At 67.5% G+C, this 56,624-nt stretch carries 53 protein-coding genes, 1 tRNA gene, 1 pseudogene and 1 riboswitch (2 of these 56 running past the window's edge); of the genes and pseudogenes, 31 read left to right on the top strand and 24 right to left on the bottom strand.

Annotated elements, in window-relative coordinates:
• Positions 1-63, bottom strand: partial view of an acetate--CoA ligase gene (gene acs / locus BKA04_RS09015; protein WP_104096111.1) — the start only. It extends 1,917 nt beyond the left edge of the window; the window shows 63 of its 1,980 coding nt (coding positions 1-63); it begins with the start codon at positions 61-63; its stop codon lies off the left edge, out of view.
• A 263-nt stretch (positions 64-326) separates the two neighbouring features.
• Between acs and BKA04_RS09020 the strand changes: the two genes are divergently transcribed.
• The 3 genes from BKA04_RS09020 to BKA04_RS09030 all read left to right on the top strand — a co-directional run bounded on the left by BKA04_RS09020 (position 327) and on the right by BKA04_RS09030 (position 3,652).
• Complete coding sequence (locus tag BKA04_RS09020) at positions 327-1,514, top strand: low temperature requirement protein A (RefSeq protein WP_167309715.1); 1,188 nt, start codon at positions 327-329, stop codon at positions 1,512-1,514.
• A 64-nt stretch (positions 1,515-1,578) separates the two neighbouring features.
• On the top strand, positions 1,579-2,688 hold the full coding sequence (locus tag BKA04_RS09025; protein ID WP_104096113.1) for a TadA family conjugal transfer-associated ATPase: 1,110 nt from the start codon (positions 1,579-1,581) through the stop codon (positions 2,686-2,688).
• Positions 2,681-3,652, top strand: a complete 972-nt coding sequence (locus BKA04_RS09030; protein ID WP_104096114.1) for a type II secretion system F family protein — start codon at positions 2,681-2,683, stop codon at positions 3,650-3,652. The genes BKA04_RS09025 and BKA04_RS09030 overlap by 8 nt, the downstream gene beginning before the upstream one ends.
• On the opposite strand, the gene BKA04_RS09035 is transcribed toward BKA04_RS09030, so the two are convergent.
• Positions 3,633-4,868, bottom strand: a complete 1,236-nt coding sequence (locus tag BKA04_RS09035; RefSeq protein WP_104096115.1) for a hypothetical protein — start codon at positions 4,866-4,868, stop codon at positions 3,633-3,635. The genes BKA04_RS09030 and BKA04_RS09035 overlap by 20 nt on opposite strands.
• 314 nt (positions 4,869-5,182) lie before the next feature.
• Between BKA04_RS09035 and BKA04_RS09040 the strand changes: the two are divergent.
• The 14 genes and pseudogenes from BKA04_RS09040 (at position 5,183) to BKA04_RS09105 (ending at position 18,544) form a co-directional block, all read left to right on the top strand.
• Positions 5,183-5,363 (top strand): annotated as a pseudogene (locus tag BKA04_RS09040) (DUF4244 domain-containing protein).
• A gap of 3 nt (positions 5,364-5,366) precedes the next feature.
• Positions 5,367-5,693 (top strand): TadE family type IV pilus minor pilin, encoded by a 327-nt coding sequence (locus tag BKA04_RS09045; protein WP_104096116.1) that lies wholly within the window; start codon positions 5,367-5,369, stop codon positions 5,691-5,693.
• Complete coding sequence (locus BKA04_RS09050; protein WP_104096117.1) at positions 5,690-6,067, top strand: Rv3654c family TadE-like protein; 378 nt, start codon at positions 5,690-5,692, stop codon at positions 6,065-6,067. The genes BKA04_RS09045 and BKA04_RS09050 overlap by 4 nt, the downstream gene beginning before the upstream one ends.
• 68 nt (positions 6,068-6,135) lie before the next feature.
• Entirely contained in the window at positions 6,136-8,889 is a 2,754-nt protein-coding gene (topA, locus tag BKA04_RS09055; protein WP_104096118.1) for a type I DNA topoisomerase, read from the top strand.
• A 2-nt stretch (positions 8,890-8,891) separates the two neighbouring features.
• On the top strand, positions 8,892-9,512 hold the full coding sequence (gene tmk / locus BKA04_RS09060) for a dTMP kinase (protein ID WP_104096119.1): 621 nt from the start codon (positions 8,892-8,894) through the stop codon (positions 9,510-9,512).
• A 20-nt stretch (positions 9,513-9,532) separates the two neighbouring features.
• On the top strand, positions 9,533-10,717 hold the full coding sequence (locus BKA04_RS09065) for a DNA polymerase III subunit delta' (protein ID WP_104096120.1): 1,185 nt from the start codon (positions 9,533-9,535) through the stop codon (positions 10,715-10,717).
• Complete coding sequence (locus tag BKA04_RS09070; RefSeq protein WP_104096121.1) at positions 10,714-12,258, top strand: alpha/beta fold hydrolase; 1,545 nt, start codon at positions 10,714-10,716, stop codon at positions 12,256-12,258. The genes BKA04_RS09065 and BKA04_RS09070 overlap by 4 nt, the downstream gene beginning before the upstream one ends.
• A 46-nt stretch (positions 12,259-12,304) precedes the next feature.
• Positions 12,305-12,952, top strand: coding sequence for a TetR family transcriptional regulator (locus BKA04_RS09075; RefSeq protein WP_104096122.1), 648 nt, complete (start codon positions 12,305-12,307; stop codon positions 12,950-12,952).
• 45 nt (positions 12,953-12,997) lie between these two features.
• Positions 12,998-13,070: transfer RNA gene (locus tag BKA04_RS09080), tRNA-Thr, on the top strand.
• A 223-nt stretch (positions 13,071-13,293) separates the two neighbouring features.
• On the top strand, positions 13,294-14,154 hold the full coding sequence (locus BKA04_RS09085; protein WP_104096123.1) for a hypothetical protein: 861 nt from the start codon (positions 13,294-13,296) through the stop codon (positions 14,152-14,154).
• Between the two features lie 10 nt (positions 14,155-14,164).
• A complete protein-coding gene (locus BKA04_RS09090; RefSeq protein ID WP_104096124.1) occupies positions 14,165-15,166 on the top strand; it encodes a Gfo/Idh/MocA family protein in 1,002 nt (333 codons plus the stop codon).
• A gap of 45 nt (positions 15,167-15,211) precedes the next feature.
• The gene (locus BKA04_RS09095) at positions 15,212-16,735 is read left to right on the top strand and encodes a D-alanyl-D-alanine carboxypeptidase/D-alanyl-D-alanine-endopeptidase (protein WP_104096125.1); all 1,524 of its coding nucleotides are present in this window, start codon (positions 15,212-15,214) and stop codon (positions 16,733-16,735) included.
• 19 nt (positions 16,736-16,754) lie between these two features.
• Complete coding sequence (locus BKA04_RS09100) at positions 16,755-17,345, top strand: isochorismatase family protein (RefSeq protein WP_104096722.1); 591 nt, start codon at positions 16,755-16,757, stop codon at positions 17,343-17,345.
• 20 nt (positions 17,346-17,365) lie between these two features.
• Complete coding sequence (locus tag BKA04_RS09105) at positions 17,366-18,544, top strand: MFS transporter (RefSeq protein WP_104096126.1); 1,179 nt, start codon at positions 17,366-17,368, stop codon at positions 18,542-18,544.
• Positions 18,545-18,547: 3 nt separating this feature from the next.
• Here BKA04_RS09105 and hpaD read toward each other — a convergent pair whose 3' ends face one another.
• The 6 genes from hpaD to BKA04_RS09135 all read right to left on the bottom strand — a co-directional run bounded on the left by hpaD (position 18,548) and on the right by BKA04_RS09135 (position 25,054).
• Positions 18,548-19,597, bottom strand: a complete 1,050-nt coding sequence (gene hpaD / locus BKA04_RS09110) for a 3,4-dihydroxyphenylacetate 2,3-dioxygenase (RefSeq protein ID WP_104096127.1) — start codon at positions 19,595-19,597, stop codon at positions 18,548-18,550.
• The gene (gene hpaE / locus BKA04_RS09115; protein WP_104096128.1) at positions 19,594-21,090 is read right to left on the bottom strand and encodes a 5-carboxymethyl-2-hydroxymuconate semialdehyde dehydrogenase; all 1,497 of its coding nucleotides are present in this window, start codon (positions 21,088-21,090) and stop codon (positions 19,594-19,596) included. Before hpaE ends, hpaD begins: the two co-directional genes overlap by 4 nt.
• On the bottom strand, positions 21,091-22,035 hold the full coding sequence (dapA, locus tag BKA04_RS09120) for a 4-hydroxy-tetrahydrodipicolinate synthase (protein WP_104096129.1): 945 nt from the start codon (positions 22,033-22,035) through the stop codon (positions 21,091-21,093).
• On the bottom strand, positions 22,032-22,718 hold the full coding sequence (locus BKA04_RS09125) for a GntR family transcriptional regulator (protein WP_104096130.1): 687 nt from the start codon (positions 22,716-22,718) through the stop codon (positions 22,032-22,034). Before BKA04_RS09125 ends, dapA begins: the two co-directional genes overlap by 4 nt.
• Complete coding sequence (locus BKA04_RS09130; RefSeq protein ID WP_104096723.1) at positions 22,700-24,160, bottom strand: fumarylacetoacetate hydrolase family protein; 1,461 nt, start codon at positions 24,158-24,160, stop codon at positions 22,700-22,702. Before BKA04_RS09130 ends, BKA04_RS09125 begins: the two co-directional genes overlap by 19 nt.
• 201 nt (positions 24,161-24,361) lie before the next feature.
• Positions 24,362-25,054: an IclR family transcriptional regulator gene (locus BKA04_RS09135; RefSeq protein WP_104096131.1), complete on the bottom strand. Its 693-nt coding sequence runs from the start codon at positions 25,052-25,054 to the stop codon at positions 24,362-24,364.
• Between the two features lie 88 nt (positions 25,055-25,142).
• On the opposite strand from BKA04_RS09135, the gene BKA04_RS09140 reads away from it, so the two are divergent.
• The 6 genes from BKA04_RS09140 to BKA04_RS09165 all read left to right on the top strand — a co-directional run bounded on the left by BKA04_RS09140 (position 25,143) and on the right by BKA04_RS09165 (position 31,595).
• Positions 25,143-25,673 carry a flavin reductase family protein gene (locus BKA04_RS09140; RefSeq protein ID WP_104096132.1) on the top strand — a complete coding sequence of 177 codons (531 nt, stop codon included), beginning with the start codon at positions 25,143-25,145 and terminating at the stop codon, positions 25,671-25,673.
• Between the two features lie 42 nt (positions 25,674-25,715).
• On the top strand, positions 25,716-27,170 hold the full coding sequence (hpaB, locus tag BKA04_RS09145) for a 4-hydroxyphenylacetate 3-monooxygenase, oxygenase component (RefSeq protein ID WP_104096133.1): 1,455 nt from the start codon (positions 25,716-25,718) through the stop codon (positions 27,168-27,170).
• Between the two features lie 91 nt (positions 27,171-27,261).
• Positions 27,262-28,734 carry an NAD-dependent succinate-semialdehyde dehydrogenase gene (locus BKA04_RS09150; RefSeq protein ID WP_104096134.1) on the top strand — a complete coding sequence of 491 codons (1,473 nt, stop codon included), beginning with the start codon at positions 27,262-27,264 and terminating at the stop codon, positions 28,732-28,734.
• Positions 28,735-28,839: 105 nt separating this feature from the next.
• Positions 28,840-30,000 (top strand): thiolase family protein, encoded by a 1,161-nt coding sequence (locus BKA04_RS09155; protein WP_104096135.1) that lies wholly within the window; start codon positions 28,840-28,842, stop codon positions 29,998-30,000.
• 34 nt (positions 30,001-30,034) lie between these two features.
• Positions 30,035-30,793: an SDR family NAD(P)-dependent oxidoreductase gene (locus BKA04_RS09160; protein ID WP_104096136.1), complete on the top strand. Its 759-nt coding sequence runs from the start codon at positions 30,035-30,037 to the stop codon at positions 30,791-30,793.
• A 10-nt stretch (positions 30,794-30,803) separates the two neighbouring features.
• On the top strand, positions 30,804-31,595 hold the full coding sequence (locus tag BKA04_RS09165) for a TrmH family RNA methyltransferase (RefSeq protein WP_104096137.1): 792 nt from the start codon (positions 30,804-30,806) through the stop codon (positions 31,593-31,595).
• A 40-nt stretch (positions 31,596-31,635) separates the two neighbouring features.
• Here the strand turns inward: BKA04_RS09165 and BKA04_RS09170 are convergent, their stop codons facing one another.
• The 4 genes from BKA04_RS09170 to BKA04_RS09185 all read right to left on the bottom strand — a co-directional run bounded on the left by BKA04_RS09170 (position 31,636) and on the right by BKA04_RS09185 (position 35,212).
• A complete protein-coding gene (locus BKA04_RS09170; protein ID WP_104096138.1) occupies positions 31,636-32,076 on the bottom strand; it encodes a carboxymuconolactone decarboxylase family protein in 441 nt (146 codons plus the stop codon).
• 134 nt (positions 32,077-32,210) lie between these two features.
• Positions 32,211-34,064: an ABC transporter ATP-binding protein gene (locus BKA04_RS09175; protein ID WP_104096139.1), complete on the bottom strand. Its 1,854-nt coding sequence runs from the start codon at positions 34,062-34,064 to the stop codon at positions 32,211-32,213.
• 40 nt (positions 34,065-34,104) lie between these two features.
• Positions 34,105-34,335 (bottom strand): transcriptional regulator, encoded by a 231-nt coding sequence (locus BKA04_RS09180; RefSeq protein ID WP_104096140.1) that lies wholly within the window; start codon positions 34,333-34,335, stop codon positions 34,105-34,107.
• A 61-nt stretch (positions 34,336-34,396) separates the two neighbouring features.
• Positions 34,397-35,212: a hypothetical protein gene (locus BKA04_RS09185; RefSeq protein WP_134542278.1), complete on the bottom strand. Its 816-nt coding sequence runs from the start codon at positions 35,210-35,212 to the stop codon at positions 34,397-34,399.
• A gap of 138 nt (positions 35,213-35,350) precedes the next feature.
• Between BKA04_RS09185 and BKA04_RS09190 the strand changes: the two genes are divergently transcribed.
• The 3 genes from BKA04_RS09190 to BKA04_RS09200 are packed head-to-tail and all read left to right on the top strand — an operon-like array spanning position 35,351 to position 38,024.
• Positions 35,351-36,307: an ABC transporter ATP-binding protein gene (locus tag BKA04_RS09190; RefSeq protein ID WP_104096142.1), complete on the top strand. Its 957-nt coding sequence runs from the start codon at positions 35,351-35,353 to the stop codon at positions 36,305-36,307.
• Positions 36,304-37,194 (top strand): ABC transporter permease, encoded by an 891-nt coding sequence (locus BKA04_RS09195; RefSeq protein ID WP_104096143.1) that lies wholly within the window; start codon positions 36,304-36,306, stop codon positions 37,192-37,194. Before BKA04_RS09190 ends, BKA04_RS09195 begins: the two co-directional genes overlap by 4 nt.
• Positions 37,191-38,024 carry an ABC transporter permease gene (locus tag BKA04_RS09200; RefSeq protein ID WP_104096144.1) on the top strand — a complete coding sequence of 278 codons (834 nt, stop codon included), beginning with the start codon at positions 37,191-37,193 and terminating at the stop codon, positions 38,022-38,024. The genes BKA04_RS09195 and BKA04_RS09200 overlap by 4 nt, the downstream gene beginning before the upstream one ends.
• A 9-nt stretch (positions 38,025-38,033) precedes the next feature.
• Here BKA04_RS09200 and BKA04_RS09205 read toward each other — a convergent pair whose 3' ends face one another.
• The 4 genes from BKA04_RS09205 to mvaD form a co-directional block, all read right to left on the bottom strand.
• Positions 38,034-38,396 (bottom strand): hypothetical protein, encoded by a 363-nt coding sequence (locus tag BKA04_RS09205; RefSeq protein ID WP_104096145.1) that lies wholly within the window; start codon positions 38,394-38,396, stop codon positions 38,034-38,036.
• Between the two features lie 176 nt (positions 38,397-38,572).
• Positions 38,573-40,864 carry a hydroxymethylglutaryl-CoA reductase, degradative gene (locus BKA04_RS09210; protein ID WP_104096146.1) on the bottom strand — a complete coding sequence of 764 codons (2,292 nt, stop codon included), beginning with the start codon at positions 40,862-40,864 and terminating at the stop codon, positions 38,573-38,575.
• Positions 40,861-41,865, bottom strand: coding sequence for a mevalonate kinase family protein (locus BKA04_RS09215; RefSeq protein WP_167309716.1), 1,005 nt, complete (start codon positions 41,863-41,865; stop codon positions 40,861-40,863). The genes BKA04_RS09210 and BKA04_RS09215 overlap by 4 nt, the downstream gene beginning before the upstream one ends.
• Positions 41,862-42,860, bottom strand: a complete 999-nt coding sequence (gene mvaD / locus BKA04_RS09220; protein ID WP_104096148.1) for a diphosphomevalonate decarboxylase — start codon at positions 42,858-42,860, stop codon at positions 41,862-41,864. The genes BKA04_RS09215 and mvaD overlap by 4 nt, the downstream gene beginning before the upstream one ends.
• A gap of 94 nt (positions 42,861-42,954) precedes the next feature.
• Here mvaD and BKA04_RS09225 point away from each other — a divergent pair, with 94 nt between their 5' ends.
• The 4 genes from BKA04_RS09225 to BKA04_RS09240 are packed head-to-tail and all read left to right on the top strand — an operon-like array spanning position 42,955 to position 47,657.
• Positions 42,955-44,439: a hydroxymethylglutaryl-CoA synthase family protein gene (locus BKA04_RS09225; protein WP_104096149.1), complete on the top strand. Its 1,485-nt coding sequence runs from the start codon at positions 42,955-42,957 to the stop codon at positions 44,437-44,439.
• A gap of 22 nt (positions 44,440-44,461) precedes the next feature.
• Complete coding sequence (locus BKA04_RS09230) at positions 44,462-45,787, top strand: flavin-containing monooxygenase (RefSeq protein ID WP_104096150.1); 1,326 nt, start codon at positions 44,462-44,464, stop codon at positions 45,785-45,787.
• Positions 45,784-46,710, top strand: a complete 927-nt coding sequence (locus tag BKA04_RS09235) for a bile acid:sodium symporter family protein (protein ID WP_104096151.1) — start codon at positions 45,784-45,786, stop codon at positions 46,708-46,710. The genes BKA04_RS09230 and BKA04_RS09235 overlap by 4 nt, the downstream gene beginning before the upstream one ends.
• Positions 46,707-47,657 (top strand): SDR family oxidoreductase, encoded by a 951-nt coding sequence (locus BKA04_RS09240; protein ID WP_104096152.1) that lies wholly within the window; start codon positions 46,707-46,709, stop codon positions 47,655-47,657. The genes BKA04_RS09235 and BKA04_RS09240 overlap by 4 nt, the downstream gene beginning before the upstream one ends.
• On the opposite strand, the gene ribH is transcribed toward BKA04_RS09240, so the two are convergent.
• From ribH to BKA04_RS09280, 8 genes are all read right to left on the bottom strand, one after another.
• Positions 47,654-48,136: a 6,7-dimethyl-8-ribityllumazine synthase gene (gene ribH / locus BKA04_RS09245; RefSeq protein ID WP_104096153.1), complete on the bottom strand. Its 483-nt coding sequence runs from the start codon at positions 48,134-48,136 to the stop codon at positions 47,654-47,656. The genes BKA04_RS09240 and ribH overlap by 4 nt on opposite strands.
• On the bottom strand, positions 48,133-49,404 hold the full coding sequence (gene ribA, locus BKA04_RS09250) for a GTP cyclohydrolase II (RefSeq protein WP_104096154.1): 1,272 nt from the start codon (positions 49,402-49,404) through the stop codon (positions 48,133-48,135). The genes ribH and ribA overlap by 4 nt, the downstream gene beginning before the upstream one ends.
• Positions 49,401-50,129 (bottom strand): riboflavin synthase, encoded by a 729-nt coding sequence (locus BKA04_RS09255; protein ID WP_104096155.1) that lies wholly within the window; start codon positions 50,127-50,129, stop codon positions 49,401-49,403. Before BKA04_RS09255 ends, ribA begins: the two co-directional genes overlap by 4 nt.
• A 2-nt stretch (positions 50,130-50,131) precedes the next feature.
• Positions 50,132-51,196: a bifunctional diaminohydroxyphosphoribosylaminopyrimidine deaminase/5-amino-6-(5-phosphoribosylamino)uracil reductase RibD gene (gene ribD, locus BKA04_RS09260; RefSeq protein ID WP_232842020.1), complete on the bottom strand. Its 1,065-nt coding sequence runs from the start codon at positions 51,194-51,196 to the stop codon at positions 50,132-50,134.
• A 77-nt stretch (positions 51,197-51,273) separates the two neighbouring features.
• A riboswitch (FMN riboswitch) is annotated at positions 51,274-51,425 on the bottom strand.
• Between the two features lie 138 nt (positions 51,426-51,563).
• Positions 51,564-52,346: an HAD family hydrolase gene (locus BKA04_RS09265; RefSeq protein ID WP_232842021.1), complete on the bottom strand. Its 783-nt coding sequence runs from the start codon at positions 52,344-52,346 to the stop codon at positions 51,564-51,566.
• Between the two features lie 137 nt (positions 52,347-52,483).
• Positions 52,484-53,491, bottom strand: coding sequence for a tryptophan--tRNA ligase (gene trpS, locus BKA04_RS09270; RefSeq protein ID WP_104096156.1), 1,008 nt, complete (start codon positions 53,489-53,491; stop codon positions 52,484-52,486).
• 50 nt (positions 53,492-53,541) lie between these two features.
• The gene (locus BKA04_RS09275; RefSeq protein WP_104096157.1) at positions 53,542-54,375 is read right to left on the bottom strand and encodes an exodeoxyribonuclease III; all 834 of its coding nucleotides are present in this window, start codon (positions 54,373-54,375) and stop codon (positions 53,542-53,544) included.
• Between the two features lie 9 nt (positions 54,376-54,384).
• On the bottom strand, positions 54,385-55,413 hold the full coding sequence (locus BKA04_RS09280; protein ID WP_167309717.1) for a YihY/virulence factor BrkB family protein: 1,029 nt from the start codon (positions 55,411-55,413) through the stop codon (positions 54,385-54,387).
• 150 nt (positions 55,414-55,563) lie between these two features.
• Here BKA04_RS09280 and BKA04_RS09285 point away from each other — a divergent pair, with 150 nt between their 5' ends.
• Positions 55,564-56,624 carry the 5' portion of a sigma-70 family RNA polymerase sigma factor gene (locus BKA04_RS09285; RefSeq protein WP_104096159.1) on the top strand. Its footprint extends 454 nt past the window's final position, so 1,061 of the gene's 1,515 nt are visible here — the first part of the coding sequence; the start codon lies at positions 55,564-55,566; the stop codon falls past the right edge of the window.

Here is a 56,624-nt window from a genome sequence, read left to right on the forward strand (position 1 = left end):
GAAATCGGATGATGGTGGGAAACGCCGCTCTTCGTGAAGCAGGCTGTCGATCGTTTCGCTCATGTTTCTCCCGGGCGCTTCTTCGCGTATCGCGCGGCATGCACGGCCGCACAAAACTCGACACTACTCGCTGGGAAAGTCGCCCCCCAAACGGGAGTGCGCTGCGTTAGACTGATCGGTGCCGGACGAGAGTCCGGTCTGCAGCGAACACCAATGATTCCCCCCAATCAGTTCGTTGCCGTGGCGGCGCCCGTTCCCCCCAACAGGCGCCGCCCCTCTCGTTAAGGCGTTGTCGCGGTATCCGGTACAGGCGGATGATGGTGGTCATGTCTTCAGACCCGGCTCCCACGGCGCAGAATCCGACGGTGCGCCACGGCGCAGCGGACTGGTACGAATTGTTCTTCGATCTCGTGTTCGTCGTGGTCGTCGCCGTCTCGGTTCACCTCATCGAGGTCGATCCGTCGCTCGGCACGATCGTCGCCTTCGTGCTCCTGCTCTTCCCGCTGTGGTGGGCATGGGCGAACCTCATGATCACCAACAACCTGTTTGGTGAGCGGTTCCGAGTGATGGGGGCACTCGTCGTCGCGGCGATGCCGGGCCCCGCCATGATGGCTGTCGCGATCTCGGGCGGAATCGACCGTTTCGCCTGGCTTTACGCGGCAGGGGCGGCGTGGATCCGCATCCTTCTCCTCATCATGTGGATGGTGCCGCGCACGACGTCGGCGAGTTCGATCTCCCCGTGGCGCACGGTCGCCTACAACCTGGTGACTGCCGCTCTGTGGCTCGTGTCGATCGTGGTGCCGGCTCCGTATCAGTACGTGCTCTGGGCGGTCGCGGTCGGCGGCGAGATGCTGCTTCTCGCGATCCGCTCGCGCTTCTCCTTCGAGATCTACGACCGCGCTTCGGTCTCGCACTCCCTCGAGCGGATCGGTCTCTTCGTCGTCATCGTGATCGGCGAGGCCGTGTACCTCTCGGTCACCGGACTGGCCGGTCATCCGAGCGTCGAAGGGGGCGCTTCCGCCCTCTTCGGGCTCGTGGTGTGCGCCATGATCGCGCGCGGATTCTTCCGGTGGGGAATACCGTCGACGGAGGTCGGATTGGAGTCCGCACAGCGCGCCCAACGTTACGGCGCGTTACGTGACGTGGTCATGTACCTTCCGTTCCTGCTCATCGTCGGGCTCACTTTCGTGGCGGCGTCGATCGGCACCGCGGTGGTCGAGGCGGCAGAGCCGCTTCCACCCGGAGTGCGACTTCTCCTGGCGACGGGGGTCGGCATCCTCTACCTGACGAACGGGACCATCGGGCTGCGACTGGGCCGGCATCGTGCACGTCTCGCGCTGCTGGTCGTCCCCGGCGTGCTGCTGCCCGCGCTCGCCTGCCTCGTCAGCGGCGGCCTCCCGGCGTGGGTCACGATCGCGCTCATCGCTGTCACCCTCGTGGCGCTCGACCTGGTGGCGCTGGCGTTGGAGCGGACCGCGGCGCACACATCCGGTCCTCCACAACTCGTCGACTGAGCGGATGGCCCCGGATGCCGGGCACGCCTTCTGGTCGCGTAACCGGGGCACCTAGCCTGTCCGCATGCCCCCGGATGCTGCACCGCGCTTCGTGGCCGTGCGCCCAGGAACCCCATCGCGGCCGAGAGAGTTGCTGGGGGATGGCCCATCGCGGGTCGGCTCTGGGGGTGCCGACCCTTTCGGCTCGGGCACCTCGACGCCGCCCGCACGAAACCTCCCGGAGTTCGGCGAACTCGCCTCCTTCGTGTCGGACCCGGCCGTCACCGACGTCTTCGTCAACAGCGCGGGCGAACTGTGGGTCGACCGGGGGGAGGGTCCGGAGCGAGGGCCGTCGCTTCCGCTGGCTGAGCCTGAACTGCGCGCGCTCGCCGTCCGCCTCATCGCGCTCGGCGGGCGTCACATCGATGAGGCGACCCCGTGTGTGGATGTCCGCCTGCACGACGGCATCCGGGTGCACGCCGTGCTCCCGCCCGTCTCGCCGCGAGGGACGCTGCTGTCGATCAGGCTCCCGCGCGTGCGGCGACTCGCGATCGACGATCTCGCCGCAGCGGGGTTCTTCGACGAGGTCCCCGTCGAGGCGGTGTTCGACCTCGTGGCGCGGCGAGCCAACATCCTCGTGACCGGGGCCGGCGGCAGCGGCAAGACGACGCTGCTCTCCGCCCTGCTCGCGGCCGCGGCGCCGACCGAGCGCATCATCGCGATCGAGGATGTCGCCGAGCTGCAGGTGGACCACCCGCACTTCGTCTCCCTGGAGGCGAGGCAGCCCAACCTGGAAGGCGCGGGCGAGATCGGGCTCGCCCGTCTCGTGCGCGAGGCGCTGCGGATGCGGCCGGACCGGCTCGTACTCGGCGAGTGCCGCGGCGCCGAGGTGCGCGAGCTGCTCGCCGCCCTCAACACGGGGCACGACGGCGGAGCGGGAACCCTGCACGCCAATTCGCTCGAGGATGTTCCGGCCAGGCTCGAGGCCCTCGGCGCACTCGCCGGGCTCGGGGTCACCGCGATCGCGCGGCAGGCGGTCAGTGCGATCGGCGCCGTGCTGCACGTCGGGAGGCGGAACGGCATCCGTCGCCTTCTCGCTATCGGGAGGTTCACGGTGGATGCCGCAGGCAGGCTGCGCACCGAGGCGTTGCCCGGCCCGGCGCCGGCGCTCCCGGCGGAGGCATCCGATGGTTGAGTCCGGGAGCCTCGAACCGGTGGCTGGCGTCGTGCAGCGACTCGGTGTCCTGCTCGCCGCCGGTGTCGCGCCGATATCGGCCTGGGGCTACCTCGCCGAGTCCCTCGAGCCATCGTCTCGTGGCCGACCGGATGGCGATGTGGCGCGGGCCATCGTCGCGACCGTCGCTACGCGGTCCGCCGGCGAACCGATCGCCGAGGCGATCCTGGCGGCTGTGCCCCGAGACGCGGCTTCGCCGCGGCGGAATGCCCGGGTATCGGCTGCGGCGGCCTGGCGCGGTCTCGCCGCCGCGTGGTTCGTCGCTTCGGATGCCGGCGCTCCGCTTGCCCGGAGCCTCCGCGACTTCGCGACGTCGCTCCGCGACCTCGCCGAGACCCAGCGCGACGTCGCTGTGGCGCTCGCCGGGCCGGCCGCGACCGCGAGGTTCGTCACGGTGCTGCCGGTCGTCGGCATCCTCTTCGGTCTCGGTCTCGGATTCGACACGCTCGGGGTGCTGTTCGGGACCATACCCGGAGCGTTGTGTCTCGTCGCGGGAATCGCACTCATGCTCGCGGCCCGCGCCTGGAACCGCCGACTGCTGCGCGCGGCGAGACCCGCGGATCTCACCCCGGGCCTGTCGCTCGAACTGCTGGCGATCGCGGTCTCCGGCGGAGCCGCCCTCGATCGTGCCCGCGCGACCGTCATCGAGGCGCTCGAACGCTGCGGACTCCCGAGTGCCGGGACCGGCGGCGCTGACAGTGTGCTGGAACTGTCACGGCGGGCCGGGATTCCCGCGGCCGCCCTCCTGCGCGCCGAGGCGGAGCAGGCGAGGGCCGAGGCGCGGTTCGCCGCTCAGGCGAAGGCGGCAGCGCTCTCGGTGACCCTCATGATGCCGCTCGGGCTGTGCATCCTGCCGGCGTTCCTCCTCCTGGGAGTCGCGCCGCTCATGATCGCGGTCGTCTCGGTTACGGTCGTCGGGTTGTGAACAGCCGGAGTCGACGGCGTGCGGCCAGGAGTGCGCCCACTCCGATCACGAGGAACGCGCCGAGCGCCACAGGCCAGGAATCGACGCCCGTGTCGGCGAGTGCGGGCGCGGGGGGCGGCACCGGTGCTGCGCGCAGCCAGTGCAGGAGCACGCCGGATTCTGCACCTTGCGTGATGTACTCGATGGAGTAGATCTGCCCGTTCGACGTGAACTCGTCACCGTCGGCGAGCGATACTCCCTCGGGAGAGCTGAACTGGCCCGTGTAGGAGATATCGGATCCGAGGATCTTCACAGCGTCGCCGACGGAAGGCGATCCGGCCAGCCGGACATCGAGTTTCGTCCCGTTCACCGAGATGGCCTGGTTGGCGCCGTGCACGTAGTCCGAGTCCGCGGCCGTCGCATCCCAGTCGACCTGATAGGTGCCGCCGGTCCAGTTCGAGGTTCCCCAGAGGTCGATCTTGCCGATGTCGTCCCCGTTCGTGGCTCCCGGGCTCAACACTCCGGCCGCGGCGAGGCTGAGCGAGTGCACCACGGCCGCCGTGGAGTCGGTGCCCCCGGTGAGGGCGCCACCGGTGACCGCGAAGTCCTTGCCGCCGAGGTTCGGGCTGCCGACGATCGCGACCTCGCCGGCCTTGACGTCGAGGCCGGCGAGGTCGCCTGCGCAGGTACCCATGCCGCCACCCCCGCCGAGCAGGCGGAGCAGCCCAGAGCCATCCTTGATCACGCATCCGGTGGCGAGAGCGTCGAGATTGCCGGTCGCCTCGATGGTCATGGTCCCCTCGATGTCGAGGGTCAGGGCACTTGCTCCGTCGGTCTTCACCGCGGAAGGGAAGGACAACTCGGCACCCTGCTCGACCGACCACACCTGAGGGGCGTCGATGCTGAGCAGCGGATCGATGCGCACCACTGAGGGCGCGAGCACGTTGAGACCGCTGTGCAGGGTGATCGAACCCGTGCCGTTGGCGACCTCGTGCGTCGAGAGGAAGGTGAAGGTTCCGAAGGTGAGGTTGCCCAGGTCGTAGGTCGACCTCGGTCCTCCGTCGAAGGTCACGTCGTCTCCCGCGACCGGAACGCCGCCGCCCCAGGATGCGACGGACCAGGACGCATCCGTCGGCGAGGTCCAGGTGCGCGTCAGCGCCAATGCTGGAGCGGCGATCGCGAGTGCGAGGACGGTGCCTCCTGCGATCGTGAGCGGAATCGAGCTTCGTAGACGCATGGCGTTTCCGTTCAGACTCAAGGGTCGAATTCGACCGCAGGGAGTGCGGATCGAGTTCAGAGTAGTCGCGCGGGATTCCGGTTGACAAGGACAAAATTCCTCAGTATTTCCGGCGGTTGGGGGACCCTCCCGTTGAGGCAATGACAAGAACTCATGGACGGTGTGTCGGCGTGCGAGCGGGGCGTCTGAACCGGCCGTCCTCCCGTCCTCAACAGGCGCCGGGTTCTCCGTTATCCCCGATCCGAAGACTCTCGCGTTCGGTCTGGTCGAGTCTCGGCGCACACTGGCACGACCAATAGACAAGGAGGACCAGGATGATGGTCTGGATTCGACGCCGCATGGTGGAAGAACGCGGCGCCGCGACGGCAGAGTACGCCATCGTGACAATGGCAGCGGGTGGCCTTTGCAGGCCTGCTCGTCGCCATCCTGCGCAGCGACGAGGTGCGGGGCATACTGTTCGACCTCGTACAGCGCGCACTCGCGTTCGGCGGTTGACGGATGCTGCGCGACCAGCGCGGCAGCGTCACGGCCGAGTTCGCTGCAGTCGTGCCCGCCGTCATGATCGTGCTCGCGCTCTGCCTCGGCGGCCTGCAGCTCTCCACCCGTCAACTGCGGGTGCAGGATGCCGCTGCGCTCGCCGCGAGGAGCGCCGCACGGGGTACATCCTTCGATGTCGCGGCACTCGTGGCCGGTGCGGCGATGCAAATCGAGCGGCGCGGCAATCTCGTCTGCGCTGTCGTCACCGTGCCGGGCACACCGCTCGCCGGTATTCTCGGCGCGGTCGAGGTCTCGGCATCCAGTTGCGCGCTCGCCGGTGGCGGATGACGACGCCGCTCCCGGGCGCCGGCCGGGTGAGCCTGCACGCCGAGTCCGGAGCCGGCACTGTGCTCGGGCTCGCAGTCGTGAGCGCGATCCTCGTCGCCCTCCTCCTCGCCGTACCTCTTTGTAGCGTGCTCGTCGCGAGGGCTCGGGCCACCTCCGCTGCGGATGCCGCTGCGCTCGCCGCAGCCGACGTCGCGGTCGGGATCGCGCCGGGTGTTCCCTGCTCTACCGCAGCATCCGTCGCGAGAGCCAATCGCGCCGTGGTGACAGAATGTCAGGCAGATGGGGTTATTGTGACCGTGAGGGTCAGCATCGCGGTTCTCGGGTTTCCCGTGGCGGCGACCGCCACGGCGGGACCGCCACCGACAGGGAAGTGACGAGTCCACGCGCTGTTTCTGTGTGTAGGGTGTCCCGTGTTGCAGTAGACCAAAGTTGAAGGAGTCGCGTGCCCGGCACGAAGAAGCTTGTCATCGTCGAGTCGCCGGCGAAGGCCAGGACCATCGCGCAGTACCTCGGCGACGGCTACGAGGTGCAGGCCTCCGTCGGTCACATCCGCGACCTCATCGAGCCGAAGAACCTCCCGCCGGAGCTCAAGAAGGGTTCGCTCGGCAAATTCTCGGTGGACGTTGAGAATGACTTCGAGCCCTACTATGTGATCTCCGAACAGAAGCGCAAGACCGTCGCGGACCTCAAGCGCGCGCTGAAGGATGCCGACGAGCTCTACCTCGCAACAGATGAGGACCGCGAGGGGGAGGCGATCGCCTGGCACCTCTTGCAGGTGCTGAACCCGAAGGTTCCGGTCAAGCGGATGGTCTTCCACGAAATCACGAAGGATGCCATCCAGTTCGCTCGCGAGAACACGAGGGACATCGACACGGACCTCGTCGATGCGCAGGAGACCCGGCGAATCCTCGACCGGCTCTATGGCTATGAGGTATCGCCCGTGCTGTGGCGCAAGGTAGGGCCGGGGCTCTCGGCAGGGCGCGTGCAGTCCGCGGCGACCCGACTCGTCGTCGACCGCGAACGCGAACGCCTGGCCTTCGTCAGTGCTGGCTACTGGGACCTGCTCGCCGAACTCTCGCCTCAGGCGTCGGCAGAACGCTTCGAGGCGAAACTCGTTCGCCTCGACGGTACGCGCATCGCGACGGGCAGGGACTTCGACGACACGGGCAGACTGAAGGCCGACGTCGTCGCCCTCGATGAGAAGGCCGCGGAGGCGCTCGCGGCCGCGCTGCGCGAGGACTCCACCTCCTTCACGGTCGCTTCGCTCGAATCGAAGCCGTACACGAGGCGGCCGGCCGCGCCGTTCACCACCTCGACGCTGCAGCAGGAGGCAGCGAGGAAACTGCGCTTCTCCGCCCGCCAGACCATGAGCGTCGCGCAGGGCCTGTACGAGAACGGATTCATCACGTATATGCGTACGGACTCGCCTGCCCTTTCGCAGCAGGCGGTGCACGCCGCTCGGAGCCAGGCCGCCGCGCTCTACGGGCCGGAGACGGTTCCGGATGCGCCGAGGGTCTACACCGGCCGCTCCAAGAACGCGCAGGAGGCGCACGAGGCGATCCGGCCATCCGGCGACACCTTCCGCACCCCGACGCAACTCGAAGGAACGCTGCGCGGAAACGACTGGAAGCTGTACGACCTCATCTGGAAGCGCACCGTCGCATCCCAGATGGCGGATGCACGCGGATCGACGGCCACCGCCACGATCGCCGCGCAGGCGGGTGGCACACTCGCAGAGTTCTCGGCGAGCGGGACCGTCATCACGTTCCGCGGGTTCCTGGCCGCGTACGAGGAGGGCCGGGACGAGGAGCGCAACGAATCCGCGGAACCCACGGAGGCGAAGCTCCCGCAGCTGGCTGAGGGGCAGACGCTCGACCTGTCCGACGTCGAGGCCAAGGGGCACGAGACCTCGCCGCCGCCGCGGTACACCGAAGCGAGTCTCATCAAGACGCTCGAGGAGCTCGGTATCGGGCGGCCGTCGACATTCACGTCGATCATCTCGACCATCATCGATCGGGGCTACGTCACGCCCCGAGGAACCGCCCTCGTTCCGAACTGGATCGCCTTCTCGGTCGTGCGCCTCCTCGAGGACTACTTCACGGAGCTCGTGCAGTACGACTTCACCGCGGGGATGGAGAACGACCTCGACCGCATCGCAGACGGCAGCGAGAAGCGGGTCGACTGGCTCAACAGTTTCTATTTCGGCGGCGCGAACTATCGAGGCCTGCGAAACGTGATCGACAACCTGGGCGAGATCGACGCGAAGTCCATCAATTCGATCCGGCTCGATGACACGGTGACCCTGCGCATCGGCAAATACGGGCCGTACCTTGAGGTCGAGAACCCGGATGCGGGGCCCGACGCGAAACCGCGCCGTGTGAACATCCCCGACGGCCTGGCCCCGGACGAGTTGACCGTCGAGAAGGCGCACGAACTCATCGACGCGCCCGTCGTCGAGGATCGCGTCATCGGAGTGAACCCCGAGAACGGCAAGGAGATCGTCGCGAGGAACGGACGGTACGGACCCTATGTGACCGAGCTCGAGCCGGAGCCGCCCGCTTCTGCGGTCGAGTCCGTCGATACCGCAACCGGCGAGGTCACCGACAAGCCCAGGAAGAAGGCGTCCAAGAAGTCGACTGCGCCCAAGCCGCGCACAGCATCGATTTTCGCGACCATGGATCTCGCCACGATCGACCTCGAAACCGCGCTGCGCCTCCTGAACCTGCCCCGCGTGGTCGGCCAGGACCCCGAGTCCGGGGAGGACATCACCGCCCAGAACGGCAAGTTCGGGCCGTACCTGAAGAAGGGTGCCGACTCGCGGTCACTGACCTCCGAGGAGCAGATCTTCGAGATCGACCTCGCCGGTGCCCTCGAGGTCTTCGCCCAGCCGAAGTACGGTGCACGTCGCCCTTCGAGTGCTCTCAAGGAGTTCGACGCGGATCCGGAGTCCGGCAAGCCGGTCAAGGTCAAGGACGGCCGGTTCGGGCCGTACGTGACGGATGGCGTGACGAACGCGACGATCCCGCGCGGAGAATCCGTCGAGGACATCGACTTCGAACGGGCCGTCCAGCTCCTGGCCGACAAGCGCGCGAAAGGGCCGGCGAAGCCGAAGGCGAAGTCCACCACGCGAAAGCCCGCGGCGAAGAAGACCGCCGCCAAGAAACCCGCAGCGAAGAAGACGGCAGCGAAGAAGTAGCCATGGCCGGGTTGTTCATCACGTTCGAGGGTGGCGATGGCTCCGGCAAGTCGACCCAGCTGGATCTCCTGGTCGCGTGGCTCGTCGAGCATGGTCACAGAGTCCTGACGACGAGAGAGCCCGGTGGAACCGAGCTCGGCGACGAACTCCGGGAGATCGTGCTGCACAGCCGCGGTCACATCGCCCCGAAGTCCGAGGCACTCATCTACGCGGCAGACCGAGCCCACCACATCGCGACGAAGGTGCGGCCCGCGCTCGAGAGCGGCGAGATGGTGGTGCAGGACCGCTACTTCGATTCCTCCGTCGCGTACCAGGGGGTCGCGCGGGGGCTCGGGGCCGACGAGGTCAAGAACATCTCCCTGTGGGCGACGGATGGTCTCGTGCCCGACCTCACCGTGCTCCTCGACCTCGACGCGAACCTCGGCAGGGGCAGGCTCACCGCATCCCGAACGCGCTACGACCGGCTCGAGGCTGAGGAACAGGAGTTCCACGATCGCGTGCGCGCGGCCTACCTCGAGGCGGCCCATGCCGAGCCGGAACGGTTCCTCGTGCTCGACGCGACCCAGCCGGTCGACGACATCGCCACCGAGATCCGCGCCAGGGTCTCAGCGCTCCTGGCCTGAGCGTCAATACACTGGGCGCTATGTCGATCTGGGACGAACTGACCGGTCAGTCGGAGGCCATCGCGGTCTTCAGGGCCGCAGCGGGCGACCCTGCCTTCAGCGACCGGGATGCGGCGGCGTCGCCGTCGCATCCCGAGGGTTCGATGACCCACTCCTGGCTCATCACGGGCCCTCCGGGATCCGGGCGCTCCAACCTCGCGTTCGCGTTCGCGACGGCACTTCTGAGCCCCGGCGACCCTGAGGGCGACGCGGCCGCACGCAGGCAGGTGGAGGCGCGGACGCATCCGGATCTCGGAGTGCTCAGCACGGAGCGCGTCATCATCTCCATCGACGAGGTCCGTTCGCTCGTCACGAGCTCCCAGTTCTCGCCATCGGTGGCCCGCTACCGCGTCATGATCATCGAGGATGCCGATCGGATGACAGAGCGTACCTCTAACGTCCTCCTCAAAGCCCTCGAGGAACCCCCGCCCCGCACCGTATGGATCCTGTGCGCACCGAGCGAAGCGGACCTGATCCCCACCGTCCGCTCCCGTGTGCGCAGTGTGCGGCTGCGGATACCCGCGGTTGCGGACGTCGCCGAACTGATCGCGCGCAGGGACGGTGTCGACCTCGCGCTGGCCACGAGAGCTGCGCGCGAATCGCAGAGCCACATCGGGATGGCGCATCGGCTCGCCACCAACGAGCAGGCGCGCGTCCGCCGCGAGCGCACCCTCGATGCTGCGCTCGGCATCCGGACCGTCTCGGATGCGGTGCTGGCCGCCGGCGCGCTCCTGGAGGCCGCGGCGGACGATGCGAAGTCGATCACGGAGGAACGCGATGCCGAGGAGCGGGAGAGCGCACTCCGGTCGCTCGGCGTGGAGCCCGGCGGTACGATCCCACCCGCCCTGCGCGCGCAACTCAGGTCGCTCGAGGAGGACCAGAAGCGGCGCGCCACGAGGAGCCTCCGCGATGGCCTCGACCGCATCATGGTCGACCTGCTCTCCCTGTACCGGGACATCCTTCTCGTTCAGCTCGGTTCGGATGTCGAACCGATCAACCTCGCGGTGATCGACCGCGTGCGGGCGGCGGCCGCGTCCGCGAGCCCGGCGCAGACTCTCGCGACCCTCGACGCCATCGCGACGGCACGTCGCCGCATCGGCAACAACGTCTCCCCGGCACTCGCACTCGAGGCCATGCTCATCACCGCGAGAAGGGCACCATCATGACGCGCACGACGACTCGCGGGATTCGGGTGGCGCTCGTTGCAGCCTGCCTCGCACTCGTTGTCCCCTTGAGCGGATGCGTGTCCGCCTTTCTCCCGCCGGAGCCGGCGAAGACCTCGGTGCCCACGGGGGAGACGGTCGCGGCAGATCTCCAGCCGTACTATTCGCAGGTGCTCCGGTGGTCGAAGTGCGAAGGCACCTTCCAGTGTGCGACGGCGACTGCTCCCATGGACTGGAGCAACCCGTCCGGCAAGTCGATCGAGCTCGCACTCATTCGTGCGTCGGCGACGGGCCAACGGCTGGGTTCCTTGCTCGTGAACCCGGGTGGACCCGGCGGATCCGGCTACGACTTCATTCGTGACAGCCTGACGTACGCCGTGGATGCGACCCTCACCACGCACTACGACATCGTCGGCTTCGACCCCCGCGGCGTCAACAAGTCCTCTGCGGTATCGTGCTACAGCGACCCGTCGCAGATGGATGCCTTCCTGTTCGACATCCCGCCGAATCCGGTCGGGTCGGATGCCTGGATCAGCGACCTGGAGAAGTCCAACGCCGACTTCGGGCAGGCCTGCCTCAAATACACCGGCGACCTTCTCGGATTCGTGGACACGGTGAGCGCCGCGCGCGACCTGGACCTGCTTCGCGCGGTCCTGGGCGACACGAAGCTCAACTACCTTGGCTACTCGTACGGGACGTTCCTCGGCGCCACCTACGCGGACCTGTACCCGACGAAGACGGGCCATCTCGTTCTCGACGGTGCGATCGATCCAGCGACGACCGACTTCGAGGTCACCGAGACCCAGGCGGTGGGGTTCGAGAATGCCGCTCGCGCCTACCTCAAGGACTGCATGACCGGGAAGGGCTGCCCGTTCAGCGGCACGGTGGACGGCGCCATGGCGAAGATCCGGTCGATCCTGGACGGTCTCGATGCGAGCCCGCTGCGAGCATCCGATGGTCGGATGCTCGGCTCCGCCGCCATGTTCAACGCGATCATCCTGCCGCTCTACAGCGAGTCGAACTGGAAGTACCTCAATGACCTCTTCGCGGATGTCATGAAGGGGAACGCCGACTACGCGTTCCAGCTCGCGGACGCCTACTACGGCCGAAACGCCGACGGCACCTACGCGGACAATTCCACCGAGGCCTTCATCGCGATCAACTGCCTCGACTACATCTCCACGAGCTCGAGGGCGACGCTGCGCGCCGAGGCAGCAGAACTGGCCAGGGCGGCGCCCACCTTCGGGCCGCAGATGTCCTATGGCGGAACGTCCTGCGACGACTGGCCGTTCAAGGCGACCCGCGTGCGAGGACCGATCCACGCTGCGGGTTCGGCGCCGATCATCGTCGTCGGGACGACGAACGACCCGGCCACGCCGTACCAGTGGGCGAAGAATCTCGCCTCAGAGCTCGACAACGGGCACCTCGTCACCTACCACGGTGAGGGCCACACGGCATACAACAAGTCCAACGCGTGTGTGAACAACGCGGTGGACCAGTTCTTCGTGAGCGGCACGGTGCCCACGAGCGACCCCGACTGCTGACCCCGCTCGTCTGGTGCAATTTTGCACAATCTGCAAGAATGATCCCATGATCGATGCTTCGGAGAAGAGCGAGCCGGGCCTTCGAGAGCGCAAACGCCGTGCCACCCGCCGCGCGATCCAGCACGCCGTGCTGGACCTCGCAACGGAACATGGCTATGAGCGGGTCACGATCGACGAGATCAGTGCCGCGGCTGACGTGTCCCCTCGCACGTTCTTCAACTATTTCGCGTCGAAAGAAGAGGCGGTCCTCGGCGATTTCCCGTCGCTGGCGGACCTCGCCGCTGCCGAGGACTTCCTCACGGAAGGCAGCGGTGCAGACGTCCTCTCGGGCCTCGGCCGGCTGTTCGAGGCCGCATCGGATGCGATAGTGGACGACCGGACGGTCAACCAGCGGCGCAGGGTGCTGCTTCGCGAGCATCCGGAACTCTTCGCCAAGCGGATGTCGTCCCTCCATTTGTTCGAGGACGAACTCGCGGAGCTCGTCCGGCGGCGGCTCGCCGCCGATGACCCGATGCTCGTGGGAGAGCCGGATGCACTCGCGAGGAGGGCGCACCTCTTGAGCCTCGTCGGTTTCGCCACGATGCGCTTCGCGTACCGGAGCTGGATCGACATGGACGACTCGGAGCCGCTCGCGCGTCGCGTCCGCCAGGCGTTCGAGGAGCTGCAGCAGACTCTCGCGGCAACCGTGCGCTGATGATCCGCTAAGCTTTCATGCTGTGTCTCCTCTCGTGGGAGGCCCGCCGCCTTAGCTCAGTCGGTAGAGCATCTCACTCGTAATGAGAAGGTCGTCAGTTCGATTCTGACAGGCGGCTCCCGAAAGGCCTTTGGGGGTCGATCAGTCCTCCATTAGGGGGACCGACGAGCTGTTCCACCCCCCGAGCGCGTCACATTTCCGGTAACGAATCGCCCCCAAAACAGGGGAGATACGGGCAATCCGAGCCCACGCGCATTGCGATCGGGCACCAGTCGACATAGCGTGGAATACGCGCACCGTTGGGGAACGGTGGCAGAAACCAGTGCCTGGGGGGGACTGTTGTGAAGCGTTCCGCATTTCTCATCGCCGTATTCACGGCTGTGTTGACGCTCGTGCTTCCTTTCGTCGGGGGCAGCGGGCCTTCGCTCTTCGGCACGGTGTCTGCGGCGAACGCCGGCCAGCAGACACTGCTTCCCATTTTCGCCTCGGCTCCGCAGGCCGTCACCACGACGAGCGCGTCGGTCGAGGTCGCGAACCTCAGCGAAGCAGCCATCGCCGCTCAGGCCAAAACGCGAGCCGCACAACTCACGAAGGATTCGGAGCACCTGGCGCAGAAGCCGGTACCGAAGCCCGTCGTGAAGGTATCGGCCGCAGACCGAGCGAGCGGTACCGCTGCACGTCGCGCCGCCGTGGAGGCCTCGGGCGGCAGTTGCCCCTCGGCCGTCAGCGGAACGGTTCCCGGTGCGCCAGGACGCACATCGGCCGGGGGTGTGGCCGGCACGACCAGCGCCGACCTCGCATCCTTCGCTCTCACGTACAACGCGATTCGAGTGGCCAACTGCCTGAAGCCCATCGCCCTGAGTCACTTCCGCTACGACAGCTGCATGGAGACCAGGCTCTTCTGGATGGCGGAGGATCCGAGCACCGATCCGAACAGCGCATGGGGGCACATCGGTTCGACGCGCAGCGATGGCGTTCCGAGCGTCGGCTGCGACGGGAACCTTGCCGGCGGCTACGGCAACACGGGAGCGACGGTCGCGACGAAGTGGTGGAACTCGCTGCCTCACCGCGCCTCTCTCTATCGCCCCACTTACACCGGAAGCGTCAGCGGTGTGTGCATCTACTTCGCGATGACACACGGTGGAATCCCGAACGAGCCGTACTCCTTCACCCGCGCCGCGTCGCGATGGGGCGGCTGCTAGATTCGCCTCCATGGGTTCACTTCGCTGGGGCATCCTCGGCACGGGTGGAATAGCTCACGCGTTCACCTCTGACCTCGTCGGACACGGCTTCACCGTCACAGCGGTCGGATCGCGAAGTCAGGTCGGCGCCGAGAGATTCGCGTCGGTGTTCGGAATCGAGCACGCGCACGCGAGCTACGAGTCGCTCGTCGCGGACGACGCGGTCGATGCCGTCTACATCGCGACTCCGCATCCGGTGCACGCCGAGAACACACTCCTTGCGCTGGATGCCGGAAGGCATGTGCTCGTCGAGAAGCCTTTCGCCCTGAATGCCGCACAGGCGCGCGCCATGGTCTCGCGGGCGCAATCCGGCGGGCAGGTCATCCTGGAGGCCATGTGGACCAGGTTCCTTCCGCACATGGTCCGGATCCGGGAACTCATCGCAAGCGGCGCCATCGGGGACGTCCACACGCTCCTCGCCGACCACAACCAGCGGCTGTCGAATGATCCGCTGGGGCGCATCCGAAATCCCGAGCTCGGAGGCGGGGCGCTTCTCGATCTCGGAATCTATCCGATCTCGCTCGCCTGGGACCTCTTCGGGGGGCCGGACCGCATCCTCGCCAGTGCGAGCATGACCGAGACGGGCGTCGACCGGCAGACGGGCATCATCCTCGCCTACCGGGGCGGCGCCCACGCCGTGCTGCAGACCGCGCTCGACACCAGGGGGCCGAACGGGGCGAGCATCATCGGCACGGCGGGAAGGATCGACATCGATGCCGTCTGGTACATGCCGACCTCCTTCACCGTGTTCGACAGCGCCGGCAACACCGTCGAACGCTGGGACGAACCGGTGACCGGCCGGGGCATGCAGTTCCAGGCGTGGGAGCTCGAACGTCTCGTCGCCGAGGGGTCGAGCGACAACGATGTGCTCCCACCGGCCGAATCGATCGCCATCATGGAGACGCTCGACGAGATCCGACGCCAGATCGGACTGGTTTACCCGCAGGAATCGACGGGAGTCGCACAGGCTTAGGCCGGTGGGCAGGCGGAGCGGGGTTTGCCCCGATATCATGGGCGGGTGAGTGACGAGGAGCCCCAGACCAGACGGTCAGCACGCCAGAGGAGAGACTCCACCGCCTCGCGTTCGGAACCCGCGACGCAGGTCCTGGGCGGCACCGGCGGTTCGGATGGGAGACCGCCGCGAGGTCTCGCGGCGACGATCGCCCGGCATCCGAACGCCTGGATGTTCTCCGCACTCGGTGTGATCTTCCTGCTCCTCGGTACGGCGGCCGTGTTCTCCGGCGTCGCCGTTGGCTCTGTCAAACCCGTCGCCCTGGTCGAGTCCGACACCCCTGCGCCCATTCCGCCACGCGACGTTCCGCTCGAGCCCGCCGCTGCCACGGCGCTGCGCACCTGTTCGATCAACACGGCGGCGAAGGACAAGCGACTGCTCACGTTCGAGGGCTCCGTCATCAACGTGACGACCGGAGAGGTGCTGTTCGATCGCAACGCGGACAAGCCGGCATCGCCGGCGAGCGTGCTCAAGGTGTTCACGGCTGCGGCCGCGCTCATGACGATCGGCCCCGACTTCCGGATGACGACGAAGGTTGTCGAGGGATCGACACCGGGGAGCATCGTGCTTGTCGGTGGAGGGGACCCGACGCTCAGCGCGCTTCCACCCGGATCCGAGAGCGTCTACAAGGGGGCGCCCAAGCTCGCAGACCTCGCAGCGCAGACGACGGCCGCGTGGGAGGAGGCGCATCCCGGCGAGCAGATCACGAGCGTCATCCTCGACGCGAGCTACTGGGATCCGTCTGACAAGTGGGACTCCACCTGGCAGCGCAGCGAGCAGACGATCGGATACCACTCCGAGGTGACCGCGCTCATGGTGGACGGCGACCGTGCGAACCCGAAGGCGATGACGAGCCCGCGAAGCACCGACCCCATCGGCCGCGCTGGCGCAGCGTTCATCGCGGCGTTGAATCTCGGCTACCCGGTCGAGGTCTCGAAGGGTACGGCCCTCCCCGGCGCCGCCAAGCTCGCGGAAGTCAAGTCCCAGCCGATCAAGACCCTGATCGGGCAGATGCTGCCGTACTCCGACAACACTCTCGGAGAGATGATCGCTCGAGTCGTGTCGAAGGAGTGGGGCGGCGGAGGGACCGCGGCATCGCTCAATTCCATCTTCAACTCGACCATCGGCAACCTCGGTCTCGACACGACGGGGATGTTCGTGAGGGACGGTTCAGGGCTCAGCGCGAAGAATGTCATTCCGCCTCTGCTCGTCGCCCAGCTCATGGCGAAGGTGGCGACGGGTGAACAGGGCCTCGGCCCCGTGAAATCCGCCATGCCGGTCGCCGGGGTCTCCGGCTCGCTCGCCACCCGGTTCACCGGAGGAAACGCGGTGGCGAAGGGCCACGTGACGGCGAAGCCCGGCTGGATCAATTCGTCGCGAACGCTGGCCGGATGGACGAAGGCGGATGACGGTTCGGTGCTGGCGTTCGCGTTCTACGCACTCGGTCCCGTGAAGTCGGAAGCGACGATCGCGCTCGACACCCTGGCGACCAGCATCTACAAGTGCGGAAACAACCTCTCCAACAACTGAGACACTTCGGGAGATGACCATGAGCAGGACGCTGTTCATCATCGATGTTCAGAACGACTTCACCGAGGGCGGAGCTCTCGGCGTCGCCGGCGGGGCAGCGGTCGCCGCCGGGATCACGAGTCTCCTGCGTGGCCACGCAGGACTGTACGACCACGTGTTCGCATCGCGGGACTGGCACAACGCGGATGGCGACAACGGCGGGCACTTCGCGACGGATGCTGAGCCCGACTTCGTGACCACGTGGCCGGTGCACTGCGTGGCGGAGACCCGCGGGGCCGAGTATCACCCGGACCTCGACACGACGTTCGTGACCGAGCACATCCTCAAGGGACAGGGCGTCCCGGCCTATTCGATCTTCGAGGGGACGACGGCCGATGGCCGAACCCTCGCAGAGGTCCTCGACGAACAGGGCGTCATCGACATCGATGTCGTCGGCATCGCGACGGACTACTGCGTTCGGGCATCCGCTCTCGACGCGCTTGCGCACGGGCGTCACGTGCGCGTGTTCACCGACCTCGTCGCGGGAGTGAACCCGCAGAGTTCGGAGGCCGCCATCGCCGAGCTCGGCCATGCCGGAGCGGAGATCACGGTGTCGACATCTCTCGAGTGAATCGAGGAGGGATCGCCTTCATGGCGACATCCCACCTCATCGACGATTTCTACCAGGGTGTCGTGCCCGCACTGCTGCCGTTCCTGGTTCTCGAACGCCAATACAGTTACGCGGCCGTCGCGGGGTTGACCCTCGCGGCGAACCTGCTGTCCTCCGTCGCCCAGCCCGCGTTCGGATGGTGGGGAGATCGAACTCCACGGCGCTGGTTGATACCGGCCGGCATGGTCACGGCGGCGATCGGCGTGAGCCTCGTCGCGTTCACCCCCGAATACTGGATGACCTGGCTCGTGATTGCACTCTCCGGCATCGGGATTTCGGCGTTCCATCCCGAGGCGGCGCGGGCCGCGCGCATCGCGGCCGGGAACAGCAACCGAGCGATGAGCGTGTTCGCAGTCGGAGGAAACCTGGGCTTCGCGACCGGTTCTCTGGTCGCAACACCGCTCCTGCTGTTCACCGGGCTCGGCGGTACCCCGTACCTGCTCATCCCCGCCGCCGTCATGGCGGTCGTGATCGTGCTGCGGCTGCAGCGGGTGCTCGATGGCCCGCGGGACGCCCCGAAGCCGGTTCAGCATCCGCCCGGACCGGACAATTGGCCGGGGTTCCTGCGCCTCACGGCCGTCGTGGTGGTGCGCTCGATCGTGTTCTTCGGGTCCGTCTCCTTCATCGCTCTGTACTTCATTCACGACTTCCGGACCTCCCAGGCTCTGGGTGGCGCCGCACTCACGGTGTTCCTCACCTTCGGGGCCGTCGGCACGCTCTTCGGTGGCTGGCTTGCGGATCGCGTGGGCAGGCTTGTGAGCATCCGCATCGGGTTCGCCGTGTCGATCCCGTCGCTCCTCGGACTCGTTCTCGCGCCCACCTGGCCGATTGCGCTCGTCTTCGTGGCCGTGTTCGGCATCGCGATCTTCGTACCGTTCGCGGTGTTCGTGATCCTCGGGCAGGACTACCTGCCCAACCGGATCGGCATCGCGAGCGGTGTGACGGTCGGTCTCGCCGTCACGGTCGGTGGGTTGTTCAGCCCGCTCCTCGGCTGGATCGCCGACCAGACGAACCTCCGGGTGAGCTTCTTCATCCTCATCGGGCTCACCGTACTGAGCCTCGGACTCGCGTTCCTGCTCCGGGAGCCGGCGTCGGGACCGCGTCATCCGCGACCGCTCGGGGACACGACGGCCGAAGCGGCCGACGAGGGCGCGCTGTGACTCCTAGACCTGGTTTCCGAGCTTGTACTCCGGCATCGCTTCGCCCTTGCGCGTGTAGCTGAAGCCGTCGGCGCCGATCGTGACCTCGGACTCCTCCGTCTCGGTGCGCTCGGTGATGGTGATCGGGCTTCCGCCGAGATCGAGCACGGTGGAACCCTCCGAGTACCAACTCGGCACGACCGGGTTGCCCCACCAGTCGCGACGCTGGTTGTCGTGCACGTCCCAGGTGACGACCGGGTTGTCGGGGTCGCCGGTGTAGTAGTCGTGCGTGTAGATCTCGACGCGGTGGCCGTCGGGGTCGCGCAGGTAGAGGTAGAAGGCGTTGGAGACCCCATGGCGGCCGGGGCCGCGCTCGATGCGATCCGAGAGGCGGTACGCCCCGAGGGTGTCGCAGATGTTCACGATCTGGTTCCGCTCGTGGGTCGCGAACGCGATGTGGTGCAGGCGCGGTCCGCCGCCTCCGGTGAGGGCGATGTCGTGCACCGTCGCCTTGCGGTACAGCCAGCTCGCGTACACGGTTCCCGCCTCGTCCTGGATGTCCTCGCTCACCCGAAAGCCGAGGCTCTCGTAGTACGCCTGAGCGGCCGGCACGTCGGGAGTGAAGATGTTGAAGTGGTCGAGCCGGGAGATCGCCCCGGAGCCCTGCACGTCGTAGCGGCGCGTGTAGCGCTCGACGTGGTCGGCGTCGTAGAAGAACTCCACGGGGAATCCGAGGGGGTCGATGACGCGAACCGCCTCGCCGATTCCGCGGGTGGCGCCGGATGCGCGGTGCTCGACCGAGCATCCGAGGGACTCGAAGTGGGCGGCGGCCTTGGCGACCTCGGCCTGCGATCGCACGCGGTAGGCGAGCGCGGCGAGGGCCGGCACCGGCCCCTGGCGCAGGACGAGCGAGTGGTGCAGATACTCCTCGAACGCGCGCAGGTAGATCGCCTCGTCGTCCTCGTGGGTGACGACGAGGCCGAGGATGTCGACGTAGAACCTCCGGCTCTCCGCGAGGTCGCGCACGATGAGTTCGGCGTATGCGGCACGGATGATGTCAAAGTCTGCGGTCATCGGGAGGCTCCGAATCGTGGGGTGTGGATGGGGGACAGGCTGATGTGCACGGCCTGCTGCTCGCTGTAGAAGTCGAGCGACCGGTAGCCGCCCTCGTGGCCGAGGCCGCTCGCCTTCACGCCACCGAATGGGGTGCGGAGGTCCCGCACGTTGTGCGAGTTGAGCCACACCATGCCGGCCTCGATGCCGTGGGCGAACGTGTGGGCGCGCTTCAGGTCGCTCGTCCACAGGTAGGCCGCGAGGCCGTACTTCACGGCGTTCGCGAGTTCGAGCGCCTCGGCGTCGGTGTCGAACGGGGTGATCGCCACCACGGGGCCGAAGATCTCCTCCTGGAAGATGCGGGCGTCCGGCTTCACGTCGACGAACACGGTCGGCGCGACGTAGTTGCCGGTCTCGAGTCCGGCCGGGCGTCCGCCGCCCGCGACGAGGCGCCCTTCGCCCTTGCCGAGCTCCACGTAGCTCATGACTTTCGCGTAGTGCTCTGGGTGCACAAGAGCACCGACCTCTGTCTTCGGGTCGTGCGGGTCGCCGACGACGATGTTCTTCGCGCGCTCCGCATACTGCGAGACGAAGTCGTCGTAGATGCTGCGCTCGACGAGGATGCGGCTGCCGGCCGTGCAGCGCTCGCCGTTGAGCGAGAAGACCCCGAAGAGGGTCGAGTCGATGGCCGCGTCGAGATCGGCGTCGGCGAAGACGATCGCCGGCGACTTGCCTCCGAGCTCCATCGAGAGACCTTTGAGGTGCTTCGCCGCGTTACCGAAGATGGTCTGCCCCGTCGTCGTCTCGCCCGTGAACGAGATGAGACGGACATCCGGATGCTTGACGAGCGCGTCTCCCGCCTCCTCGCCGAGACCGTTGACGAGGTTGAAGACGCCCTTCGGCAGCCCGGCCTCTTCGAAGATACCGGCCCACAGGCTCGCCGAGAGCGGGGTGAACTCTGCCGGCTTGAGCACGACCGTGCAGCCGGAGGCGAGGGCGGGCGCGAGCTTCCAGCTCTCGAGCATGAATGGAGTGTTCCACGGCGTGATGAGCCCTGCGACGCCCACCGGCTTGCGGTGCACGTAGTTCACCTGGGCTCCGGGCACCTGGTAGGTGTCGTCGCGCTGCGCGACGATCAGGTCGGCGAAGAAGCGGAAGTTCTCCGCCGCCCGCTGCGCCTGCCCGAGCGCCTGGGTGATCGGCAGCCCGGTGTCGAAGGTCTCGAGCTCGGCGAGCTCGGCATCCCTCGTCTCGACCTGGTCAGCGATGCGGTTCAGGATGCGCGCCCGCTCGCGGTTCTTCATGCCCGGCCACGGCCCGTCGTCGAACGCGCGTTTCGCCGACGCGACCGCGAGGTCGATGTCGGCCTGTCTCCCGGCGGCCGCCTGCACGTAGGTCGTGTTCGAGACGGGGTCGAGCACGTCGAACGTCGATCCACCGACACTGTCGACGAGCTCGCCGTCGATGTAATGGCGGATGCGGTCCGGCAGGTTCTGAGGGATGAAGTGCGTCATCTAGTGTCCACCGATCTGGAATCCATCGACCGGGGTGAGGTACTGCTCACCCTCGGTCATGAGCTGTCTGATCTTCTGGAGCCCGGCATCCGTCGGCTCGATGAGCGGCGGTCGCACGTGGCCGCTCGAGATGAGGCCGCGCTGCTCGAGCACCCATTTGCCCGGCGCCGGGTTGGTCTCGACGAAGAGCAGGTCGACGAGCGGGTGCAGCCCGTAGTGAAAGGTGCGGGCGCGATCGAAGTCGCCGGCCTCCCAGGCCTCGAACATCTGGGCGACGGCCGCGGGCGCGATGTTGGCCGTCGCGCTCACGAAGCCGGCCCCTCCGAGAGCCAGGAGCGGAAGGCACAGCAATTCGATGCCCGACCAGACGAGCAGCTCGGGGCCGCACAGGTGCAGGACGCGGGAGAAGTGCTCGAAGTCCTTCGTGGTCTCCTTGACGCCCACGAAGTTCTCGACATCGTGGAAGAGCCGTGCGACCGTCTCCGGCGCGATGTCGACGGCCGTGCGGCTGGGCACGTTGTAGGCGACGATCGGCAGGTCGGGGAATTCCTCGGCGACCGTCTTGTACCAGCGGTAGAGCGCCTCCTGCGTCGGTCTCGCGTAGTACGGCGTGATGATGAGTGCCGCATCGACGCCGGCGTCGCGGGCGGCGGCCGTGAGCTCGAGGGTCTCGTCGAGCTTCGCCGAGCCGGTGCCCGGCATGAAGGGGACGCGGTCGCCGATCGCGGTGGCGACGGTGCGGATGGCCTCCGCGCGCTCGGCGATCGTCTGTGCGCTCGGCTCGCCCGTCGACCCGCCGATCGAGATGCCGTGGCTTCCGGATGCCAGCTGCCAGTTCACGAGGTTCGTGAGGCCCGCGTGGTCGACGGCCCCGTCGCTCGTGAAGGGGGTCATGAGGGGGGCGATGGATCCGCGGATCTGTGCCGGGTCGCTGCGGAACTTCATGGTGTCTCCCTGGTTCTGTGCTGGTGGGCGAGAAACGCGTCGAGAGTGGCCAGCCGGTGGTTGCGGGCGGCGAGCTCGAGCTCGAAGGGTTCGGCGTTCGACTCGATGAGGCCCAGGATGGCCTCGTGCTCTGCGACCGAGTCCCGCGCGCGACCGGGAACGAAACTGAACGTCGACTCGCGCAGCGCGCGCAGCCGAGCCCACCCCCGGTCGACGAGGTCGAGGATGTGCGGGTTCGGGCAGTGTTCGAAGAGCACCGAATGGAAGTCGAGGTTTAACGCGGTGAACGCGACGGGGTCGAAGTGGTGCAGGCTCTCGGCGAGCGCGTCGTTGATGGCTCGCGCGCGGGCCACGTCATCCGACGTCATGTGCGGGGCGGATGCCGCGGTCGCCCAGCCCTCGACGAGGCTCAGCGTCTGCATTGTGACCTGGTATTCGGTCGGGTCGAGCATCGCGACCTGCGCGCCGACATTGCGTTCGAACTGAACGAGGCCCTCGGCCTCGAGCCGCCGGATCGCCTCACGCACCGGCACGACGCTCACTCCGAGCTCCGCCGCGATCGCCCCCAGTACGAGGCGATACCCGGGGGTGTAGCTCGAGTCCTCGATGCGGGACTTGATGAAATCGTATGCGCGCTGCGACTTGCTCGGAGTGAGCGTTGCGGCTACCGCGCTGCCAGCCATTGCTCGTACCTCGCCTTCCACTCCGCGTTCATCGGGTACAGGCCGTCGACGCTCTCGCCTGCACCGACTCGTTCGGCGATGAAGGCCTCCTGCCGCTCCTGCTCGATCGCGTCGCGGACAACCTCATCGACGATCCCGGGCGGGATCACGAGCACCCCGTCGTCGTCCCCGACGATGACGTCGCCCGGTTGCACGGCCGTGCCGCCGCAGGCGATCGTGGCGTCGACCTCCCAGGGGACGTGCCTTCTCCCGAGCACGGCCGGGTGCGGGCCGGCGTGGTAGGTCGGGATGCCGAGCGCCGTCACGGCGTCCAGATCGCGGATGCCGCCATCCGTCACGATGCCGGCAGCGCCGCGCACCTGCGCGCGGAGGGCCAGGATGTCGCCGACGGTGCCCGTGCCGCGTTCGCCGCGCGCGTCGATCACGAGCACCTCGCCGGCACCCAGCGAGTCGAACGCCTGCTTCTGTGCGTTGAAGCCCCCGCCGTGGGAGGCGAAGAGATCTTCGCGGCCCGGAATGAAGCGCAGAGTGCGGGCGAGGCCGACCATGCGCGTGCGCGGCTGGGTCGGTGTGAGGCCGTCGATGCTGACCGTGTTCAAGCCGCGTTTGCGAAGCTGCGAACTCAGGGTCGCTGTGCCGACCGAATTGATCTGCGCCTTCAGGCCTTCGCTCAATGAGTCGCCGGTCGAGGCGGCCGCCTTCGGCTGTGTCGAAACCACTCCGGCCGCTTCCGCCGAACCCCATGCCTCCGCCAGCACGTCGTCATCCACTTTCGGCCCGAACCCGAAGTCCCCGAAACCCGCAACACCTTCGACCACGGGCGTCACGAGGCGGCCGGTCGTGCGGCCAGCGGCATCCTCGACCGCCACTTCCACCACATCCCCCGGTTGCACCACGGTCGACCCGGCCGGCGTTCCGGTGAGGATGACGTCGCCGGGCTCGAGGGTCACGAGTTGCGACAGGTCGGCGACGAGCTGCCCGAACGGGAACAGCAGGGTGGCGGTCGTGTCGTCCTGCACGAGCTCACCGTTCACCCAGGTGCGGATGCGCAGCCCCGCCGGGTCGAGCAGGTTCGCGGCCAGGATCGCCGGGCCGATCGGAGTGAACCCGTCGCCGCCTTTCGAGCGCAGGTTGGATCCCTTGTCCGCGTATTTGAGGTCGTACACTCCGAAGTCGTTGGCCGCCGTGACACCGGAGACGTGGCTCCAGCCTTCCTCCGGGGTCACGCGGCGTGCGCTCTTGCCGATGATGAGCGCGATCTCTCCCTCGAAGGCGAGCAACTCGCATCCCGCCGGTCGCTCGATGGGCGTTCCGGATGCCGACAGCGAGGTCGACGGCTTCAGGAAATAACCGGGCTGGGCGGGCGTGCGTCCGCGCTGGGCAGCGCGACTCGGATAGTTCAGGTGGACGGCGATGACCTTGCCGGGGCGCCGGCCGATCATGGCGTCCACATCCGGGGCGATGCTCTCGTTCACGACACCTCCGTGGTGTACGAAATAATATACGATCTCACCACGACGGGGCGGTGAAGTCAACACCCCCGGCCCCGCCGATACCGCTGGACTCACCGATATCCCCGGACTCGTCTGCCTCACGATGAGGGGAAGGGGAAGGGAAAGGGAAGGGAGATAGGAGTTGGGGTGTCACAACTCGGCGGCGATCGCGCGCGCGGCCTCCGAGAGTCGCGCAGCCAACTGCTCGACGGGGCGCTCGGTCGCGATGTAGACGACGGAGACGGCAGCGGGCGGCTGCCCAGCGACCAGGAGAGGAACCGCGACGGAGGAGAGGCCCTTGATGACCTCATCGTGACTCGTCGCGAACCGGCGGGCGATGACGACCCCGACTTCGTCCCGGGGCGATTCGCCCAGTGTTCGCCACTGCACGGACGACAGGATGGACTGGATCGCGAGGCCCGGAGCCCCCAGCAGCAGCGGATGCCGCGACCCGGGTCGCTGGGCGACGCTCGCGTGCTCGTGACTGGGTTCGACGCTCACGAGGGTGACGACCTCGTCGCGGTCGAGCACGGCGAGGAAGGCGGTCATCCCCAGGTCATTCGCCGCGGCGGTGAGCGCCGGGAGCGCAGCAGCCTGCAGGTCGCGCGAGACGCTGCGGGCGAGGGCGGCCATCCGAGGGGCCAGCTGAACGCCACCTCCGGCATCCCGGGAGACGAGTCCGTGGTCCTCCAGGGTCCTGAGGATGCGGTACGCGATCGAGCGGTGGACGCCGAGGGATGCTGCGAGTCCGGCGATCGACGGGGGTATCGTCGATTCTGCGACGATTTCCAGCATCCGGAGCCCCCGGGAGAGCGTCTGGGAATGCGGTGATTCCAGGCTCATGGCTCGCCGATCGTCCGAAGTGCGCGAGGTCGTTCCCTGTCGGAACGCGGTACTCTATATTAGAACGCCAGAGAAATGAGTGTCAACGATGATGGCCAAGGATCCCCGGGGATTCCAGCCCGGGTCCAGGCTGTACCGGACGCCTGCGCAGTACCTGCGCGGCAGCTATGGCAGGTTCGCGACGGGGGTCGCCGTCGTGACATTCGAGGGTGCAGCCGGGCGGCACGGGATCACCGTGAACTCGTTCACCTCGGTCTCCATGGAGCCTCCGCTCGTTCTCGTGAGCATTGCGCGCGACAGCAACAGCCACGATGAGCTCGTCGACAATCCGTTCACCGTGAACGTGCTGGGTGCGGAGCAGGAGGCGCTCGCGTGGCACTTCGCCGGCGGACCGACCCTGGAACCCGTGTGGATCGATGGCGATCCAGCGCCGCGCCTGAGCGGGGTCCTCTCCTGGTTCTCGTGCACGCCATGGGCGTCCTACGACGGCGGCGACCACACGATCTACGTCGGCGAGGTCCAGGATCACGACTACCGCAACGGCGACGCGCTCGGCTTCGTCGGCGGGCGGTTCACCGTCATCCCGGAATTCAGACCAGGACACGAAGCCCTGCTCTAGGCTCAGCGCACAACCGTCCGCCACAACGAAGGAGCAACCACGATGGGAGCACGGACCGGTCAGCAGTACCTCGACGCGCTGAACGCGATGCGGCCGCACATCACGATCGACGGCGAGGTCGTGAGCGAGAACGTCGCGGAGCATCCCGCCTTCAGTAACGTCGCCCGGACCTTCGCCCAGCTCTTCGACCTGCAGCACGACCCGAAGTACCGGGACGCCCTGACCTACTCGTCGCCCACGACGGGCGACCCCGTGAACGTGTCCTTCCTCATCCCCAAGACGATTGCAGATCTCGAGAAGCGCCGTGCAGGCATCCGGGTCTGGGCCGAGTACTCGAACGGGTTCCTCGGCCGAACGAGCGACTACATGAACTCGGCGCTCACCGCGCTCGCCGCTGCGAAGAAGTGGTTCGAGCAGGCCGACCCGGTCTTCGGCGAGCGCATCGAGGCCTATTACGAGTTCGCCCGCGAGAACGACCTGCTGGCGGCGCACACCCTCATCCCTCCCCAGGTGAACCGCTCGGTCTCCGGCAGCGAGCAACTCGGTGGCCAGCTCGCGGCCCGCATCGTGGAGGAGCGCGAGGACGGCATCGTCATCCAGGGCGCCCGGATGCTCGCGACCGTCGCGCCGATCGCCGACGAGCTGCTCGTCTTCCCGTCCACCGTGCTGCGCAGCACGCCGGAGGATGCGCCGTACTCGTACGCGTTCGCCATCCCGAACGATGCGCCGGGACTGCGCTACCTGTGCCGCACGAGCCTGCACAACGGCGGATCGCACTTCGACGAGCCGCTCGCGAGTCGGTTCGAGGAGATGGACGCCGTTGTCGTGTTCGACAAGGTGTTCGTGCCGAACGAGCGGGTCTTCATGCTCGGACATCCGGAACTCTGCAATAACTTCTACACGGACACCGGCGCCACCGCCCTCATGACGCAGCAGGTCGTGACGCGCACGATTGCCAAAAGCGAGTTCTACCTCGGGCTCGCCACGGAGATCGCGGAGTCGATCGGTATCGACGGGTTCCTGCACATCCAGGAGGCGCTCGCCGAACTCGTGGTGGACGTCGAGATCGGCAAGGCACTCATGCGTGCGGCCGAGGTCGACGCGAAGATGAACGAGTGGGGCATGATGACGCCGCACTGGCCGACGCTCAACGCCGCGCGCAACTGGTATCCGAAGATCTCCCAGCGCTTCCCGCAGATCATCCGCACGTTCTGCGCGAGCGGGCTCATGGCACTCCCGGGCGAGGCGGACCTCGCGAGCGACGCACTGCCGGACATCGAGCTGTACCTCCAGGGCAAATCGCTCACCGGACCCGAGCGGGTGAAACTGTTCAAGCTCGCGTTCGACGCGTCGATCTCGGGATTCTCCAGCCGGCAGGCGCTCTACGAGTACTACTTCTTCGGCGACCCGGTGCGGATGGCGGGCGCACTCGTGGGCAGCTACGACACGGCGCCCCTTCAGGAGCGCATCGCGGACCTCCTCGCACGCGCCGACTGAGGGCCGCGCTCCGCCCGCGGTCATAGGGGCTCGGGCGCACCCGGGGGCCGCGGAATCGCTACGCTGGAACCAGACCCTAAGGAGTGCTCTCATGAGTGATGTGCGCGAGGCCGAACTGCTGGCTTCCGTTCCCGACAAGCTGTTCATCGCGGGGAAGTGGGTCGCGGCATCCGGCGGTGGAACCCTCGATGTCCACGATCCTTCGACCGGGAAGGTGATCCGTCAGATCGCGGACGCGACGGCCGAAGACGCGCAGAAGGCCATGGATGCCGCGGCCGAGACGCAGGACTCCTGGGCGGCCACCGCTCCGCGCATGCGCAGCAACATCCTGCGCCGCGCATTCGATCTCCTCATGGAGCGGGCGGACGACTTCGCATTGTTGATGACGCTCGAGATGGGCAAGCCGCTCGCCGAGTCGATGGGCGAAGTGAAGTACGGCGGCGAGTTCCTGCGCTGGTTCAGCGAGGAGGCGGTGCGCATTCAGGGCCGTTACGGCTCGAACCCCGAGGGCACCGGCACGATGATCGTGACGCAGCGCCCGGTCGGCCCTTGCTACCTCATCACCCCCTGGAACTTCCCTCTCGCAATGGCGACGCGCAAGATCGCGCCGGCGCTCGCGGCGGGCTGCACGGTCGTGGTCAAGCCGGCTGCGCTGACCCCCCTCACGACGCTCGCCTTCGTGAAGCTGCTCGAAGAGGCCGGGCTGCCGGCCGGGGTCGTGAACGTGCTCACGACCTCGTCATCGAGTGCGGTGTCGAAGCCGATCTTCGCCGACTCCCGCCTGCGCAAGCTGAGCTTCACCGGGTCGACCCCGGTCGGCGTCGCCCTGCTCAAGCAGGCGGCCGACGGCGTGCTGCGCACCTCGATGGAGCTCGGCGGCAACGCGCCGTTCGTCGTGTTCGAGGACGCCGACCTGGGTGCTGCGGTCGACGGTGCCATGATCGCGAAGTTCCGCAACATCGGCCAGGCCTGCACGGCCGGTAACCGTTTCATCGTGCAGGAGTCGGTCGCGGACGCGTTCGCGCAGAAGGTGACCGAGCGCGTCAAGGCGTTCAAGGTGGGTCGGGGCACCGACGACGGCGTCACGATCGGCCCGCTCATCGACGCGAAGGCGGTCGAGAAGGTCGGCGCGCTCGTGGCGGATGCCGTGAAGCGCGGTGCGACGGTTCACACCGGCGGCTCGGCGATCGACGGCGATGGGACCTTCTTCGAGCCGACCGTCATCAGCGACGTGAAGCCGGGGAGCGACATCCTGACCGAGGAGATCTTCGGGCCGGTGCTGTCGATCGCCACCTTCAAAGACGAGGCGGATGCCGTTCGCATGGCCAACGCCACAGAGTACGGCCTCATCGGCTACGTCTACACGAAAGACCTCGCGCGCGGCCAGCGGATGATCGACGCGATCGACACCGGAATGATGGGCTTGAACGTCGGGGTCGCCTCGAACGCGGCGGCGCCGTTCGGCGGGGTCAAACAGTCCGGCCTCGGCCGCGAGGGCGGCTTCGAGGGCATCCACGAGTACCTCTCCACGAAGTACACGCTGACGCCCGCGCACTCCGGCTGAGAGCGAAGGCGATTTCTCGCCTTCGCTGCCGGTGCCAGCGCCGACGGCCGTCTCGGCCGCCGGTCGACCTCGGCGGCGAACGCGCATCGACCGTAGGCTGGGGCTATGCACGAAGCAGTCATCGTCGACGTCATCCGCACACCGAGCGGACGGGGCAAGCCGGGCGGCCAACTCTCCGGCACCCATCCGGTCGACCTTCTCGCGGGGGTGCTCGAGTCGCTCGTGCAGCGCAGCGACCTCGACCCGGCGCTCGTCGACGACGTGATTGGCGGATGCGTGTCGCAGATCGGCGAGCAGGGCTACAACGTCGCGAGGAACGCGCTGCTCGCGGCGGGCTTCCCCGACTCGGTGCCCGGCACGACCGTCGACCGGCAGTGCGGGTCCAGCCAGCAGGCCGCCATGTTCGCGGCGCAAGGGGTCATGACCGGCCAGTACGACATCGCGATCGCGTGCGGTGTCGAATCGATGAGCCGCATTCCGCTCGGTACCTCCGCCGCAGGCATGGACAGATACGGTTCGAAGCTGCGCGCCCGCTACCCGGATGGGCTCGTCAACCAGGGAGTCTCCGCCGAGCTCATCGCACACAAGTGGGAACTGGACCGAGACGCGCTCGACGAGTTCTCCGCACGCTCGCACCGGCTCGCTGTCGAGGCGCGCGAGGCGTTCGCGGACGAGATCGTCGCGGTCGACGGGCACACGATCGACGAGACGGTGCGCGATGCGACGACTGTGGAGGGTCTCGCCGGACTGAATCCGGCGTTCCGCACCGACGAGCTCGCGGCACGCTTCCCCGAACTCGACTGGCGGATCACCCCCGGCAACTCGAGCCCGCTCACCGACGGCGCCTCCGCCGCCCTCATCATGAGCGCCGAGAAGGCCGAGAGTCTGGGCCTGAAGCCGCGGGCGCGATTCCACGCCTTCGCGGTGACCGGCAGCGATCCGATCTTCATGCTCACGGGCGTCATCCCGGTGACCCGCAGAGTGCTCGAGCGTGCCGGGCTCACCGCCGACGACATCGACTGGTTCGAGGTCAACGAGGCGTTCGCGTCCGTGCCGCTCGCCTGGCAGAAAGAGCTCGGCACCGACCCCGACAAACTCAACCCGCGCGGCGGCGCGATCGCCCTCGGGCACGCGCTCGGGTCATCCGGAACCCGCCTGCTCACGACCCTCGTCAACCAGCTCGAGGCGAGCGGCGGTCGCTGGGGCCTGCAGACCATGTGCGAGGGCGGCGGGATGGCCAACGCGACGATCATCGAACGACTCTGAACCGGCCGGAGGAACCCATGCAGGAGGTCTCGGAATGAACATCGACGGATGCTCGGCGCTCGTCACAGGCGGCGCCTCGGGCCTCGGGCTGGCGACGGCGCAGGCGCTCGCCGCGGCCGGTGCCGAGGTCGTGATCATCGACCTGCCGAACTCGAAGGGTGAGCAGATCCCGGATGTCGTGTTCGCCCCCGCGGACGTCACCGACGAGGCGCAGGTGCGGGCTGCCATCGCGATGGCGACCATGCCGCTGCGGATCGTCGTGAACTGCGCCGGCATCGCCACGGCGGAGCGCGCCCTCGGCAAGGAGGGGCCGCTGCCGCTCGAGCGGTTCGAGCGGGTCATCCGGGTGAACCTCATCGGAACCTTCAACGTCATCCGGCTCGCCTCCGAGGTGATGGCCGCGACGGAGCCGCTGGGCGGGCCCGGCCAGGGCGAGGCGGAGCGCGGTGTCATCGTCAACACTGCTTCGGTCGCCGCGTTCGACGGTCAGATCGGTCAGGCCGCGTACTCGGCGTCGAAGGGTGGTGTTGCCGCCATGACGCTGCCTCTCGCTCGCGAACTCGCGGCTCGGCTCATCCGAGTCATGACGATCGCGCCGGGAACCTTCGACACCCCGATGCTGGCGGCCCTGCCCGAGGCCGCGCGAGACTCCCTCGGGGCACAGGTGCCGCATCCGTCTCGCCTCGGCCGGCCGGAGGAGTACGCGGCGCTCGTGAAGCACATCGTCGAGAACCCGATGCTCAACGGGGAGGTCATCCGGCTCGACGGCGCCATCCGGATGCAGCCGAAGTAGCCCTCCCGCGATGTCCGTCGTCGAGATCACCGAGCTTGCGGACCCGCGCCTCGCCGACTTCGCCCACGCGACGGACGTCGGGCTCAAGAACGACCGCGGCCCGCACGGCCTCTACATCGCCGAGTCCGCGCTCGTGCTGGAGCGGGCACTCCGCGTGGGCCACGCGCCGCGCGCGGTGCTGGCGCTCGGCGAGTCGGTCGAGCAGGCGGTCGCCCTCGTCGGGCCGGATGTCCCGGTGTTCTCCGGACCGGGTGCGCTGCTCGCCGAGCTCACCGGTTACCAACTCCACCGGGGGCTCATCGCCTCACTCGAGCGTCCTCCGCTGCCGGCGCCGGAGTCGCTGCTCGCCGATGCTCGGCGAATCGTCGTCCTCGAGAACGTCGTCGACCCGACGAACGTCGGCGCGATCTTCCGCTCGGTCGCGGCGATCGGGGCGGATGTCGTGCTCGTCACCCCGCGCTGCTCCGACCCGTTCTACCGGCGCGCGATCCGTGTGTCGATGGGCACCGTGCTGCAAGTGCCGTGGACGCGCGTCGGGGAGTGGGGACCGACTCGCGAACTGCTCACGGCATCCGGATTCCATATCGCAGCGCTCGCTCTCGCCGACGGGGCGGTGAGCCTGCGCGACTTCGCCGCGGGCCCGCCGGAGCGCGTCGCACTCGTGCTCGGCACCGAGGGCGACGGCTTGACCCCGGATGCGTTGGCCGCCGCCGACACGATCGTGCAGATCCCGATGCGGCATGGCATCGACTCGCTCAACGTGGCCGCGGCAGCCGCCGTCGCGATGTGGGCGATCGCCTAGCTCTCGAGCGGTTGGCCCTGTGCGGTCGGCTCTCGAGCGCCTAGTTTTCCAGCGGCGGGGTCGGCAGATGCGTGCTGATCCCGATGCGGTTCCAGATCGCGATCGTGCCGATCGCCAGGATGAGGTCGCCGAGGCCCTTCTCGCCGAACTCCGCTTCTGCCCGCGCCCATAGGTCGTCGCTCACTCCGCCCGCGATGTCGGTGACGTCATCCGTGAGCTCGAGGGCGAGCCGTTCGCGTTCGGTGAAGAACGTCGACTCCTCCCAGGTGGACACCGAGACGATCTTGCGCTCCGGCATCCCGCCTGTGCGCAAGTCGGTCGAGTGGCTGTCGACGCAGTAGTTGCAGCCGTTGAGGAAGGAGGCGCGCAGGTAGACAAGGTTCATGAGGTCGGGGCCGAGGGCATCCGCGATGTAGTTGTCGAGCTCGACGACCTTGCGGTAACCCTCGCGGGCGGATCTGCTGATCGGGGTGCGGGTCATGATGGTGCCTCTCGTGTTGTAGCACCTCCCACGCTACGCCCGCGCGCCGACGACTAAAACGAAGGTGATGCGGCTCGATCGCGCCACATCGGGGTCGAAGTGGTCGACACCGGCCGGATCTCCTTCGTTTTCGTTCACGCCAGAAGCTGGTGGTGCGCCAGCTCTTTGTAGAGCGGCGTCGAGGCGATGAGTTCGGCGTGCGTGCCGACGCCGATGACGCGGCCGTGGTCGAGGACCACGATCTGGTCGGAGTCGACGACGGTCGAGAGTCGATGCGCGATGACGATGAGGGTGCGGTTCTCGGCGACGGCATCGATCGACTTGCGCAGCAGTTGCTCGTTGAGACCGTCGAGCGATGATGTCGACTCGTCGAGCAGCAGGATGGGTGGCGCAGCCAGCAGCGCCCGTGCGATCGCGAGCCGCTGGCGCTCGCCGCCGGAGAGCATGACGCCATCCTCACCGACGGGAGCATCGAGGCCGAGCGGGTTCCGCTCGAGCACCTCGGTGAGGTTGACGGCGTGGAGCACGTCGATGCACTGCGCATCCGTCGCATTCGGGGTCGCAAGGGTGAGGTTCTGGCGGATGCTCCCGGCCAGTACTGGCGCATCCTGCTCGACGTAGCCGATCTGCGCGCGCAACTCTGCGCGATCGAGAGAGCGGATGTCGACCCCGCCGAGGCGGACGACTCCGGCATCCGGGTCGTAGAACCGCTCGATGAGGGCGAGGATGGTGCTCTTGCCGGCGCCGGACGGCCCGACGAGGGCCGTGCGCCTGCCGCGGGCGGCGCCGAAGGTGACCGAGTCCAGGACGGCTTGTGGGGCGCCGACGCCCGAGTCAGGCATCGGCGGCGATGGTGAGAAGTCTCCTTCGCTCGACGCCGGAGCGCGCGTGTACCCGAACGACACCCCTTCGAAGCCGATCGCGTCGTCCGACGCGACGGTGGCGGCCGGTTCGACCGTGGCATCCGCCTCGCCTTCACCCGGCAGGTCGATGATCTCCTGGATTCGCCCGAGTGCGCCGAGTGCGGCGTTCACCGAGGTGACCGCCCCGAACGCCTGACCGAGGGGCAGGATCATGAGGAACAGGAACAGAATGAATGCCACGAGCGAGGCGACGGTGATCGCACCGCTTGCGACCCGGAATCCGCCGACGCCCAGCACGACGAGGAATGACACCTGCATGGCGATTCCCGCGATCGGCACGACGAGGGCGGAGATCTTCGCAACGGTGATGCCCATCCTCCACGCGCCGACCGCGTCGTTCTCGACGGCGGCGATCTCGCGGTCCGTCGCGTTCGCAGCGCGCACGGTGCGCACGGCGCTGATCGCCCGCTCCACGGATGCCGCGAGGTCGCCCACCCGGTCCTGCGCCTTCCGGCTGGCCACCCGGATGCGCGCCGAGAGCAGCGTGACCGTCACGACCGAGGCGGCGATCACCAGCACGGTCAGCCCGAGCAGGATGGGGTCGATGATGAGCATGGCGATGAGCGCGCCGACGAACGTGAGCGAGCCGCCGATCGCCTCGACGAGGCCCTGGGTGAGCACGGCGCGCAGAAGGGTCGTGTCGGAGCCGACACGGGAGACCAGGTCACCGGTGCGACGCGTGTCGAATTCGCTGATCGGCAGCCGCAGCATCCGGCCGACGAGCCGTCTTCGGCTGGAGAGCACGACGCCTTCGCCAGTGCGCTGCAGCAGGTAGTGCTGATAGCCGGAGATGAGTCCGGATGCGACGACGAGCCCGACGAGCAGCCAGACGAGGGCGCCAAGCCCGCGACCCTTCTCGACGACCGTGATGACCTGGCTCACGAGCAGCGGCTGGGCGAGCGAGGCCGCGGCGCCGAGGATGCTGAGCACCGTGACGACGCTGAGCACCTTCTTGTGCTCGAACAGGTAGGGGAGAAGCTGGCTGAACCGGGCGCGAGGCCCCTCCTCGCCGGTTTCCGCGCGCCGGCGCATCATTCCGCGCCGATCCTGTGCTGCTGTGCTCATGGTTGTCTTCCTGTCGGTGTTGCGCGGTGGCCCGGCGGCTTCACCGGCGTCCGTATTTCTTGTGTACCGCCTGGCGGGTGACCCCGAGCGCCGTGGCGATCATCTGCCAGCCGTAACCCGCATTCCGGGCCTTGCGGACCAGTGCGGCCTGCTCGCGGTCGAGTGCGGTGTTTGCCGCGATGAGGCGCTTTCGCTCTTCGGCGAGCAATTGAAGCAGAGCGAGAGGGTGGTCACCATTCTCGTCGCTCAGGGTGTGTGGATAGTGCGGCACCTGTCAACCATAGTTGACAATCCGAGCCTCGTCAACCGCGGTTGACAGCCGCCGCATTTCGCTACGGGCCGCCCAATGGTTGCGTTGACCCGCCCACGACGCAGCGGTCGGGAGCGAACTCCTGGCCCCACGAGTTGGATGGGTAGCCGAGAGTCGAGGCGAGCGCCGTGATGGTCGCCACACAGTTGGTGAACGATACGCGGCTGGAATCGACCCCGCCGAACGGCTTCGACCCGACGAACCCGGCCGGGCTGTTGATGTCGAAGCCGTATGCGAAGTCCGCCCAGCGCGTGAAGGGCGGATTGTCGGACGCATCCCCGGCGAGGGCGACGATGGTCGAGCCGTCTCCCGGACCGGTCAGGAACGCGAACTGCTGACAATGCGGGACGTAGTCGCCCGGCGACGGCGGTGCGGCGAGGACCTCGATCTGATGAGCGGCGCCGCTCGACGCGAGGCCGACATCCTGAGCGGTCGGAAACAGTAGAAGCGGCAGGTCAGGCGGCCAGGTCTTCGAACCGACGAGCGTCGCGGTGTAGTCCACCTGGACGAGCCCGTATGCCTGGCCCGCGAGAGTGTTGGCATCCAACTCTCCTGCGCACCAGTCCGTGATCACCGCCGATCCAGTGGCCGCGTCCGGCGCTGTGGCCGCCTTCGACGCGTGCACGACCAGTGTCAGCGCGAGTTCAGCACCGTTGTCGGCGGTGACGGTGCCGGTCATCCCGAGCACGCTGTCCGGCGGCAGGGCCTGGACCGGAGGGCCGGGTGGGGCGCTCGGCGCCTCCATGACCGTCGGTGAAGGCGATTCGAGCGGCGACTTCTCCGGCTGGCACGCGGTGAGGAGAAGAAGAGGTACAAGGGCGACGGCTGCGAACGTCAAGCGCGGGACTCTCATGGCGACCTTTCGGCGCGGACGGTGAGGCGTGCCCATGTTATTGCCCGTGAACGGTCGGCCGGAGCAGCCACGCTCGGGGCCCGCCGAGGATAATGTGGGTGGTTACGGGTTATCCTTTCCCTCGTGCCATCACCAGACACCCTCTCCTCCACAGCGAACAACGCCGTCATTTCCGCGAGCAATCTGACCAAGAAGTACAAGGATTTCGCCGCCGTCGACGGGATCTCCTTCGACATCGCGCCGGGCGAGTCCTTCGGATTCCTCGGCCCCAACGGTGCGGGCAAATCGACGACGATGCGGATGATCGGGGCCGTGTCCACGCGCACGTCAGGCGACCTGTCCGTCGTCGGCCTCGACCCCAACCAGTTCGGTCCGGAGATCCGGTCGCAGCTCGGAGTCGTGCCGCAGGAGGACAACCTCGACTCCGAGCTCAAGGTGCGGGACAACCTCATCGTCTACGGCCGATACTTCGGTCTGCCGCACAGCTACCTCGGCCCGAAAGCAGACGAGCTGCTGGAGTTCGCACAACTAGGGGAGAAGGCGAAATCCAGGGTCGACGATCTCTCCGGCGGGATGAAGAGGCGCCTCACGATCGCGCGTGCGCTCATCAACAACCCGCGCATCCTCATGCTCGACGAACCGACGACGGGCCTCGACCCGCAGGCCAGGCACATTCTCTGGGACCGCCTGTTCCGCCTCAAGGAGCAGGGGACGACGCTCGTCCTGACGACCCACTACATGGATGAGGCCGAGCAGCTGTGCGACCGGCTCGTGGTCATCGACAAGGGCACCATCATGGCGGAAGGCTCCCCTTCCTCCCTCATCAAGAAGTATTCGACTCGGGAGGTCCTCGAACTCCGGTTCGGGTCGGACCGGAACGCCGATGTTGCGCAGCAGGTGGAGCCCCTCGGCGAGCGCATCGAGGTGCTGCCGGACCGCATCCTCGTCTACAGCGATAACGGAGAAGTGGTCCTGCAGAAGGTCACCGACCTCGGACTCAACCCGTTGACATCCCTCGTGCGCCGTTCGAGCCTCGAGGACGTGTTCCTTCGTCTGACCGGAAGGTCACTCATCGAATGACGCACTCTTCTCCTCTCGGGCCCGGCTCATCGCCGGTCACGCCGGTCGGGACTCGCATCGGAACCCCGGAACACGCCATGGCAGGCGGTCTCAAGCCTCGCCGATTCGGCGGCCTGTACGTCGCGGAGCACCGGCTGAAGGTCATGCGCGGCTACCTGCAGACGATGGTCGCGACCGGGATCGGCACGCCTCTGCTCTACCTCTACGCGCTCGGCGTGGGCCTTGCGACTCTCGTCGACGCCAATATGGCGAACGGCGGATCAGGGGGCAGCGAGGTGAGCTACCTGATCTTCGTGGCGCCTGCGCTCCTGTGCAGCGCGGCGATGACGACCGCGACGGAGGAATTCAGCTACCCCATCATGCTCGGGTTCAAGTGGAACCCGACCTTCTTCGGGATGAACGCAGCGCCTCTGCAGGGCGGCCAGATCATCAACGGCGTGACCTACGCCGTGATCGTGCGCCTCGTCGCCCAGAGCATCGTCTACTACCTGTTCATGCTCCTGTTCGGGGCCATCCCGGGACCCTTCGGATGGCTCGTGATCGTCGTCGGCGTTCTGACCGGCATGTCGCTCGGTGCGTTGCTCATGGCGTACGCGACGCACCTCAAGGAGGATAAGGGCCAGTTCAACTACATCATGCGGTTCGGCGTGATCCCGTTGACGCTCTTCTCCGGCACGTTCTTCCCGCTCTCGACCCTCCCGGTGTGGCTCCACTGGATCGGATGGATCTCCCCGCTCTGGCACGGAACGGAGCTGTCGAGGGTGCTCTCCTACGGCTATCAGGAACCCGCGTGGCTCTCGGTGGTCCACGTCGCCTACCTCGTGCTCCTGATCGTCGTCGGCTGGTGGCTTGCGCGTCGACTCGCCGTGAAGAGGTTGAACCGATGACGATCACGAGAGAGGCCGCGCCGCTGGTCCAGGTGAAGCGGCCCCTGCTGCTCCCGTCGCTGTATGCGGGCAACGCACGCTCCGTCATGGAGCGAGGCATCCTCGCGACGGCGAAGACCAACTGGCTCATTGTGGTCTCCGGATTCTTCGAGCCGGTGTTCTATCTCCTCGCTATGGGTATCGGCCTCGGCAGCTACATCGGTGCGATCCAGCTCCCCGGCGGGCAGACGATCCCCTACGCCGCCTACATCGCGCCGGCGCTTCTCGCTGTCGCCGCGATGAACGGCGCGGTCTTCGACTCCACGTGGAACGTCTTCTTCAAGATGAACTTCGGCAAGATCTACGACGGCATGCTCGCGACATCCCTCGGCCCGTTCGACGTCGCGCTCGGCGAGATCCTGCTCGCCCTCGCCCGCGGGTTCGTCTACGCCTGCGGCTTCATGATCGTGATGCAGGCGCTGGGACTCAATCTCGCCTGGACCGCGATTCTCGCGCTGCCGGCGGTGCTGCTCATCGCGTTCGCGTTCGCGAGCTTCGGGATGGGCATCACGAGCTACATGAAGACGTTTCAGCAGATGGACTGGATCAACTTCATCATGCTGCCGATGTTCCTGCTGTCGGCGACGTTCTACCCCATCACGGTGTACCCGGCCGGCCTGCAGTGGGTCATCCAGGCGATGCCGCTGTGGCACGGCGTGGAACTGGTTCGCGGCTTCACGACGGGTCTCCTCGATTCGGCGACGCCGTGGCACATCCTGTACTTCGTCGTCATGATCCTCGTCGGGATGACGCTGACCACCCGCCGACTGAAGGCGCTGTTCCTGAACTGAGTCGTGCGGTCAGTGCCAGAGAACGGCGATGCAGATGTTGGCGAGCGTGAAAGCGCCGATGACCCAGATCACCCAGGACGGTGCCGCCGCCTTCTTGCGGAACAGGAAAACGAGCACGGTGATGAGCAGGACGATGGCGAGCTTCGTGCCGATCTTCCCGTTGTTGATCGACCCGCCACCCATCTCGATGAACGCGACGAGCAGGATGCCCGTCACGAGCTGCGTGAGTGCGCCGTGAATCATCGCCGCGATGATGCGGCCCTTTCCTGCGATCGTGTCCTTCACCTGGACGAGCACGCCGCCGAGCAGCGAGGCGAGCCCGACGAAGTGGAGGATGAGGACGATGCCGAAGACGATGGGCGGGATAGTCATGCCCACATCATCCCAGAGGGCTCAGCCGCGCGCGAATCCCGGTCGCACCTCGCCGCACGCGACTCGGCATCCGCCTGTCGCTCAGCGCTGGAAGAACACCACGTACACCCACATCGCGAAGAGCACGACGGAGGCGAGCGCGACGATGGTCAGGAGCACGCGGGGAAAATTGAAGCTCACGGGGCCAGCTTACCGTTCCCGTTGGTGCGGATCTCGGTGAGGTAGGTCTGGTACCCGGCCACGTCGAGGGTGTTGGCGACGGAGTGGATGCGGTCCGGCTCAGCGATCGCGATCATCGCGCCGCCGCCGCCACCGCCCGTCAGTTTGGCACCGAGCGCGCCAGACCTGCGGGCGAGGTCGATGACGGCCTCGAGTTCCGGGCTCGACACCTGCAGCGCATTGAGCAGCCCATGGTTGAGGTTCATGACCTCGCCGAGGGCCGACAGGTCGCCTCGTGTGAGGGCATCCAGACCCGTCATGACGAGCCCGTCGATCTCGTCGAAGATCGCCTCGTAGTGCTGCGGGTTCTTCTGCCAGCCGGCATGCACTCGTCCCACCGTGTCGGCGGTGAGGGATCGAACGCCGGTGAGGCCCACGACGACCGGAATCGATACGGGGGTGCTGATGTCGCGGATCTCGTTGCCGGCATCCGATCGACGAAACAGGATCATCCTCCCGAACGTGGCGACGGTGTTGTCGATCCCGGAGGGAGTGCCGTGTACGAGTCCCTCGCACTCGAATGCGAGTTGGGAGATCGCCTCGTCGGAGACACTGAGCCCGAAGTGGTGCACGATCGCCCGGATGACGGCGACCGCGAGGGCCGCCGATGCGCCGAGGCCGCTGGCCCGCGGAAGCTCGGGGACGACATCGACATGCACGGGAAGGTCGCCCACTCCGAGACGCTGCGCGATGAGCTTCGCGACACGCTCCGCGAGTTGCGCGCCGGCCGGGTTGTGGGCCGCAGGGTCGGAGTCCCAGCCGGTGATCGTGAGTTCGCTGGTGTGCGCCGGCCCCGTGACGTCGGCCCGGATGACGAGGCTGAGCGGTGCGGCGATGGCGTGCCTGCCGTAGACGACGGAGTGTTCGCCGAGCAGGATGATCTTCCCGTAGCCGACGTTCTGGCCGAGGTCGACGCTCGCGGGCCCGAGCGGCATGATGTCGATGGTTCCGGTCGGTGTAGCGCCGCCCTTGAGTGCCTCGATGATCTTCTGCGCCTTCCACACTTTGATGTCGCCGCTGGCGACAAGCCAGTCCACCACATCCTCGAATTGTTCTTCGCTCGCCCCGGCCGCGACGGCGACGCTCCTCGCGTGCAGTCGCATGTGGCCGGGCTGGATGCCCTCCGTCGACAGCGCCTTGAGCGCCGCGAGGTTCTGCGCCAGTCCGACCGCTGCCATGATCTCCGCGAGCTCGCGCGCCGATCGGGTCCCCAGGATGTCATAGGCGATGCGGATGACGGGGTTCGACTCAACCTGGCCACCGACCGTTCCCACCTTGAGCGGCAGTTCGATCTCGCCCACCAGGTTGCCGTCGTCATCCGTGGACCAGCGCGTGAGCGGGCGGTAGGCGCCGGTCGTGGCCGCGAACGCGTGGGCGGCGGCCTCGACCGCCCTCCAGTCGTTCCCCGTGGCGATCGCGACGGCATCGATCCCGTTCATGATGCCCTTGTTGTGCGTCGTGGCGCGATACACGTCGAGTTCGGCGAACTCTCCGGCCAGAACGATGCCGTCCCGCACTGCTTCACCCGAGAAGTGCTCTGTCCCGAGCACCTCCGGCGGCAGGACGCATCGGGCTCTCACCATGGCGCGATCGGTGAGGTTGGAGAGGATGCGCAGAAAGACCCGCCCCCCGCTCAGCTCCTCCAGCACGGGGCCGATCGCCTCGCACATGGTGTTCACCAGATTGGCGCCCATCGCATCCTTGGAGTCGACGATGAGATGGACGACGAGTAGTTCACCGTGGGATGCCGTCTGCCCGCGCCGGTGCACCTCCAGGTCCACCGCCCCGCCGCCGCGCGCCACCATGTTCGGGTGTGTCGCGTTGGCGACCTGAAGGATACGGGACGAGCCGGCGAGGATCCGCTCGGCCGCGGCATCCGCGTCGGCGACATCCAGAATCTGCACCTGCCCGATGATGAGAGGTTCGTCCGCAATACTCGTGAAGCCGCCGGCCTTGCGCACGAGGAGGGCGGCCGAGCTCACCGCGGCGATGATGGATGGCTCTTCGACCACCATGGGGATGAGGTGGTCGCGACCGTTGATGTCGAAGTTCAGGCCGAGGCCCATGGGCATGGAGAACACACCCACGACGTTCTCGGTGAGCCGATCGGCCTTCATCGCCGTGAGAATGTACGAGCCCGTGCTGAGCGACTCGTAGTTCTCCGGTGTGAGGATGCCGCGGTCTCGCAGTTCGCGCAGCCGCTCTTCGACGCTCAGCTGGTAGAAGCGGGGGATGCGGGAGTCCTTCATGCGTCGCCCGTCCGCACTCCGTCGGGGCTGAACGGTGCGGGGATCACGGTGGCTCCGGCTTCGGTGAAGACGGACTGAAGTTGGTCCGTGGAGTCAAGCTTGGCAAAGACTAGGCCGAGGTCGCCACCTCCGGCGCCGCTCGTCTTGAAAACGGCCCCGGATGCTGTGGCGAGTTCCCGCAGTTCGCGGTGCCGTTCGCTGACGATTCCGGCTCCGGCGTGCCGGTCGAGGGTTTCCACCCCGGCGAAGTACTCGGCGGCCAGTTCGAGGAACGAGTCGGCGTCCGCGAGCGCGTCGTCGACTCGCGCCGCGAGCGAGCCGAGACGGTCGAGATCGCGCCGGTGGGCGCGCGGGTCACGCACTGCGAAGTCGGCGACGCGGGACACGAGGTCGACGGTGCTGCTTCCGGAGCCCGTCGTGACGGCGAAGAATCCGAGCCCGTTCGGCCAGCCGCGGGGTGCCGGAGGCTCGCCCCGCGTGTACCGGAGGAGTCCTCCGTACACGCCGGCCGCGACGTCGCCGCCGCTGCCTCGCCCGCCCTGCGCCTCCGTGTGGGCGCGCGAGGCGGTCGCGAAAAGCGCTTCAGGGGTGAGCGGGGGGCCGTACGCGGCCGCGAGCGCTGCCGTGAGCGCGACGGCGACGGCGGCGCTCGAGCCGAGGCCGAGCTTGTGGGAGTCCACGAAGAACGGTGAGCTGTCGATGTCGATGTGCACTGCCGGGCCGGCAGCGGACCGTTCGGCGACGGCCGATCGCACCCGATCGAAGAGTCGGAGCCTCCTGCGAAGCGCGTCCTCGATCCCTTCTGGGAGGGCGCCGCCTTCGCCGAGGTCGAGTCGGTCGATGCCGAGTTGGGGGCTCGTGATGCTCCACGACTCCGAGTCGGTCACGGACACGGAGACCCTGCGCTCGATGGCCGCGAGGAGCGCGGGCGCTCCGTCCAGCACGGCATACTCTCCGACCAGGTACAGCTTGCCCGGCGCCGTGACCGTCACGGTGTTCACGGCACCGCGACCAGGTGGGCCGCGGGGCCGAGGACACTCGTGCGCGTCTCCTGCACGCCCGGCACGAGGGTGAGAGCCGATGCCACGGCAGCGGCATCCGCAGGGAGGCAGAGCGCCTTCACCTGCGGGCCGGCGTCGATCGTGAAATACACCGGCAGGCCGCCGGCGCGCAGCCCGCGTACGGCGTGGATGGCGGACATGGTCGCAGCATTCCAATAGATGAGCGCAGGCCGGGTCGTGAGCATGAGCGAGTGGAGGGCGAGGCAGCTGTGCTCTGCGAGTTCGCCGACCGTCTCGAGGTCGTGGGCGAGGATGGCGGCCCGCATCCGGTCGAGGTCGGCCGGAGCCGATTCGACCCACGCGGGGTAGAACGGAGAGCTCGCGCTCGTGGCCTGCATGCCCACCGTCGAGGAGACAGCCTTCTGCCCCGGATCGGTGATCGCGACGACGACGCTGAGCGGCCAGGCATCACCGTCGAGGAGCGGCTCGGCGAAGGAGTCGTTGCCGTCGGTCGACTCGCCTGCGTGGAGCTCCGCGTATCCGCCGAAGATCGACCTGGCTGCGGATGCCGAACCGCGCCGAGCGAGCACAGACAGTTCGCGCGGGGTCGCCTCGATCCCCGCCGCGGCGGTCGCCGCGACCGCGAGAGCTGCGAACCCGGACGCGGAGGAGGCGAGCCCAGCACCGGTCGGGAAGTTGTTCTCCGACACGACCCTGGCCCGGAGGTCGATCCCGGCGCGTTCGCGCACCAGGTCGAGCACGAGGCCGGCCCTGCCGACCTGCTGTTCGCGGCCATCCAGCCACAACTCGTCCTTCGTGAGCCCGGCATCGAAGGTCACCCTCGTGTCGGTGTGCAGGGCATCGAGTGTGATCGAGATCGATCCGACCGCCGGGATGTTCAGCGCCGCATCGCGCTTTCCCCAATACTTCGCGAGGGCGATATTGCTGTGGGCCTGAGCCGACGCACTGGTGTCACCGCCGTTGGTGTGCTCCACAGTGGTGCTCCGATCCTGTCGGGAACATTTTAGCCGCCCGACTGCTTGCTACAGTCGGTACTGTACCCAAGCGGCCTCGAACGTAAGGAACCGCGTGCTCCCTGGAATCAGCGGAATTTCGCTCTATCTGCCCCCGTACCGCGTCCAACTTCAGGACTGGTGCGCGTGGAATGACGAGTCGTGGGAGAAGACGCGCAGCGTCGTCGGCCGCAGCTTCCGGATGCGCGGGCCGGCCCAGAGCGTGTACACGCTCGCCGCGACCGCCGTGCTGCGTCTCATCGAGGACTACGGGCTCGACCCGCAGCGCGTCGGGATGCTGGCGCTCGGCACGGAATCCAGCAGCGACAACTCTGCGGGGGCGATCATCGTCAAGGGAATGATCAACGACGCCCTCGAGGCGAAGGGGATGTCCCCTCTCGCCCGCGACTGCGAGGTTCCGGAGTTCAAGCACGCCTGTCTCGCCGGGGTGTACGGGCTCAAGGCGGCGCTGCGTTACCTCGCCGCGGATGGTGTCGGCCGGCAGGCGATCGTCGTCTCTTCCGACATCGCCGAGTATGCGCTCGGCAGCACGGGGGAGCCGACGCAGGGTGCCGGGGCGGTCGCCATGCTCGTCGACGGCGATGCGCGACTGCTCGAGGTGGATCTCGCCGCAGGGGGCAGCGACTCCGACTACCGCACGGTCGACTTCCGTAAGCCGTTCGCGCGCTTCCGGCAGCCGCCGCGCGACGACGGCCAGATGCAGGACCTCCCGGTCTTCAACGGTCGGTACTCCACAAGCTGCTACATCGACGCGACGCACCACGCCATGGCGGCCATGCTCGCCAAGCGCGGCGGCCGACCTGTCGACTACTTCACCGAGGTCGACCGCGTCTTCATGCACCGGCCGTACAACCAGATGCCGACGACCGGATGGGTCATGGCCTACCTGTTCGCGCTCGCCGCCGACGATGAGGGACGCGACAGGCTTCGCGAGTACTGCGCGGCATCCGGGGTCGACGCGGATGCCCTTCTCACCGAGCTGGACACCGCCTCGCCCTTCGACGAGTCGATCGTGACCGGTGCGAGCGACGGAGACGTGTTCCCGCTCTCGCGCAAGCTCCGGCAGCACCTGCGCGGGCTCGACCTGTGGCAATCGCTCGTCGTCGACAAGCTGAGCCTCGGCGCGGAGGCCATGCGCGACCTCGGCAACCTCTACTCCGCTGCGCTTCCCGCCTGGCTCGCCTCGGGACTGCGCCAGGCGGCGGATGACGGCCTCGACATCGCAGGCCAGTTTTGGCTCGCGCTCGGCTACGGCAGCGGCGACGCGGCGGAGGCGATCCCGATGCGGGTCGCGACGGGCTGGCAGGAGGCGGCCCGGCGCATCAACTTCGCCGAGGCGCTCGGAAACCCCGTCGACCTCACCGAGGCGCAGTACCTCGCCCTGCACGAGGGCCGCTCGAGCGACCTCATTCCGGTGCCGCCGAGCGGCGAGTTCGTCGTCGAGTCCGTCGGTACCATCGACGGAGCCGACTTCCAGAATCTCGGGGTCGAGTTCTACCGTTACGTGCCTGCCGGGCCGATCCCCGGGGTGCGAGCGTAGCGAGCCTCGAAGGGATCCGCGGATGACCCACGGCACGGCGCACCCGACTGCACGCCGCTATGCGCTCATCGGTGCCGGTCCCAGCGGTCTCGCCGGGGCGCGTAACCTCCTCCGGTTCGGGATCGAGTTCGACGGATTCGAGTCCGCATCCGATGTCGGCGGACTCTGGAACATCGACAACCCGCGCAGCACCATGTACGAGTCCGCGCATCTCATCTCGAGCAGGAGCACGACGGAATTCTCCGAATTCCCGATGCCTCCCGGTACGCCGGACTATCCCGGCCATGCTGACCTGCGCCGCTATTTCGCCGAATTCTCCGACGAGTTCGACCTGCGCAGGCATTTTCGCTTCGAGACGACGGTCACGTCTGTGGTGCCGGTCGACGGCGGCTGGCGGGTGGAGTGGAGCGGCCCGCATGGCGTCGGCAGCGACGTCTACGCCGGTGTGATTCTCGCCAACGGCACCCTGGCCGAGCCGTCGATCCCGAGCTTCCCCGGCACGTTCACGGGAGAACTCCTCCACAGCAGCGACTACAAGTCCGCACGCGTGTTCGAGGGCAAGCGGGTGCTCATCATCGGGGCGGGCAACAGCGGATGCGACATCGCCGTCGACGCCGTGCATCACGCGGCGAGCATCGACCTGAGCGTTCGGCGCGGGTACTACTTCGTGCCGAAGTACCTGTTCGGTCGTCCCGCCGACACGCTCAACCAGGGCAGGCCGCTGCCGGCCAGGATCAAGCAGTGGGTCGACACTCGCGTGCTGCGACTCTTCACCGGCGACCCGGTGAGGTTCGGATTTCCGAAGCCGGACTACCGGATCTACGAGTCGCATCCGATCGTCAACACGCTGGTGCTGCAGCACCTCGGGCAGGGCGACCTGCGCATCCGGCCCGACATCGCCCGCTTCGACGGGGATACGGTGCACTTCGCCGACGGGACGAGCGACGTCTACGACCTCGTCATGCTCGCGACCGGGTACGTCCTGGACTACCCGTTTCTCGACCGGCGCCACCTCAACTGGACCGGAATGGCGCCGAAGCTCTTCCTCAACATTTTCGCGAATGACAAGGGCGAGTCCGCCCCCAACGGGATCTATGTGCTCGGGATGGTCGAGGCATCCGGTCTCGGCTGGCAGGGCCGTTACGAGCAGGCGGAGCTGCTGGCGCGCTACCTCGCGGCGGACGCGTCGGCACAGCGAGAATTCGACGGCCGGCTCGCGAAGAGGTGGCCGGACCTCACCGGCGGATACCATTACCTCGCGCTCGAACGGATGTCGTACTACGTCAACAAGGACGCCTACCGCCGAGAGCTGAAGCAGCAGATCCGCCGACTGAAAGGCGCAGCGTGAACATCGACGACGTCGTCCTCAACTTCAACCCGGGGTCCCTTCTGGCGCTCGACATCGTGATCGCCTTCATCATGTTCGGCATCGCGCTCGCCGTGAAGGTCGAAGACTTCAAGGCCGTCATCACGATGCCGAAGGCGATCACGGTGGCGATCGCGGCGCAGTTCCTGCTGCTGCCGGCCGTGACGTTCGGGCTCACCCTGCTGCTGCAGGTCGGACCGTCGATCGCGCTCGGAATGATCCTCGTCGCCTGTTGCCCGCCGGGGAACATCTCGCAGGTGCTCACCAACCAGGCGCGCGGAAACGTCGCACTCTCCGTGTCCATGACCGCGATCGGCAACGTTCTGGCCATCTTCCTCATGCCGCTCAACTTCGCGCTCTGGGGAAGCCTGCACCCGACGGCGTCGAAGATTCTGGAGTCGGTGCAGCTCGACGCTCTCGACATGCTTCTCAAGATCGTGCTCATCATCGGCCTGCCGTTCGCGCTCGGGATCCTCATCGGCAACCGCTGGCCGGTCTTCATCGCGAAGGTGCAGCCCTGGGTGCGCGGAATCAGCCTCGTCGCCCTGCTCGCCTTCATCGTGTTCGCGCTCGTCGGCAACTGGACCTACTTCATGGCCTACATCGGGGTCGTGCTCCTCGCGGTATTCCTGCACGATGCCGTGGCCCTCGCTCTCGGCTACGCCACCTCGAAGGCGACGCGACTGGATACTCCGAGCACGAAGGCGGTCACCTTCGAGGTCGGCATCCGGAATGCCGGGCTCGGGCTCGGTCTGGTCTTCGCGTTCTTCGACGGTCTCGGCGGCATGGCGATCGTCGCCGGATGGTGGGGGATCTGGGACATCGTGGCCGGCCTCGCCCTCGCCACGGCCTGGTCGCGCTTCACCGTTCGAAAGAACCGGGAGAAGGCCGCAGTACCGGCATGAGTCGGGTCCTGGTCACCGGAGGGAACGGATTCCTCGGCAGTTCCGTCGTCGCCGGTCTCGCTGCCACGACCGGAGTCGACCTCGTCGTGAGCGGTGACGTGAGGCAGCCGACGCGCACGGTCGCCGGCGTCGTCTACGCGCACGTCGACATCACGCAGCCGGAGCAGCTCACGACCACGATGCGCGATCACCGGATCGACTCCGTCGTGCACCTGGCCGCGATCATGAACCCCGGACCGCACATCACGCGCGAGCAGGAATACCGGGTGGATGTGGACGGCACGCGCCACGTGCTGGAGGCGTGCCTTGTGACGGGAGTGCGCCGCATCGTCGTCTCCTCGAGCGGTGCCGCGTACGGCTACCATCGTGACAACCCGGCGTGGATCACGGAGACGGACGCGATCCGGGGCAACCCCGAGTTCGCGTACTCCGATCACAAGCGCATCGTCGAGGGGCTGCTTGCGAGGGCGCGGGAGCAGCATCCGGAGCTGGAGCAGGTCGTGTTCCGCATCGGGACGATCCTCGGCGCCACCGTCGACAACCAGATCACCGCGCTGTTCGAGCGTCGCCGCGTGCTCGCGATCGCCGGATCCGACAGCCCGTTCGTGTTCATCTGGGACGAGGATGTCGTCGCCTGCATGGTGCGTGCTGCCACCGACGGGCCCGCCGGAATCTTCAACCTCGCCGGCGGCGGTGCAGTGACCGTGCGCGAGCTCGCCGGGGTGCTGGGCAAGACGCTCATGGTCCTGCCCGCCTGGCTGCTGACGGCCGCGCTCTCCGTCGCGAAGCCGCTGCGGCTCACCAGGTACGGCCCCGAGCAGGTCGGCTTCCTCCGCTACCGTCCGGTGCTCAGCAACGAGCGGCTCAGAACCGTTTTCGGGTATACGCCGGGCCGGACGAGTCTCGAGGCGCTCGAAGCGTGGAAGGCCGCGCGAGCCGGACGTTAGCCGCGCAGGTCGCGCAGCAGCACAGCCATCTCGAGCGCGGCGGATGCCGCCTCGGCGCCCTTGTCCTCCCTGGACCCAGGCAGACCGGCCCGGTCGATGCCCTGCTGCTCGTCGTCGAGGGTGAGCACCCCGAACCCGACGGGCTTGCCGGTGTCGAGGGCGACGCGGGTGAGCCCATCCGTCGCCGCGTTCGAGACGAAGTCGAAGTGGGGCGTCCCGCCACGGATGATCACGCCGAGCGCGACCACGGCATCCGCCCCCGCCTCGAGCGCGGCCTTGCAGGCGACCGGCAGCTCGAAACTGCCTGGCACCCGCAGCTCGGTGACCTCGGCGCCGGACGTGTCGAGCACGCGGTGCGCTCCCGCCAAGAGGCCTCCCGCGATCGTGTCGTGCCAGCGCCCGGCGACGATCGTGATTTTCAAACCCGTGCCGTCGACGGCCGGGGAGTCGGGGTGGTTCGGGGATCCTGCGCCGCTCATGACGGATGTCCTTCCAGTTCGATGAGGTTCGAGATGTCCGAGGGGATGCGGTGGCCCATCCGGTCGCGCTTGGCGTCGAGGTAGTCCTGGTTGAACTCGCCGACACCGACGAGGAGCGGGACGAGCTCGCTCACGGTCATGCCGTGCGCCTCGAGCTGCTTCGCCTTGTCCGGGTTGTTGGTGAGAAGGCGCACCGAGCCGACGCCGAGGTCCTCGAGGATCGCGACGGCTGCACCGTAGTCGCGAAGGTCCGCCGGGAAACCGAGCGCGAGGTTGGCGTCGAGCGTGTCGAGCCCGCCTTCCTGAAGCTTGTACGCCCGTAGTTTGTTCACGAGACCGATACCGCGACCCTCGTGCCCGCGCAGGTAGACGACGATGCCGCCCTCGCGCTGAATGAGCTCGAGCGACTCGTGCAGCTGCGGCCCGCACTCGCACTTGAGCGAACCGAAGACCTCACCCGTCAGGCACTCCGAATGCACCCGGACAATCGGGTTCTCGCCCGGCTCACCGGCGATGACCGCGACATGATCTGCGCCGGTCATGCGGTCGCGGTACGCGCGGAACCGGAACGCTCCGTACGCGGTCGGCACGGTCGTCTCCACCTCGAACGTCACCCGTGAGGTCTCCGCGATCGGGGGCACCGCGGCATTCGTCTGTGCGGCATCCGTGTTCAGGTAGGCGATCAGATCGGCGATCGTGATGACCGCGACGCCCTCCTGCTCCCCGAACTCGAGAAGATCCGGCAACCGCATCATCTCACCGTCGTCCTGCACGACCTCGCTGATCGCCGCCACCGGGCTGAGGCCGGCAAGCCGCATGAGTTCGACAGCGGCCTCCGTGTGGCCTGCGCGCTCACGGACGCCTCCCACCACGGCGCGCAGCGGCAGGATGTGCCCTGGCCGGATGAGACTCGCCGGTGTCGATGCCGGATCGGCGAGCACACGGAGCGTGTGGGCGCGATCGGCCGCGCTGATCCCGGTGCTGAAGCGGTCGGCGGCATCCACGCTCACCGTGTAGTTCGTGCCGCGGAGGTCCTGGTTGTCTGCCACCATGACGGGCAGTGCGAGACGATCTGCGAGCTCGGCAGGCAGCGGAGCGCACAGGTAGCCGGAGGTGTGGCGCACCATCCAGGCGATCCACTCCTGACTCGCGAGCTCTGCGGAGATGATGACGTCGCCCTCATTCTCGCGGCCCTCGTCGTCGGCCACGAGCACGGGCTTGCCGGCGCGCAGTTCGGCGATCGCCGAAGGGATGTCGGTCAGGCTCATTGCATCGCTCCCGCAGTTCCGGTGACTGTTGTGGGGGAAGCATTCAAGGGGTCGCGGGTTCGGTGGGCATCTTTGGGCACGACCCCTTGAATGCTTCCCCCACGACCACTCATGGTGACCGCGAGCAGGCGCTCGACCTGGCGAGCGAGGATGTCGGTCTCGACGTTGACGAGGTCGCCGGGCTTCTTGACGCCGAGCGTCGTCACGGCGAGCGTCTCGGGGATCAGCGAGACCTCGAACCAGTCGCTCGCGTCGGCACCGTCGCCGTCGCGACCGACCGCGCTCACGGTGAGGGACACGCCGTCGAGGGCGATCGAACCCTTGCGCACGACGAGCGGCGCGAGCTCGGGCGCGAGGGTGAAGCGCACGACCCGCCACGCGCTGCCCTCCTCAATGCTCAGAATGGCAGCCGTGCCGTCGATGTGGCCCTGAACGATGTGTCCGCCGATCCGGTCGCCGACCTTCGCCGCACGCTCGAGGTTGACGCGGTCGCCGGGCTGGGGGTTCTTCAGCGTGCTCATGGCGATCGTCTCGGCCATGACATCCGCCGTGAACCAGTCGGCACCCTGGTCGACGATCGTGAGGCACACGCCGTTGACGGAGATGGAGTCGCCGTGGGCGGCATCCGAGACGGCGAGCGGGGCGCGCACGGTGACCTGGGCGGCATCCGCGGTCGGCCTCCACTCGATGACCTCACCGAGCTCCTCGATGATTCCAGTGAACATGGTTACCCTTCTTCCCGTGGTCGGGCCCGCACGAGGATGTCCTCGCCGACTCGTTCGAACTGCACGATCGTCAACCGTCGTGCGCTGGTGAGTGTTCCGACGCCGAGGTCGGCTGTGGCGAGATTCCCGCCGCCGAGCAGAATCGGTGCCAGATACAGCAGGTATTCGTCGACGAGTCCCTCGGCGATGAAGGCGCTTGCGAGCGTGGGGCCGCCTTCGAGGAGGACGCGCCGGATGCCTCGGGCGAACAGCCCGGAGAGTACTGCGTGGAGGTCGTGCCCGTGCATCGCGATGAGCGGTTGGGGATGATGGAAGATCTGCGCCGTCGCGGGAAGCTCGCGGTCGCCGATCACGACCGGGATCGGTTGGGAAGGCAACAGGCCACCGCGCGTGTCTCGTGCCGTGAGGCTCGGGTCGTCGGCGAGCACCGTCCCCGTGCCGACCATGATGGCGTCCGCAGCAGCTCGTTGCAGATGGACCCGTGCGCGCGCGGCTTCACCGGTGATCCACTGGCTCGTCCCGTCAGCTGCCGCGGCGCGCCCGTCGAGGCTGGAGGCCCACTTGAGTGTCACCCACGGGACGCCACGCCGCATCGCCGTCAGCCACGGATGCATGAGTTCTTCCACCCGTTCGACCTCGACGCCGGCAATCACCTCGACGCCGGCATCCCTCAGCCGGTCTGCTCCGCCCCTCGCCACCGGATTCGGATCGCCAACCGCGTAGACGACGCGGGCGACTCCTGCCGCGATGAGGGCTTCGCTGCACGGTCCGGTGCGGCCGTGATGGTTGCACGGCTCGAGGGTGACGACAGCAGTCGCACCGCGCGCGCCATCAGGAGCGAGCGAGGAGAGCGCATCCACCTCGGCGTGGGGCGTGCCCAGGCCGCGATGCCAACCCTCGGCGATGATCTCGCCCCCGGGGGAAAGGATGACGCAACCGACCTGTGGATTGGCCCCCGTCGCCGGTCCGCGCGCGGCGAGTTCGAGCGCGCGGAGCATCGCGGCGTCGATGGTGGGCGCGGCGATTGCGGTCGCACTCCCGCGCCGTTCGCCCTGCTGCTCCGACATCCGGTTCCTCGTGTCTGCTCACGACGGACTCCGGGAACGCTGGCGCAACGCCAACGCCGTGCACGCTCGCGCGAACACCCGTGCTGCCTTTCATCCGGACTGAGAACCACCAGTGGTTCATAACCGTCGGTCCCGGAATTCCACCGGCTCAACCGCTCTCGGCCTCAGCCGATCGCGGGTCGCGGACTATCACCGCCGGTTCGGACTTTCACCGACCCCGGAGCACGTACTTGATACACATTCTACCAACGTGCTCGTGCCCGGAATATTCCTGCGCATGTGGTGAACGAAAACGAAGGAGAACCGGTGCCGACGCGTCGAAAAGTGCCGCACGGTCGCTAGAGCGACCGATCTCCTTCGAATTCGTTCACGCAGTGCGCCCGGACAGCAGCTGCGGGAGCTCGGTGAGGGTTCGGATTACGGCGACTCCGGATGCCGTGGCCGCTGCGAGATCCTCAGCGCTCGCCGTACCCGCACGGTCGAGCCAGACGCCGGTCAGTCCTGCATTCGCGGCGCCGATCGCATCCGTGTGCAGTCGATCGCCGACATAGGCGGCTGAGCCTGGCTCCACCCCGAACACCGAACAGGCGTGTTCGAAGATGCGGGCATCCGGTTTCGCGAAGTCGAGCTCACCCGACGCGATCAGATGCTCGAACAACCTGTCGAGTCCGACGGCGGTGACCTTGAGCGACTGGTAGTCGAGTTCGCCGTTGGTCACGACACCGAATCGCACGCCAGGGAGGGCCTCGTTCAACGCGTCGAGACAAGGCAGGGTGTCGTCATATAACGCCCAGGCCCTTTCGTACTCCAGGTAGTAGTCGCCATACCAGCCGTCGGCGGCAACGTCATCGAGTTCGATGCCGTAAGGCGCGACGAAGCCTCGCACACGTGCCCGCCGCTGCTCCAGGAAGTCGATGTCGCCTGCGAGATAGCGGTGGTAATGCTCCTCTTCGAGGGCATGCCATCGCGCGAGTTCCGCGGTCTCGTCCGCGTCGGCGAACGCGCCGCCCAGTGCCGAACGGTGCGCCTTGACTCCGAGTCCGACGGCCTCAGTGTGGGCGAAGAGCGTGTCATCCAGGTCGAACAGCACGAGCGAGAACGAAGGAGCGGCGGCGGGTGTCGCACCCTTTTGTGCCGGACGTGACATCATCCGCTCTGATCTCCTTCATTCTCGTTCGGCCAGCCCGGTTTGGGGTCGCGGGTGTCGGATGCCGCGAGTTCAGCCTGCCACGCCCGCGGGTTGGTCGAGCAGGAGGGGCCCGGCGCGAAGCGTGAACGGTTCCATCGCTACGCGCGGGGCAGGAGGCCGATACGGTCGTACACCTTCGCGAGCGTCACGTCGGCGATCTCCGCGGCCCTCGCGGCATTGCCCGCCAGAACACGATCGAGTTCTGCGGGGTCATCGAGGAGTTCGAGGGTGCGCGCGCGGATCGGCCCGAATGTCTCTACCACGACGTCGGCCAGATCCTTCTTGAGGTCGCCGTAACCGCGTCCCGAATATTCGGCCTCGAGCTCCGGAATCGTCTTCCCGGCCAGCACGGAGTAGATGGTCAGCAGGTTCGCGATGCCCGGCTTCTCCCCGCGGTCGAATCGAACCTCGCGCCCGTCATCCGTCACCGCCGCGCGGATCTTCTTCGCCGTCACCGACGGCTCATCCATCAACCACACGACGCCGGACTCCGACGACGCGGACTTGCTCATCTTCGCGGTGGGCTCCTGCAGGTCGTAGATGCGTGCCGTCTCCTTCAGGATGACTGCTTCCGGCACCACGAACGTGGCGCCGAACCGCGAGTTGAATCGCCCGGCGAGGTCGCGCGTGAGTTCGACGTGCTGCCGCTGGTCGTCCCCGACCGGCACCGCCACCGCGTCATACAGCAGGATGTCGGCTGCCATGAGCATCGGGTATGCGAACAGGCCGACCGTCGCACCATCCGTGCCCTGCTTTGCGGATTTGTCCTTGAACTGGGTCATCCGGCTCGCCTCGCCGAATCCGGTGATGGTGTTGAGCACCCAGGCGAGTTCCGGATGCGCGGGCACGTGCGACTGCACGAAGAGGGTCGACTCGGCCGGGTCGATCCCGGCGGCGATGTACTGCGCCGCCGTGCGGCGCGTGTTCTCGCGCAGGAGAGCCGGATCCTGCGGCACCGTGAGCGCGTGCAGGTCGACGATGCAGAACACGGCGTCGTAGCTGGCCTGCAGGTTCTTCCACTGCAGGAGCGCCCCGATGTAGTTGCCGATCTGGAGGCTGTTGGCCGAGGGTTGCATGCCAGAGAACAGGCGGGGCTTCGAAGTCATGGGGCTATTCTCTCAGGTGATCGGGGCCCCTTCGCCGCTCTGTGCCGCGCTCAGAGGTCGTAGTCGACGACGACCGGGGCGTGGTCGGACCAGCGCTCCTCGTAGGATGCCGCCCGGTCGACCACGTAGTCCTTCACTGTCGCCGCGAGCCCCGGCGTGGCCATGTGGTAGTCGATGCGCCATCCGGTGTCATTGACGAACGCCTGGCCGCGAGCGGACCACCAGGTGTACGGCCCCTCGACCTCGCCTGCCCAACGGCGGCCGACATCCACCCAGCCGAACCCCGCGCCGGCGTTGTACTCCGGGTCGTCCTCGGGGCCGAAGAACCGGTCGAAGTATGCGCGCTCCTCTGGCAGGAATCCCGCGGACTTCTGGTTCCCTCGCCAGTTGCGGATGTCGAGCCTACGGTGCCCGACGTTGAAGTCGCCCACGATGACCGAGAGCGGGTTGTGTTCGGCGAGCGCAGGCACCCGCACGAGCATCGCCTCGAGGAACTTGTACTTCTCGACCTGCTTGGGCGTCCCGGCCTCGCCGGAGTTGACGTACGTGCTCACGACGGTGACGACGGAACCGTTCACCTCGTAGTCGGCCTCGAGCCAGCGTCCTGCGCTGTCGAAGTCGTCCGGGCCGAACTCGACCCGGTGGATCGAGGCCTTGTTCCGACTGGCGAGGGCGACGCCGGCGCGGCCCTTCGCGGTTGCCGCGTCATGCAGGATGTCCCACTCCGGCCCGAGGAGTCCGACGACATCGTCCGTCGAGGCTCGCACCTCCTGAAGGGCGAGGATGTCGACCCCGCGCGCGTCCAGCCACGCTCCCATACCGTGCCGGTACGCCGCCCGGATGCCGTTGACATTGACGGACGCGATTCTCAGGGGCTTGGCCATCGCGTCAGTTTACCGATCGCGACCGACACGCCTGCCGGGCATGTGCAGCAGACGGCGGAACCATCCGCGTTGCCTCCTCGCGAGCGCGGCCCGTTCGGCATCCGCCTTCTCCTGCGCGAGGCGCTCCTGCTCTCTGCGCTCGGCGGCGATCTTCGGGTCAGCCGCGATTCCGGCATCGGACATGCCGACAGCGATCCAGCTCGCCCCGAGCAGGATGACGACGCAGATCAGATTGAACCAGATCAGCAGCCCGATGATGATCGCAAAACCGGCCAGGAGCGGGTTCCGGCCGGCACCGCCGAGGAGCAGGCTCCCCAGGACCTTCAGGATCCCGAGGGCGATCGCGCCCAGGAGTGAACCGACGACGAGGCGCCGCATCGGGATCTTCAGCCCGGACAGGACGCGGTACAGCGTCCCGAGCACCACGGTGTCGAGAACGAGCATCAGAACGAGCCCCACGATCCGGCCGAGAACCGTGGACAGCATCGAGTCGTCGCTCAGCCCGAACCAGCCGAGGGCGGTTCCCAGCGCCTGGGTGCTGAAGACCGAGAGCGCAGCTGAGACGATCAGCGCCGCCCCGAACCCGATCATGAGGGCGAAGTCCTTCAGCTTGAGCAGAACGAAGTTCATCCGCTCCCCGGGGAGATTGAAGAGCGCGCGCACGGCGTCCCTGGCGGAGGAGAGCCAGCCGACCGCGGTGAACAGCAATCCGACGGCCGCGATCGCGCCGGTCCACCCCAGGATCTCCGCCTGCATCAACTGCGCGGGGTCGATGACGCCGTCGCGGCCATTCCAGCTGAGAAGGCCGGGAACAGAACGGGCGAGCGTTGTGAAGAACGCCTCGCTGAGTCGGTCGCTTCCCCGAAGGATCAAACCCGCGGAGGCGAATCCCACCCAGATTCCCGCGAACACGGCGAAGATCGACTGGAACGACAAGCCGGCTGCGAGGAGAAAACCTCGTTGGTCAAGGAAGTGGATGAACACCCGAATCGGCCGTAGCGCGCTCACCCAGGCGATCGCCTTCCTAATCCTCTCCACCACTCCAGCCTAGGCAGGTCGGCTCAAGACTCTCGGAAAACTCGACCCGTAGACAGAATCGTCTGGCTAATTTCGAGAAGGAGGGCAATACTGGACGAAGGCTCGTGATATACCGGATGGGAATCGCGACGGATGCGTGCGGGGGTGCGTATGGACCGCTGGAACGGCCCGGAGGACGAAGCTCCGGACCAGGAACTCGTCCTGCGCGCGAGGGAGGGTGACCGCACGGCGTTCGCCGAGCTCTGGGTTCGCCACGCCGGGGCAGGTATCACCGTCGCACGCGGCTTCACCTCCAGTCTGGACGCCGACGACCTCGTCGCTGAGGCGTTCGCCCGCATCTACCAGCGGGTGCTCGATGGAGGGGGGCCGGATGGCGCCTTCCGCCCCTATCTCTACACGACCATCAGGAACCTCGCGAGCCGATGGGGACGCGGGCGGCAGGACATCCAGATCGAGGACATCGAGGACCTTCAGGACGACTCCGTTCCGGATGACCCGTCGACGGTCGCCTTGGACACACGGCTCACCGCCAGGGCATTCACCTCGCTTCCCGAACGCTGGCAATCAGTCCTCTGGTACACCGAGGTCGAAGGCATGAGCCCGCAGGATGTCGCCCCCATTCTCGGCCTGACCGCGAACGGTGTCGCTGCCCTCGCATATCGGGCCAGGGAGGGACTGCGCACGGCGTGGCTGCAGGCTCACGTGTCCCTCGCCGGGTCGACCTCGGATTGCAAGTGGGTGATCAGTCGCCTCGGAGAGAACGCGCGACACACGCTCACACCCCGCGAGCAGCTCCGGATGGACGCCCACACGGCCGAATGCGACAGTTGCGAATCCATCGCGCGGGAGGTCGACGAGGTCGGGTCCGGAATCGCCGTCATCCTTCTCCCGCTGCTTCTCGGTGCGACGGTGGGCGGAAGCCTGCTGTCCATGGTCGGAAACGCGAGCAGCGCGGCGGCGGCTGCCGTGCCCACACTTCCTCCCGCTCTGGCCGCTGGCGGGACCCTTCCCGGCGCGGCGGCCGGAAGCGCGGCAGCGGGCACCGCCGCGGCGGGCGCAGCCGGCGTCGCTTCCTCTGTCTCGGTTCCCGTCCTGATCGGGGCGCTCGCAGCCACGGTCCTCCTCAGCGGCGGGGTCGTCGTGGTGCTTCAGCCGTCCCAGCACGCGCCCACGGCAGAAGTCGTCGCCACTTCCTCGAACTCGGATGGCGC

The sequence above is a fragment of the Terrimesophilobacter mesophilus genome (genome assembly GCF_014200375.1).
GTDB lineage: Bacteria > Actinomycetota > Actinomycetes > Actinomycetales > Microbacteriaceae > Terrimesophilobacter > Terrimesophilobacter mesophilus.

Bases quoted from the DNA above. Each gene is read 5' to 3' on its own strand.
- BKA04_RS09105 (WP_104096126.1), top strand. From the start codon at position 17,366: ATGGCGACATCCCACCTCATCGACGATTTCTACCAGGGTGTCGTGCCC.
- BKA04_RS09075 (WP_104096122.1), top strand. From the start codon at position 12,305: ATGATCGATGCTTCGGAGAAGAGCGAGCCGGGCCTTCGAGAGCGCAAA.
- BKA04_RS09025 (WP_104096113.1), top strand. From the start codon at position 1,579: ATGCCCCCGGATGCTGCACCGCGCTTCGTGGCCGTGCGCCCAGGAACC.
- BKA04_RS09130 (WP_104096723.1), bottom strand. From the start codon at position 24,160: ATGATCGGCCGGCGCCCCGGCAAGGTCATCGCCGTCCACCTGAACTAT.
- BKA04_RS09195 (WP_104096143.1), top strand. From the start codon at position 36,304: ATGACGCACTCTTCTCCTCTCGGGCCCGGCTCATCGCCGGTCACGCCG.
- BKA04_RS09050 (WP_104096117.1), top strand. From the start codon at position 5,690: ATGACGACGCCGCTCCCGGGCGCCGGCCGGGTGAGCCTGCACGCCGAG.
- BKA04_RS09065 (WP_104096120.1), top strand. From the start codon at position 9,533: ATGTCGATCTGGGACGAACTGACCGGTCAGTCGGAGGCCATCGCGGTC.
- BKA04_RS09030 (WP_104096114.1), top strand. From the start codon at position 2,681: ATGGTTGAGTCCGGGAGCCTCGAACCGGTGGCTGGCGTCGTGCAGCGA.
- BKA04_RS09265 (WP_232842021.1), bottom strand. From the start codon at position 52,346: ATGATGTCACGTCCGGCACAAAAGGGTGCGACACCCGCCGCCGCTCCT.
- BKA04_RS09255 (WP_104096155.1), bottom strand. From the start codon at position 50,129: ATGTTCACTGGAATCATCGAGGAGCTCGGTGAGGTCATCGAGTGGAGG.
- BKA04_RS09200 (WP_104096144.1), top strand. From the start codon at position 37,191: ATGACGATCACGAGAGAGGCCGCGCCGCTGGTCCAGGTGAAGCGGCCC.
- ribD (WP_232842020.1), bottom strand. From the start codon at position 51,196: ATGTCGGAGCAGCAGGGCGAACGGCGCGGGAGTGCGACCGCAATCGCC.
- ribA (WP_104096154.1), bottom strand. From the start codon at position 49,404: ATGAGCCTGACCGACATCCCTTCGGCGATCGCCGAACTGCGCGCCGGC.
- BKA04_RS09240 (WP_104096152.1), top strand. From the start codon at position 46,707: ATGAGTCGGGTCCTGGTCACCGGAGGGAACGGATTCCTCGGCAGTTCC.
- BKA04_RS09275 (WP_104096157.1), bottom strand. From the start codon at position 54,375: ATGGCCAAGCCCCTGAGAATCGCGTCCGTCAATGTCAACGGCATCCGG.
- BKA04_RS09205 (WP_104096145.1), bottom strand. From the start codon at position 38,396: ATGACTATCCCGCCCATCGTCTTCGGCATCGTCCTCATCCTCCACTTC.
- tmk (WP_104096119.1), top strand. From the start codon at position 8,892: ATGGCCGGGTTGTTCATCACGTTCGAGGGTGGCGATGGCTCCGGCAAG.
- BKA04_RS09100 (WP_104096722.1), top strand. From the start codon at position 16,755: ATGAGCAGGACGCTGTTCATCATCGATGTTCAGAACGACTTCACCGAG.
- trpS (WP_104096156.1), bottom strand. From the start codon at position 53,491: ATGACTTCGAAGCCCCGCCTGTTCTCTGGCATGCAACCCTCGGCCAAC.
- BKA04_RS09150 (WP_104096134.1), top strand. From the start codon at position 27,262: ATGAGTGATGTGCGCGAGGCCGAACTGCTGGCTTCCGTTCCCGACAAG.
- hpaE (WP_104096128.1), bottom strand. From the start codon at position 21,090: ATGACGCACTTCATCCCTCAGAACCTGCCGGACCGCATCCGCCATTAC.
- BKA04_RS09230 (WP_104096150.1), top strand. From the start codon at position 44,462: ATGACCCACGGCACGGCGCACCCGACTGCACGCCGCTATGCGCTCATC.
- BKA04_RS09135 (WP_104096131.1), bottom strand. From the start codon at position 25,054: ATGAGCCTGGAATCACCGCATTCCCAGACGCTCTCCCGGGGGCTCCGG.
- BKA04_RS09210 (WP_104096146.1), bottom strand. From the start codon at position 40,864: ATGAAGGACTCCCGCATCCCCCGCTTCTACCAGCTGAGCGTCGAAGAG.
- BKA04_RS09125 (WP_104096130.1), bottom strand. From the start codon at position 22,718: ATGGCTGGCAGCGCGGTAGCCGCAACGCTCACTCCGAGCAAGTCGCAG.
- BKA04_RS09140 (WP_104096132.1), top strand. From the start codon at position 25,143: ATGATGGCCAAGGATCCCCGGGGATTCCAGCCCGGGTCCAGGCTGTAC.
- ribH (WP_104096153.1), bottom strand. From the start codon at position 48,136: ATGAGCGGCGCAGGATCCCCGAACCACCCCGACTCCCCGGCCGTCGAC.
- BKA04_RS09090 (WP_104096124.1), top strand. From the start codon at position 14,165: ATGGGTTCACTTCGCTGGGGCATCCTCGGCACGGGTGGAATAGCTCAC.
- BKA04_RS09160 (WP_104096136.1), top strand. From the start codon at position 30,035: ATGAACATCGACGGATGCTCGGCGCTCGTCACAGGCGGCGCCTCGGGC.
- BKA04_RS09170 (WP_104096138.1), bottom strand. From the start codon at position 32,076: ATGACCCGCACCCCGATCAGCAGATCCGCCCGCGAGGGTTACCGCAAG.
- BKA04_RS09020 (WP_167309715.1), top strand. From the start codon at position 327: ATGTCTTCAGACCCGGCTCCCACGGCGCAGAATCCGACGGTGCGCCAC.
- hpaB (WP_104096133.1), top strand. From the start codon at position 25,716: ATGGGAGCACGGACCGGTCAGCAGTACCTCGACGCGCTGAACGCGATG.
- BKA04_RS09045 (WP_104096116.1), top strand. From the start codon at position 5,367: ATGCTGCGCGACCAGCGCGGCAGCGTCACGGCCGAGTTCGCTGCAGTC.
- BKA04_RS09070 (WP_104096121.1), top strand. From the start codon at position 10,714: ATGACGCGCACGACGACTCGCGGGATTCGGGTGGCGCTCGTTGCAGCC.
- BKA04_RS09035 (WP_104096115.1), bottom strand. From the start codon at position 4,868: ATGCGTCTACGAAGCTCGATTCCGCTCACGATCGCAGGAGGCACCGTC.
- BKA04_RS09165 (WP_104096137.1), top strand. From the start codon at position 30,804: ATGTCCGTCGTCGAGATCACCGAGCTTGCGGACCCGCGCCTCGCCGAC.
- hpaD (WP_104096127.1), bottom strand. From the start codon at position 19,597: ATGACCGCAGACTTTGACATCATCCGTGCCGCATACGCCGAACTCATC.
- dapA (WP_104096129.1), bottom strand. From the start codon at position 22,035: ATGAAGTTCCGCAGCGACCCGGCACAGATCCGCGGATCCATCGCCCCC.
- BKA04_RS09175 (WP_104096139.1), bottom strand. From the start codon at position 34,064: ATGAGCACAGCAGCACAGGATCGGCGCGGAATGATGCGCCGGCGCGCG.
- BKA04_RS09155 (WP_104096135.1), top strand. From the start codon at position 28,840: ATGCACGAAGCAGTCATCGTCGACGTCATCCGCACACCGAGCGGACGG.